At 46.7% G+C, this 57,671-nt stretch carries 43 protein-coding genes and 3 tRNA genes (1 of these 46 running past the window's edge); 21 read left to right on the forward strand and 25 right to left on the reverse strand.

What is annotated here, in order from left to right; genetic code table 11:
- Positions 1-676 precede the first annotated feature (676 nt).
- From RDN79_RS11210 to RDN79_RS11220, 3 genes are read left to right on the forward strand one after another with little or no spacing between them, the layout of a single operon-like run.
- Positions 677-1,171, forward strand: a complete 495-nt coding sequence (locus RDN79_RS11210) for a helix-turn-helix transcriptional regulator (protein ID WP_298551896.1) — start codon at positions 677-679, stop codon at positions 1,169-1,171.
- Positions 1,164-2,414 (forward strand): M23 family metallopeptidase, encoded by a 1,251-nt coding sequence (locus RDN79_RS11215; protein ID WP_298551898.1) that lies wholly within the window; start codon positions 1,164-1,166, stop codon positions 2,412-2,414. The genes RDN79_RS11210 and RDN79_RS11215 overlap by 8 nt, the downstream gene beginning before the upstream one ends.
- A 10-nt stretch (positions 2,415-2,424) precedes the next feature.
- A complete protein-coding gene (locus RDN79_RS11220; RefSeq protein ID WP_298551900.1) occupies positions 2,425-2,793 on the forward strand; it encodes a YccF domain-containing protein in 369 nt (122 codons plus the stop codon).
- 10 nt (positions 2,794-2,803) lie between these two features.
- Here the strand turns inward: RDN79_RS11220 and RDN79_RS11225 are convergent, their stop codons facing one another.
- From RDN79_RS11225 to ribD, 9 genes are all read right to left on the reverse strand, one after another.
- On the reverse strand, positions 2,804-3,463 hold the full coding sequence (locus tag RDN79_RS11225) for a M15 family metallopeptidase (protein ID WP_298551902.1): 660 nt from the start codon (positions 3,461-3,463) through the stop codon (positions 2,804-2,806).
- 133 nt (positions 3,464-3,596) lie between these two features.
- Entirely contained in the window at positions 3,597-4,430 is an 834-nt protein-coding gene (gene murI / locus RDN79_RS11230) for a glutamate racemase (RefSeq protein WP_298551905.1), read from the reverse strand.
- A gap of 99 nt (positions 4,431-4,529) precedes the next feature.
- Positions 4,530-5,027, reverse strand: coding sequence for an OmpH family outer membrane protein (locus tag RDN79_RS11235; protein ID WP_298551907.1), 498 nt, complete (start codon positions 5,025-5,027; stop codon positions 4,530-4,532).
- A 72-nt stretch (positions 5,028-5,099) separates the two neighbouring features.
- Positions 5,100-5,615, reverse strand: a complete 516-nt coding sequence (locus tag RDN79_RS11240) for an OmpH family outer membrane protein (RefSeq protein ID WP_005637338.1) — start codon at positions 5,613-5,615, stop codon at positions 5,100-5,102.
- Positions 5,616-5,824: 209 nt separating this feature from the next.
- Positions 5,825-8,512, reverse strand: a complete 2,688-nt coding sequence (locus RDN79_RS11245) for an outer membrane protein assembly factor (RefSeq protein WP_298551911.1) — start codon at positions 8,510-8,512, stop codon at positions 5,825-5,827.
- A gap of 14 nt (positions 8,513-8,526) precedes the next feature.
- Complete coding sequence (locus RDN79_RS11250; RefSeq protein ID WP_298551915.1) at positions 8,527-9,270, reverse strand: isoprenyl transferase; 744 nt, start codon at positions 9,268-9,270, stop codon at positions 8,527-8,529.
- 17 nt (positions 9,271-9,287) lie between these two features.
- Positions 9,288-10,007 (reverse strand): DUF6089 family protein, encoded by a 720-nt coding sequence (locus RDN79_RS11255; protein ID WP_298551916.1) that lies wholly within the window; start codon positions 10,005-10,007, stop codon positions 9,288-9,290.
- A gap of 87 nt (positions 10,008-10,094) precedes the next feature.
- A complete protein-coding gene (locus tag RDN79_RS11260) occupies positions 10,095-11,474 on the reverse strand; it encodes a DUF6242 domain-containing protein (RefSeq protein ID WP_298551917.1) in 1,380 nt (459 codons plus the stop codon).
- 116 nt (positions 11,475-11,590) lie between these two features.
- Complete coding sequence (gene ribD, locus RDN79_RS11265) at positions 11,591-12,637, reverse strand: bifunctional diaminohydroxyphosphoribosylaminopyrimidine deaminase/5-amino-6-(5-phosphoribosylamino)uracil reductase RibD (protein WP_298551918.1); 1,047 nt, start codon at positions 12,635-12,637, stop codon at positions 11,591-11,593.
- A gap of 125 nt (positions 12,638-12,762) precedes the next feature.
- On the opposite strand from ribD, the gene prmC reads away from it, so the two are divergent.
- The 10 genes from prmC to RDN79_RS11315 all read left to right on the forward strand — a co-directional run bounded on the left by prmC (position 12,763) and on the right by RDN79_RS11315 (position 18,112).
- A complete protein-coding gene (gene prmC / locus RDN79_RS11270; RefSeq protein WP_298551920.1) occupies positions 12,763-13,611 on the forward strand; it encodes a peptide chain release factor N(5)-glutamine methyltransferase in 849 nt (282 codons plus the stop codon).
- Positions 13,608-14,099, forward strand: a complete 492-nt coding sequence (locus RDN79_RS11275; protein ID WP_298551921.1) for a regulatory protein RecX — start codon at positions 13,608-13,610, stop codon at positions 14,097-14,099. Before prmC ends, RDN79_RS11275 begins: the two co-directional genes overlap by 4 nt.
- On the forward strand, positions 14,074-14,766 hold the full coding sequence (locus RDN79_RS11280) for a ComF family protein (RefSeq protein WP_298551922.1): 693 nt from the start codon (positions 14,074-14,076) through the stop codon (positions 14,764-14,766). Before RDN79_RS11275 ends, RDN79_RS11280 begins: the two co-directional genes overlap by 26 nt.
- A 126-nt stretch (positions 14,767-14,892) precedes the next feature.
- Positions 14,893-15,534 (forward strand): orotate phosphoribosyltransferase, encoded by a 642-nt coding sequence (pyrE, locus tag RDN79_RS11285; protein ID WP_008152633.1) that lies wholly within the window; start codon positions 14,893-14,895, stop codon positions 15,532-15,534.
- A 6-nt stretch (positions 15,535-15,540) separates the two neighbouring features.
- Entirely contained in the window at positions 15,541-15,951 is a 411-nt protein-coding gene (locus tag RDN79_RS11290) for an SRPBCC family protein (RefSeq protein ID WP_298551923.1), read from the forward strand.
- An 11-nt stretch (positions 15,952-15,962) separates the two neighbouring features.
- On the forward strand, positions 15,963-17,300 hold the full coding sequence (gene argH / locus RDN79_RS11295) for an argininosuccinate lyase (RefSeq protein ID WP_298551924.1): 1,338 nt from the start codon (positions 15,963-15,965) through the stop codon (positions 17,298-17,300).
- Between the two features lie 6 nt (positions 17,301-17,306).
- Positions 17,307-17,768: a (2Fe-2S)-binding protein gene (locus RDN79_RS11300; protein WP_298551925.1), complete on the forward strand. Its 462-nt coding sequence runs from the start codon at positions 17,307-17,309 to the stop codon at positions 17,766-17,768.
- Between the two features lie 75 nt (positions 17,769-17,843).
- Positions 17,844-17,916 (forward strand) — tRNA-Gly (locus RDN79_RS11305).
- A 23-nt stretch (positions 17,917-17,939) separates the two neighbouring features.
- Positions 17,940-18,024 (forward strand) — tRNA-Leu (locus RDN79_RS11310).
- A gap of 15 nt (positions 18,025-18,039) precedes the next feature.
- Positions 18,040-18,112 (forward strand) — tRNA-Gly (locus RDN79_RS11315).
- 890 nt (positions 18,113-19,002) lie between these two features.
- Here the strand turns inward: RDN79_RS11315 and gltA are convergent.
- The 7 genes from gltA to RDN79_RS11350 all read right to left on the reverse strand — a co-directional run bounded on the left by gltA (position 19,003) and on the right by RDN79_RS11350 (position 26,105).
- A complete protein-coding gene (gene gltA / locus RDN79_RS11320; protein WP_298549272.1) occupies positions 19,003-20,499 on the reverse strand; it encodes an NADPH-dependent glutamate synthase in 1,497 nt (498 codons plus the stop codon).
- An 18-nt stretch (positions 20,500-20,517) separates the two neighbouring features.
- Positions 20,518-21,315: a sulfide/dihydroorotate dehydrogenase-like FAD/NAD-binding protein gene (locus RDN79_RS11325; protein WP_298549270.1), complete on the reverse strand. Its 798-nt coding sequence runs from the start codon at positions 21,313-21,315 to the stop codon at positions 20,518-20,520.
- 95 nt (positions 21,316-21,410) lie between these two features.
- The gene (locus tag RDN79_RS11330; protein ID WP_005637370.1) at positions 21,411-21,794 is read right to left on the reverse strand and encodes a co-chaperone GroES family protein; all 384 of its coding nucleotides are present in this window, start codon (positions 21,792-21,794) and stop codon (positions 21,411-21,413) included.
- A 109-nt stretch (positions 21,795-21,903) separates the two neighbouring features.
- Positions 21,904-22,476, reverse strand: a complete 573-nt coding sequence (locus RDN79_RS11335; protein ID WP_298549266.1) for a DUF4251 domain-containing protein — start codon at positions 22,474-22,476, stop codon at positions 21,904-21,906.
- 71 nt (positions 22,477-22,547) lie between these two features.
- Complete coding sequence (locus RDN79_RS11340) at positions 22,548-23,900, reverse strand: MATE family efflux transporter (protein ID WP_298549263.1); 1,353 nt, start codon at positions 23,898-23,900, stop codon at positions 22,548-22,550.
- A gap of 143 nt (positions 23,901-24,043) precedes the next feature.
- On the reverse strand, positions 24,044-25,063 hold the full coding sequence (locus RDN79_RS11345; RefSeq protein WP_298549260.1) for an ABC transporter ATP-binding protein: 1,020 nt from the start codon (positions 25,061-25,063) through the stop codon (positions 24,044-24,046).
- Between the two features lie 7 nt (positions 25,064-25,070).
- Complete coding sequence (locus tag RDN79_RS11350) at positions 25,071-26,105, reverse strand: iron ABC transporter permease (RefSeq protein WP_298549258.1); 1,035 nt, start codon at positions 26,103-26,105, stop codon at positions 25,071-25,073.
- A gap of 81 nt (positions 26,106-26,186) precedes the next feature.
- Here RDN79_RS11350 and RDN79_RS11355 point away from each other — a divergent pair, with 81 nt between their 5' ends.
- Together RDN79_RS11355 and RDN79_RS11360 are read left to right on the forward strand one after the other, a co-directional pair.
- The gene (locus RDN79_RS11355) at positions 26,187-26,438 is read left to right on the forward strand and encodes a hypothetical protein (protein ID WP_298549255.1); all 252 of its coding nucleotides are present in this window, start codon (positions 26,187-26,189) and stop codon (positions 26,436-26,438) included.
- Positions 26,420-26,785: a type II toxin-antitoxin system RelE/ParE family toxin gene (locus RDN79_RS11360; RefSeq protein ID WP_298549252.1), complete on the forward strand. Its 366-nt coding sequence runs from the start codon at positions 26,420-26,422 to the stop codon at positions 26,783-26,785. Before RDN79_RS11355 ends, RDN79_RS11360 begins: the two co-directional genes overlap by 19 nt.
- Before the next feature lies 1 nt (position 26,786).
- On the opposite strand, the gene RDN79_RS11365 is transcribed toward RDN79_RS11360, so the two are convergent.
- On the reverse strand, positions 26,787-28,217 hold the full coding sequence (locus RDN79_RS11365) for an MFS transporter (protein ID WP_298549249.1): 1,431 nt from the start codon (positions 28,215-28,217) through the stop codon (positions 26,787-26,789).
- A 197-nt stretch (positions 28,218-28,414) separates the two neighbouring features.
- On the opposite strand from RDN79_RS11365, the gene RDN79_RS11370 reads away from it, so the two are divergent.
- Positions 28,415-32,467, forward strand: coding sequence for a two-component regulator propeller domain-containing protein (locus RDN79_RS11370; protein ID WP_298549247.1), 4,053 nt, complete (start codon positions 28,415-28,417; stop codon positions 32,465-32,467).
- Between the two features lie 147 nt (positions 32,468-32,614).
- Here RDN79_RS11370 and RDN79_RS11375 read toward each other — a convergent pair whose 3' ends face one another.
- The 6 genes from RDN79_RS11375 to RDN79_RS11400 form a co-directional block, all read right to left on the reverse strand.
- Entirely contained in the window at positions 32,615-33,514 is a 900-nt protein-coding gene (locus RDN79_RS11375) for an alkaline phosphatase (protein WP_374044511.1), read from the reverse strand.
- Positions 33,515-33,533: 19 nt separating this feature from the next.
- Positions 33,534-34,313: a glycoside hydrolase family 16 protein gene (locus RDN79_RS11380; protein WP_298549245.1), complete on the reverse strand. Its 780-nt coding sequence runs from the start codon at positions 34,311-34,313 to the stop codon at positions 33,534-33,536.
- 4 nt (positions 34,314-34,317) lie between these two features.
- Entirely contained in the window at positions 34,318-35,529 is a 1,212-nt protein-coding gene (locus RDN79_RS11385) for a glycoside hydrolase family 88 protein (protein WP_298549243.1), read from the reverse strand.
- A gap of 10 nt (positions 35,530-35,539) precedes the next feature.
- A complete protein-coding gene (locus RDN79_RS11390; RefSeq protein ID WP_298549240.1) occupies positions 35,540-37,486 on the reverse strand; it encodes a heparinase II/III-family protein in 1,947 nt (648 codons plus the stop codon).
- Between the two features lie 203 nt (positions 37,487-37,689).
- Complete coding sequence (locus RDN79_RS11395; protein ID WP_298549238.1) at positions 37,690-39,483, reverse strand: RagB/SusD family nutrient uptake outer membrane protein; 1,794 nt, start codon at positions 39,481-39,483, stop codon at positions 37,690-37,692.
- An 11-nt stretch (positions 39,484-39,494) separates the two neighbouring features.
- Complete coding sequence (locus RDN79_RS11400; protein WP_298549235.1) at positions 39,495-42,857, reverse strand: TonB-dependent receptor; 3,363 nt, start codon at positions 42,855-42,857, stop codon at positions 39,495-39,497.
- A gap of 993 nt (positions 42,858-43,850) precedes the next feature.
- Here RDN79_RS11400 and RDN79_RS11405 point away from each other — a divergent pair.
- The 5 genes from RDN79_RS11405 (at position 43,851) to RDN79_RS11425 (ending at position 53,934) form a co-directional block, all read left to right on the forward strand.
- Positions 43,851-44,831 carry an Rpn family recombination-promoting nuclease/putative transposase gene (locus RDN79_RS11405; RefSeq protein ID WP_298549232.1) on the forward strand — a complete coding sequence of 327 codons (981 nt, stop codon included), beginning with the start codon at positions 43,851-43,853 and terminating at the stop codon, positions 44,829-44,831.
- 527 nt (positions 44,832-45,358) lie between these two features.
- A complete protein-coding gene (locus tag RDN79_RS11410; protein ID WP_298549229.1) occupies positions 45,359-48,592 on the forward strand; it encodes a TonB-dependent receptor in 3,234 nt (1,077 codons plus the stop codon).
- A gap of 14 nt (positions 48,593-48,606) precedes the next feature.
- Positions 48,607-50,322: a RagB/SusD family nutrient uptake outer membrane protein gene (locus RDN79_RS11415; RefSeq protein ID WP_298549226.1), complete on the forward strand. Its 1,716-nt coding sequence runs from the start codon at positions 48,607-48,609 to the stop codon at positions 50,320-50,322.
- Positions 50,323-50,420: 98 nt separating this feature from the next.
- Complete coding sequence (locus RDN79_RS11420; RefSeq protein WP_298549223.1) at positions 50,421-52,346, forward strand: heparinase II/III family protein; 1,926 nt, start codon at positions 50,421-50,423, stop codon at positions 52,344-52,346.
- 4 nt (positions 52,347-52,350) lie between these two features.
- Positions 52,351-53,934, forward strand: coding sequence for a sulfatase (locus RDN79_RS11425; protein WP_298549221.1), 1,584 nt, complete (start codon positions 52,351-52,353; stop codon positions 53,932-53,934).
- A 146-nt stretch (positions 53,935-54,080) separates the two neighbouring features.
- On the opposite strand, the gene RDN79_RS11430 is transcribed toward RDN79_RS11425, so the two are convergent.
- Entirely contained in the window at positions 54,081-56,117 is a 2,037-nt protein-coding gene (locus tag RDN79_RS11430; RefSeq protein ID WP_298549220.1) for a glycoside hydrolase family 2 TIM barrel-domain containing protein, read from the reverse strand.
- Positions 56,118-56,292: 175 nt separating this feature from the next.
- On the reverse strand, positions 56,293-57,671 hold the 3' portion of the coding sequence (locus RDN79_RS11435; RefSeq protein ID WP_298549218.1) for a TonB-dependent receptor domain-containing protein. 1,189 nt of this gene lie beyond the right edge of the window; 1,379 of the gene's 2,568 nt are visible here — the last part of the coding sequence; its start codon lies beyond the right edge, outside the window; the stop codon is at positions 56,293-56,295.

The raw sequence follows: 57,671 nt of genomic DNA on the forward strand, positions 1-57,671 counted from the left end.
CGTTCAGCATGACGGTCAGGAAACCGTCGAGCACGTCGAAGTTGGCCTTCTGGCGTAGCAGACGCTTGATGGCCCAATCAAAACGGATATACCTGTCCTGCAACTCTTTTCTTTCCATCTCTTCCATGATTTTCAGATCTGACTCTTCCTTTTTCATAGTTACTGTTTTATTAGTTGTTACTTAATCCACAAATATACATATTATATATGAATGGAAGCGAGGAATGGGAAGAATGTTTCGAATATTGACAGATGTAACAGATAAATCATCATTTACCGATTCCATTTCGCTTAAAGCAAATTTATTTCTTACTTATTGTACGGTTTCCCCAAATAGCCGTTGGTCCAAACCGAAACAACAGCGCATGAAATTTGATTTTATACCCTATAAATTTCAAATTTCATGCAAGGGTAATATTTTTTAAGAAACAAGATATTTGGCAATAGCCTGAATATTAACAAGCTATGGATATCAACCTTTTTTGGAGGGGTTCTTGTATTTTTTATCATATATAAATCCGTTTAGAATAGGTTCATTTCCTGACAGAAGTGAACCATGAATGAAGATTTACAGTTCAAGCAGCCAATAGCCGAATCACCGGTAAAGGATTTAGCCAATTAAGAAAGCTTATGGATTAATTTTGTATATTTGTTGCAACGTAAAAAACAGTATCATATGGACACAAAAGATTTATTGAACGACAGCAGTGTACATCACGGACGTAACCTCGCTCGCCTTATGAATAAAAAAGGGCTTAAAGTGGAAGACCTGGAGAAAGCACTCCAATTGTCACAAAAACAGGTAGAGGAACTGATGGAGATGAAAAAGATTGACGACGAGATGTTGGATAAACTGGCAAAGGCTTTGGATGTTTCGGTGGAAACGATCAAGAATATGAAAGAAGAGGAACCTTCTGTTTCATTCCAAAACGATACATTCAATATTGAAAATGAAAATAACACCAACAGCCCTGTATATAATAATATAGTCGGCAATCAGGAACAGACGAACAACCATAAATACGACAATGTTTCCTTCTCCCAAATCATCGACGCCTACCGGCTGATGTTAAAGCAGGAACGGGAAGAAGTCCACAGACTTCAAAAACGGATCGACGAACTGGAAAAACAAACTGGAAAACAAAAGAATCAGAAGCCGGAGAATGAATAAGAGCATCGTCCTATATTCGTTACTCGCAGGACTGCTTGCCTGCTTTTCCTGTACACATACGAAACAACAACCCGAAGAAGAAGGCGTCGACAGCGAATGGCTGGACAGCTTGCAACACGTATATCAATACGGCGTTTGCATCGACTCGTTGGACGTGACGGAATATAAGATGAGAAACGGCGATAACCCAGCCTCTATCTTTTCCGTCCTCGGTTTCTCCGCCTTGAAAGCGGACAGCATTACGAAAGCCTCCATCAATGTCCTGGACCCGACCAAACTTCGCGCGGGTATGAACTATTATACGTTTACGACCCAGGACAGTGTGGCCGATATCCGCTATATCGCCTTTGCCAAATCACTTGTCGACTATGCCGTCATCGACCTGTCAGGCGATTCGATCCTGGCATACGAATTCAACAAGCCCATTACCATCAAACGCCATTACACCGAAGGTACAATCAACTCTTCCCTTTGGAACGTGATCAAGGCAAGTGGGGCGGACCCGTTGCTGGCGATCAAGATTTCGGATGTATATGCCTGGCAGATCGACTTTTTCGACGTGAAGGAAGGGGACGCGTTCCGGGTACTGTACGACGTAGCCTATATAGACGACACGACAGCTTTGAATATCACCTCCATCGAGGGTGCCGTCTTCACACATCAGGGAAAAGATTTTACAGCCATACCGTTTACCCAGGATAGCGTTTTCGAATATTTCGACCTCGAAGGAAACAGCCTCCGGAAGGCCTTCCTGAAAGCTCCGCTGGATTTCTTCCGCATCACTTCGCGTTTCACAAACGCCCGCTTCCATCCGATCCTGAAACGCTACCGGGCACATCATGGAGTGGACTATGCGGCTCCTGTCGGGACGGAGGTCAAGAGCATCGGGGCCGGTACCGTCGTCGCCAAAGGCTATATGGGCGGCGGAGGCCATACGTTGAAAGTGAAACATAACTCCGTATATACGACTTCCTACATGCACCTGAGCAAATATGCCAAAGGCATACAAGTCGGCAGCCATGTCGGGCAGGGACAGGTAATCGGCTACGTCGGCTCGACAGGGCTTTCGACAGGACCACACCTCGATTTCCGGGTGTACAAGAACGGACAGCCGATCAACCCGCTACAGATGGAAGCACCGCCTTCGCTGCCGGTCAAACCGGAACTGCGCGACAGCTTCGCAATCGTGAAGCAGACGGTGTTGGCGGAATTGGACAGCATGAAAGTAAAAAACAATTTATAATATTGACGCTATGAAGTTTTTGGGAAATATCATCTGGCTTATCTGCGGCGGATTGGTTACCGCTGTGGAATATCTGATATCCAGCTTGCTGCTGATGATTACGATAATCGGTATCCCTTTCGGGTTGCAGACATTGAAGTTAGGAATGCTCGCCCTTTGGCCTTTCGGCAGCCGGGTGACGGACAACGGCAACTCAGGCGGTTGCCTGTGCCTGGTCATGAACGTGATCTGGATCTGCATCGGTGGCTTCTGGATCTGCCTGACGCACCTGTTTTTCGGGTTGCTGCTGTGCATCACGATTATCGGTATTCCTTTCGGCCGGCAGCATTTCAAGATGGCCGCACTGGCTCTCACGCCGTTCGGAAAGAATATTGTTTAGGAGACAGGAATCAGTCTATCACCGGATAGTCGTGTCGTGCCTCTGCGCGGGTGCAAGCGTTGAAATGCCACCATTCGTACGGGATGGAACGGAATCCGGCTTTTCGCATAATCCGTCGTAGCAGGCGGCGGTTTTCATATTCGGCACGGGTAATCCGCCCGTTCTCCAGTAATGCCTCTTCGTTATCGGTATGCGCTTCTTCCCCGAAATAATCGAAAGGAGTGCCCATAGGGAGAGGTATTCCCCTCTCGTCAAGGATCGTCAGGTCGACAGCCAGCCCGTAGTTATGCAGGCCGCCTCCGTTCGCGGGATTGCTGACGTAATTCGTCTTATCGGTTCCCCGGACAAGCGCCCACATCTGCCTCTGTACCGACATGGGACGGGCGGCGTCATAGACCACAAAACGCCATCCGGGATGTTCCTGTTTCAACAGCCGATGGGCGACAAGCAGTTTGCCGGCCGCATCGGGATGCAACCAGGCACGCGTGATCCCGGAATAAACAACTTTCCCAAGGAAATTATCCGCCGTCGCATATGCCAGTTCCACCCGCAACGTCGTATCCATAGCGGAAACATCCACCAGGCCTCGTTCCGCCATATATCCATCCAGATCCTGCCCCTGGCAGAAAACGGAGAAAAGTAAAGAGAGTATGATACAGATATATTTCATAATTTGGCAGATTTGAATCAAATTTAGGCACGGATTGCACAGATTACACGGTTTAAATATGTTTTGAAAAAACTTCGTGCCGCGTAATCCGTGTAATCCGCGCCTAAAATATAGGTTCAAATATTCTTAATTTTCAATCGATCGAAATCTGTTCCACCTCCACCGGATGGCTCAGAAAGGCGGAGGCGGCATCGGAGAATTTGGCGGCGGATTCGGTGGTCAGGAAACGGCAATCGCCTCGCTTTGTCAAACGCGCATCCATTTCGGGATGGCGGCGCAGGTAGTCGGTCAGACTTGCAGCCACATATTCCCCTTGCGAAAACAGAGTGATTCCGGCAGGCAGGAACGCTTTGATCTTTTCGATCAGCAACGGATAGTGCGTGCAACCCAAGACAAGCGTATCGATCTCCGGATCGGCAGCCAGAATATGTTCCAGATGTTTCCGGACGAAATAGTCCGCTCCCGGTGAAGCAAATTCATTATTCTCGACCAACGGGACCCACATCGGGCAGGCTTCGCCCGTTACCGTCATGTGCGGAAACATCTTCTTTATTTCCATCGAATAGGAACCGGAAGTGATGGTTCCGTTCGTCCCCAAAATACCTACATGCTTGCTCTTGCTGATCTTATCCATCAACTCCACCGTCGGACGGATTACACCCAGCACCCGGCGTTCCGGGTCCCACTGCGGCAAGTCCCGCTGCTGTATCGTACGCAATGCCTTTGCCGAAGCGGTGTTGCAAGCCAGGATCACAAGCTGGCATCCTTCATTGAAAAGCGTCTCCACAGCCTGCCTTGTAAAACGATACACAACCTCGAACGAACGCGGGCCGTATGGCGAGCGGGCGTTATCGCCCAAATAAACATAATCATACCCCGGCATCGCTTCCCTGATCTTATCAAATATGGTAAGCCCTCCGTAACCGGAGTCGAAGATGCCAATCGGGCCTGGTGCTGGTGAAAACATGGGAGAAGTTATTTATTTAGAAATTCAAATGAGATATAGACAACAAAGGATGCCCCTCTTGGAAAGGCATCCTTCGCTATTTTATGATTGCTAATTATATTAGTTAATACCTAACTTAGCTTTTACGAACTGAGTTGCGTCAACTGCAGCGTTACCCTGATAAAGAACAATCTGCGGATCCAAGATATAAACATATCCTTTTTCGTCACCGACTGCCTTGATTGCATTTTTCAGTTTGTCCTGGATCGGAGCGAACAACTCACCTTGCTTCTTCTGGAAATCCTGCTGGGAGATCTGGATGAAGTTCTGTGTACGCTGTTCCATATCCTGCAATTCCTGCATTCTTCTCATTTTGATATTTTCTGTCAATGAATCCTGCTGTGCAACAAAATCGGAATATTTCTTATTGTATTCGTCCTGCATCACCTGCATTTCGTTTTTATATTTGGCTTCCATGTCAGCCATCTGTTTCTGCATATTAGCAAATTCCGGCATAGCCTGGATCACTTCCTGCGTATTTACAATCGCAATCTTAGATTCTTGAGCAAAAACGCCCAACGGGAGCATCATCAACAAAAAAATAATCAGTTTCTTCATCTTTCTATAAAATATTACTTGTTATTAATCATATTCTTAACTTGCTTCATTAAAGCGCACAAATGTAAGCATTTATTTTGAATATCCTAACTTTATCAGGACTTCATTGCTTATATCGATCTTCGGAGAAGCAAAAATGATATTCATCGACGACGCCCGGTCCATGACCATCTGATAGCCTTTATCTTCGGATATCTCCTTCACGGCATTGTAGATCTCATCCTGTATCGGTTTCATCAGGCTCTCACGCTTCTTAAACAACTCGCCTTCAGGACCGAAATACTTACGTTTCAAATCCTGTGCTTCCTGTTCTTTCTGCACGATCGCTTCTTCGCGTTTCGACTTCATCTCGGCAGACAGGAATACAAGGTCGCTCTGGTAAGTCTTGTACATGTTCTGCGCTTCCTGCTGGATGGCATCCACTTCGTTCTGCCATTTCTTGGAGACCTGGCTCAACTGCTCATTCGTCATTTCATAAGCCGGAATATTTTTCAATATATATTCCATATCTATTAAAGCAAACTTTTGTGCGTGCCCTGCAAACGAGCAGAGGAACAACAAACAGCTTAAGGCAATAATCTTTTTCATACACATGTCATTTATAGTTTTACCTTCTGACTGCAAAGATAAGAGAATTGAAAATTGAAAGTTGAAAATTGAAAATTAATAAGATACAATTAACAATTTAACAGACTTGCCAAGCACCGCGCAAAGAGGGCCCAAACGCAAAAGAGGCAACCGGATTTGTTTCCGATTGCCTCTTTCTATCTAATTTTCAACTTTCAATTCTCAATTTTCTAAAATTCCTGTCCGATAATGAAGTGGAAGTTGCTGCCGCCTCTCTGGGAGCTTCCGTCGGGACGGTCGAAACCGTAAGCCCAGTCAATACCCATCAAACCGATCATCGGTAGGAAGATACGGACACCGACACCGGCAGAACGTTTCAACTGGAACGGGTTGAACTCTTTCAAATCTCTCCAGGCATTACCGGCTTCCACGAATACCAGACCGTAGATCGTCGAAGACGGTTCCAGCAAGAACGGATAGCGCAACTCCATCGACAGGCGGGAGTAAGCGTAACCATACGAATTGTAACCACCGTTACCGGCGATACTACCGTTTTCGTAACCTCTCAAACCGATCGTTTCGGTTGCATAGGTACTGGAGTATCCACTCATACCGTCGCCACCCATATAGAAGGTTTCGAACGGCGATTTCTTATATTTGTTGTAAGAGCCCAGGAATCCGTATTCGACACGCGACATCAACACCGGCGTGCGTTTCACCGTCAGCGGAGCCAACGGAGAGAATATCTTCGCTTTGAATTTCCATTTATGATATTCGATCATGCGGAACTTCGCTTCATCCTGGTCGCTCATATTCTTGTAGTCCTTACCGTCCCACAATGACCAGGGCGGAGTTGCGGCAACCGAGAACATGAACTGTGAACCTCTACGTGTGTACAACGGGTTGTCGATAGAGTTACGCTGCAAGTTCAATTCCAAGTTGATGTTATGACAGTTACCGTTATTCACCAAGAAGTAATCCCAATCTTTCATCATGTACAACTGGTAGTTCAGGGTCGCCATAAACTGGAAATAGTCATCCGGCCAGTTCAAACGCTTACCGTAACCGGCAGAAAGTCCGAACATCATAATCGACTTATCCGGGTCGTAAGCCAACTCATAGTTACCGTAATTGCCATAACCGTAACCGTAGCCACCATAGCCACCGTAGCCGCCATAATAAGGATAACCGCCATAACTGTAATACGGGTTATAACCATAACTGTTACTGCTCAAATAATTACTACTGATATCCGTCTGTTTGGAGAAGTAGGCGCTCACGGACAATGTATTCGGCCGTTTGCCACCAAACCACGGATCCATAAACGATATGCTGTATGCCTGATAGTAACGTCCGTTTGTCTGGCCGCTCAGCGTCAGCGTCTGTCCCTCACCCTGCGGGATAATACCTTTATAGGTACTCGGGTTCAGCAGATTCTTCATGGAGAAGTTCGTAAACTTCAAACTCAGCTTACCGATCACACCCGTTTGTCCCCAACCGGCAGAGAACTCGATCTGGTCGTTAGCCTTTGACACGAGGTTGTACTGGATATCCACCGTTCCGTTATCAGGATCGGGTAGCGGTTGCGGAACCAGGTTTTCCGGATCGAAATGCCCCATCTGCGCGATTTCACGGGTTGAACGCATCAAGTCTTCACGACTGAACAACATACCCGGCTTCGTACGGAGTTCACGGCGCACGATATCTTCATACAGGCGGTCGTTACCGTTAATGATCACCCGGTTGATAGTCGCCTGAGGACCTTCCTGAATACGGACTTCCAAAGAGATGGAGTCGTTTTCTACGTCCACTTCAACCGGATCCGCACCGAAGAAGATGTAACCGTTATTATAATACAAGTTGGAAACGGCATCATCGTCGGTCGTCAACCGTTCATTCAGTTTCTTCTGGTTGTAAACGTCGCCCGGCTTCATGCCTAAAATATACAACAGCTGTTCCGTCGGATATTTCGTATTACCGACAAAGTTGACATCCTTCAGATAATATTTGTCGCCTTCTTCCACTTTCAGGAAGATATCCACACGTTTATCGTTATAGTTCACAACACTGTCTTCCACAAGAACAGCGTCGCGATATCCCTTTTCGTTATATTTCTCGATAATGTGCTTCTTATCGTTTTCGTATTCTTCAGTCGTAAACTTCTTCGTGCTGAATGCTTCCAGGATACTGCTCTTCCAGTCGTTCTGCAAACTGAACTTTTCGTTCGTCTTCTTCATCGCCTTCTTCAACTCGCGATCGGACAACGCGCTGTTTCCTTCGAAATGGATCTTGTGGATTTTAGTCTTTTCGTTCTTGTTGATGTTGATGTCTACGATCACTTCGCCTTCATGCGCGATATCGTCCTTCTGGAGGATTTCGACATCCACATTCTTAAAGCCTTTGCCATCGAAGAACTTCTTGATCAGCGTGGTCGCACGGTCGATCAGGTTAGGAGTCACCTGGTATCCCTTGCGCAATCCCAGACGGGCTTCCAGATCCTCGCGTTCTCCCTTCTTGATGCCATGATAGTTGACTTCCGAAATACGCGGACGCTGCTTGAGTTGGATTTCCAGCCAAACCTTGTCGCCGTCTACTATTTTAGTAGCCAAAATTTTCACATCCGAGAATAGCCCATGTTTCCAGAAACGTTTCACCGCATCCGTAATGGCTCCGCCCGGCTCGGGTATCGTAATTTCGTCCCCTTTAGACAAACCGGAAAAGCCTATCAACACGAAATCATCATAACTTGTAATCCCTGTCACCCGGATACTATCAATAATATACCTTTTGGGAGGTGACGAATAGGAAATGACCGGTACTTCTCCCGGCTCTTCAACCTTGGTAGTGTCAGTTTCCTGGGCAAAAGCCCCGCAGGCAAATCCCAGAAACATGAAAAACAGCACTATTCTTTTGTACATATAACAGCTATTGTTTATAAGATTAATTGCTCACTTGTCTTACCGAAGCGCCGTTCACGCTGCTGGTAATACAATATAGCTCCATACAACTCTTCTTCTCTAAAATCCGGCCAATACACATCGGTAAAGAAAAATTCGGCATACGACAACTGCCAAAGCAGGAAGTTGCTGACGCGTTGTTCTCCTCCGGTACGGATCAACAAATCCGGATCGGGAATACCTTTGGTTGTCAGGTAATCCGAGACGACAGCCTCGGTTATATCGTTGGGGTTTATTTTCTTCTCCACAGCTTCCCCGGCCAGGCGTTTCACAGCTTCGGTTATTTCCCAACGGGCCGAATAACTCAAAGCCAATATGAGCGTGACGCCCGTATTGGCCGAAGTCTGTGCGATACAATCCTGCAAGGTGGCATGTGCATCTGCCGGCAAGCGGTCGAGATTGCCGATCGCCATCAGACGGACGTTATTTTTCATCAGGTCGGGAGTCTCGCGATGAATGGCTGCTACCAGCAAGCTCATCAGCGCCTGTACCTCAGCCTCCGGACGATTCCAGTTTTCCGTCGAAAACGTGTACATCGTCAGATATTTCAAACCCACGGTTGTAGCGGCTTCGACGACTTTACGGACAGAGACAACGCCCTCCTGATGCCCGTAGCTCCGGTCCTTTCCCTTCGCTTTGGCCCAGCGTCCGTTGCCGTCCATAATAATCGCCACATGCTGCGGCAATCGATTTTTGTCTATTTGTTCAATCAGCGACATAGTGTTTTCATCTATAACTACTGTATATTATCTATATTCTTCGCGTTGTTGCAGGTCCTGCATCGCGGGCCGAAATCCCAGGTAACCGTAAACAACAAAAAAGAATACCAATCTTTATTCTTCAAAAAACTACCTTTCATATGGTAGGGGTCATCCAGAAACGCGTTGCCGTCGTCCGTCACGTCCAAACCATCGCCAAACAGTTTGCGAAACGAGAACTCGCATCCCAGGTTGATCCTGTTCTTAACCTTGTATTTCAAACCTACACCGAGCGGAATGTTCGGACCGGCAAAAGTCTTTCCGCTACCCGGCGCCACCGTCACACCCAAACCCATAAAAATATAGGGAGTGAAACGTCTTGCGTTCGAATACGCAAATTTGTCACTGTACGGAAAGAAGTTGAACTCCATCTGTCCGCCCAGTTCGATCAGGTTCCGGCTGAAAGAACCTTGTGCATGATCCGGAAAAACATTTTCCTGTCCTTCCGTCGTGCCTGAGACCTTCCCCCACATCAGATTGGTCTTTAAAGCCCACCTGAAATTGGGATTATAGCGGAAAACAGCTCCGAACGCGGGATTCAGCCCCTTGAAAAAAGCGTTCTTGTTGACATCGCCCATATAAAAGGCTCCGCCAGCCATTCCTCCGATCTCGTATTTATATTCTTGTGCGTGAAGGCCGGTCATGCAACCGGTCAAAAGGACTAATATGAGTATGCGCTGAAAAAGAGTTGAAGTCATAATCGTTTTCTGTTATAATCTATACCTTCTTCTCTAACGCCGAATCGCCCATAAAATTATATGGTCCTCCACGAACTTTCTTCATGCTTAAAAACCCAGGCGGTTAATACGGCCGCGCCAGATTTGGTTCAATACATTCGAACTATCGGTTTCTTTTCCGCCGAAAAGATACATATAATTGTCCTTATCCACATAGATAGAAGAGAACCCTCTTGCTTTGAAATCCTGCGGCATCACGACCAGTGAATCCGACAGGCTCCAGTTTACGCCGCCGTCACGCGACAGGTAAATGGCGGAAGAAGCCTTTCCTGCTTCATTGATTCCGCTCAGCATAAACATCTTATCGTCATACTCCACTACGGCAACCCCTTCCTGTTTATCAAAAGGAGCCGCTTCGTCGTCCGTCAGTTTCGCCCAGACCTTGCCGTCTTCGGTCGACCAGGCCGTATTCGTCAGTTTATTGTCCTTATCCCGCCCTGCAACTACCAGGAGGCGGGCGCGGAACATCGAATTATAGGAAACGCTACCGAAAGCGGCCAAAGGGAAACCTTCGTTCAGAAGAGTTCCTTCGTTCCATTCCTTCGCTTCATTCATGTACCCGTAAACGAGCGTGCCGTCCTTGTCGATAACCGCGCTAAGGGCTGACGGCTGTTTGCCGGCCGCCGTAAAGTCGTCGTCCACATCGATAGCGCCTAAAAGGGCTTTTATCACCGGAGTATTTCCGACAGGCGACCAGTCCCGGCCATCGGCCGAACTATAGAGAGCGCCTTTCGTCGTAACGGCATAGAAGGCATCTTCATAAGCAGTAATCTGCGACAAACGGATTTCTCCGGCAGGAAGCCCCGAAACAGCCAGCTTCGTCCAGTTCTTGCCGTCCGTAACAGCCGAGCGGTACAGCTGGTAGCCTTCGCTTGCGTTTACAGGCTGCGTAAACATATAATAAGACTCGTCGCTTCCCTCACCGAAAACAACAACTTTCTCTTCCTTGACAGCACCGTCCGTAATGCCTTCTTTGTAAATGCCCCAAACCATCGAGTCGGGAACTACCTGGTGGATATTGACTTGTGCGAGATAGGCCTTTGTGGTTTCGCCATCCCACAAGGTATTCACGAACTTCACCGGCTTGGAGAAGTCCAACGAGTCTTCCAGATTCCAGTAAATCGTATCGCCGACCGCTTCCTGCATGACCTGGCAGGTATATACAGTCGAAGCCAGCTTGACCGTGCAAATCACTTTTTCATCCAGCTTCGTCCCATAAGGCATGGAATCTATATTGAAGATATGTCCGGTTACCTGGTCGATCGTAAAAACGACATTCGCCAGCTCCGGAATGGAATCATTCGACAAAGAAAAAGATAGAATCTGACAATCTCTACTCAGCTCATATTCCGTCTCATCCGAACCCAGGCAAGACGACAATAACAGAGCACAACATCCGGCTATAAACAGTACTATTCTATTTTTCATCAAAAAATAAGTTTGTTGCATATAAAGGCACAAAAGTAGAAACATTTTTTGCTTTATGCCTCATATAGGAGAATATTTATAATATTTTAGTGTCGTTACGAATTATAAAGTTCATTTTAAACCTTCCGTTTCCAGGTTTCCAGAAGATGCCCATGCCTCTGCTCCGTAGCGGTCAACACGCCGGAAACAGCAGGCGCTTTCACCCCCGCGCCCAGAACAGCCGGAGCCGTTTCGACCCAAGCCTCGTCCCACAAGCCGGCATCAAGGAAACTTGCCAGCAACCCCGCGCCTCCTTCGACCATCAACGAATTCAGATTCTGCCCATATAAGTATTGCAGGACTTGCGGCAAGACCTCCTGCCCGAAATCGATCCGCACGTACTCGACATTCGGCCGGCTTCCGGCTTCGACGGCTGTGAATACGAGCGTGCGCACCGCACCGTCCAGCAGATGCGAACCGGCCGGCAACTTCAACGTCCGGTCGAGCACCACCCGGACCGGAGACCGGCCGACCCAATGCCGCACGGTCAGCGACGGATTGTCCAACAACGCCGTACGCGTCCCGACCATAATGGCCGCCACTTCGGAACGGAGCCGGTGCACCCTTCGGAGCGTCTCGGCCGAAGACAGAAGCACCGGGTGTTCGGAAGCATCCTTACGCCGGACATCCATAAAGCCATCTGCGCTCTGCGCCCATTTCAGGTAGACATAAGGACGTTTCCGTATCTGGAAAGTCATAAATGCAGGATTCAAGGCACGAGCCTCATCTTCCAGCACTCCCGTCACGACTTCGACCCCCGCCTCGCGCAGCATGCGCACTCCCCGCCCCGACACTTCCGGGAACGGGTCCAACGTGCCGACCACGACACGCGGAATGCCTTTCCTTATAATCAACTCCGCACAAGGAGGCGTCTTTCCGTAATGGGAACAAGGTTCGAGGCTCACATAGAGAGTGGAATCCCGCAAAAGCGCTTCATCCCGGACGGAAGCCACCGCATTCACTTCGGCATGCGCTTCGCCGCACTTGCGATGAAACCCTTCACCTATGATCTTCCCTTTACGCACAATCACCGCACCGACCATCGGGTTCGGAGCCGTATTGCCCTCTCCTCCCCGCGCAAGTTCGATGCAGCGGGCCATATATTTCTCTTCGACAACCATCATTGCAAATTTATTCGCGACTAAGGTACGGAGAAATCGGCTATATTTCCGCTTCGACCTATCATATTTTCAAAAACCCGCCTTATATAAGCGGAGAATTCCGTACTTTTGCAGAAAAATATATTCGCATGACTGAAACCATCGCATACATCAAGGAATCATTGAGGAATCTATATCCGTCTTCCGAGGTCAGCAGCCTGGTCCGTTTAATCATGGAGCGGGTCTGCAATATTCAGCCGCATCATTTTTTATTTTGTAAAGACAAAGAATTGTCCGAAAACGAAAAGAACCGGATTCATGAAATAGTCGAACGCCTGAAACAGATGGAGCCCATCCAATATATATTAGGTACGGCCGATTTCTACAGCCTCCAGTTCGAAGTGGACCCGTCCGTCCTGATACCGCGCCCGGAAACCGAAGAACTGGTCGAACAGGTCATCATCGACAACGCCGATAAAAGGATCAAGATATTGGATATCGGGACCGGCAGCGGTTGCATTGCCGTCACGCTCCGGAAACATCTGAAGAAGGCAAGCGTGATCGCTACCGACATTTCAAGGGAAGCCTTGAGAACAGCCCGCAGGAATGCCAAACGCAACAATGCGACGGTCACTTTCATCCATACAGATATCCTGGACCCGGACAAAGCGGAAATGGACATTCCGTTCATCCTGGACGTCATCGTCAGCAACCCGCCCTATATCAAGGAGGAAGAAAAGAAAGACATGGAGAGAAACGTGCTGGACTACGAACCTCACCTGGCTCTTTTCGTCCCGGACAACGACCCGTTGCTCTATTATTGGCATATTGCCCATTTCGGAAGGAAAAAGCTGAGAAGAAACGGTCGTCTCTACTTCGAAATCAATGCGGCATGCGGCGAGATGGTTGTCGAGATGCTGGAAGAAGAAGGCTATAAGAATATCGAATTGATCCAGGACCTGTCGGGCAGGGACCGGATCGTAAAAGCACGCAAATGAAACAAATCAGCGAATCTGAAATGCTCCACCAGGCAGCCGCCTACTGCTCTGCCAGCGAACGTTGCATCCAGGATGTGGAAAAGAAAATCAAGGTAGCGGGACTGACCGGGGAAGAAAGTGACCGGATCATCGCGCGTCTGCTGAAAGAACGTTTCATCGATGAAAGCCGCTTCGCCCGCTACTTCGTAAACGACAAACTGCGCTTCAACAAATGGGGACGTGTCAAGATCAACTACGAGATGCAGCGGAAGGGAATCCCGTCCGATGTCCGTGCGGAAGCATTGGCGGCTATCGACGAACAGGAATATCAGTCCATCCTCCTTTCCCTTCTGAAAAGCAAAAAGAAATCTACCCGCGGCAAGGACAACCGGGACGTTTACATAAAGCTACTTCGTTTTGCCGCCGGACGCGGCTTCGAAAGCAGGGATGCCGGCCGTTGCCTGAAACAACTGTTCAACGGGAATGACTACGAGGATGATTTTGAATGACCTCCTGAACCTATTCTATTCCCGCCTCTGCCTGCTCTGCCAGACACCATTGGTGAAAGGGGAAGAACACATTTGCCTGCATTGTTCGAATCATTTGCCCTACACGCATTTTACGGATATGGAGACCAATCCGGTCTGCCGGCTTTTCGAAGGAAAAGTATCTTTCGTTGCCGCCACCGCTTTGCTCCATTTCACGAAAGGGGGAAGCGGGCAAAAACTGATCCATTCCTTAAAATATCATGGAAACAAAAAGCTCGGATACGAACTGGGGCGCATGGCGGCCACCGCCTATCGGGAGACAGGGTTGTTCGACACCGTCGATCTCCTCCTGCCGGTCCCGCTTCATCCAAAGAGAATGAGACAACGGGGCTATAACCAATCGGAATGGATCGCACGCGGCATTCAATCCGTCATCGGAATACCGGTCGACACGTCGTCTTTATCCCGTATCAAAAAGACGGAAAGCCAAACCCGCAAGCAGATATTCGAACGGTCGGAAAACGTAGAGGACATCTTTCGCCTAAGCAATGCCGATGCTTTGAAAAACAAACACGTTCTACTGTTGGACGATGTCATTACGACCGGTTCCACCATAAGTGCCTGCGCAAAGGCTATGAAAGCCATATCCGGCATCCGGATCAGTATTTTGGGCATAGCCGTGGCATAAGCCGGCACAAACTCACCCTAAACCTGTTATACAATATGTATGGCTTATTTTTTTGAAGAACTACAAGGTTATCTCATTCCCTTTGTCTACCTTTGCCAACTGATATAAACATATTTATTAGGTTGTATGAAAACACTGGAAAGATTAGTAGCAGAGAGATTATTAAAGATTAAGGCGGTCAAATTGCAGCCGGCCAATCCTTTCACATGGGCATCCGGTTGGAAATCACCAATCTACAACGACAACAGAAAGACACTTTCCTATCCGGAAATCAGAAGTTTCATTAAGTTGGAACTGGCTCGCACAATCAGCGAAAAGTACGAAAATGCCGATGCTATCGCCGGTGTTGCAACCGGAGCAATCGCCCAGGGTGCATTAGTTGCCGACCTGCTGGGTCTGCCGTTCGTGTACATCCGTTCAACTCCTAAAGATCATGGATTGGAAAACCTGATCGAAGGCGAACTGAAGCCGGGTTCGAAAGTCGTGATCGTAGAAGACCTGGTTTCTACTGGTGGCAGCAGCTTGAAGGCCGTACAGGCTGTCCGCAATTTCGGTTGCGACGTTGCCGGCATGGTTGCCATCTTCACATACGGTTTCCCTGTTGCAGTAGAGGCTTTCAAAGAAGCAAAAGTAACGTTGACGACCCTGAGTAACTACGATGCAGTCCTGGAAGAAGCATTGCGCACAGATTACATTGACGAATCCGAAATCGCAGTCCTTCAGGAATGGCGCAAAGATCCGGCAAACTGGAATCCCGAAGCAAAGTAAGTGGAAATGACTGAATTTGTTAGTGAAGTGAAAACGATCCCCTTTAACGAGGATCGTATTTTTAATATGCTGTCCGACCTCTCCAACCTGGAAAAGGTGCAGGACCGCATACCGGAGGATAAGATTAAAGATTTCGAGTTCGACAAAGACTCTTGCAGTTTTTCCGTCGCACCGGTAGGCAAGATAACCTTCCAGATCGTGGAACGTGAACCGAACAAGACAATCAAATTCACGACTACGAACTCTCCTGTCCCCCTGTTCCTCTGGATCCAGTTGAAACAGGTAGAAGAGAACGACACACGGATGAAAATAACCGTCCGCGCCGAACTGAATCCGTTTATCAAACCAATGGTATCAAAACCGTTGCAGGATGCGATCGATAAGATATCGACCATACTGGCATCCCTGCCTTATTAATTGTATTTTTGATGGCTCAGAAACTTTGGGAAAAGAATGTTCAGGTAGACCAGGAAGTGGATACCTTTACGGTAGGCAAAGACCGGGAGATGGATCTCTATCTCGCCAAGTACGACGTGCTCGGCTCGATGGCTCATATCACCATGCTGGAAAGCATCGGGTTGCTTACCAAAGAGGAACTGACGGTCCTGCTTGCCGAACTGAAAAACATCTATGCCGTTGCCGACAGCGGCCGGTTTGTAATTGAAGAGGGCGTGGAAGACGTCCACTCACAGGTAGAATTGATGCTGACACGCCGCTTGGGCGATACGGGTAAAAAGATACACAGCGGCCGTTCACGCAACGACCAGGTGTTACTGGACCTGAAACTGTTCACCCGCGCACAGATCCAGGAAATCGTAGAACTGGTATCCGGCCTGTTCGAGGTGCTGATCTCGCAGAGCAACCGGTATAAGGACGTGCTGCTTCCCGGATATACGCATTTGCAGATTGCCATGCCGTCGTCGTTCGGACTTTGGTTCGGCGCCTATGCCGAAAGCCTGGCCGACGATTTGCAGATGATGCAGGCGGCCTATAAGGTTTGCAACCGCAACCCGTTAGGCTCTGCTGCCGGATACGGATCTTCATTTCCCCTCCGACGCCAGATGACAACAGACCTGCTTGGCTTCGACTCGCTCGATTATAATGTCGTTTACGCCCAGATGGGACGCGGCAAGATGGAACGTACCGTGGCTTTCGCCATGGCTGGAGTCGCTGCCACACTTTCCAAACTGGCATTCGACGCTTGCATGTTCAACAGCCAGAACTTCGGTTTTATCAAATTGCCGGATCAGTTCACGACAGGTTCCAGCATCATGCCGCATAAAAAGAATCCGGACGTATTCGAACTGACACGGGCCAAATGCAACAAACTCCAAGGATTGCCCCAGCAGATTACGCTGATCAGCAACAACCTTCCGTCAGGTTATTTCCGCGACTTGCAGATCATAAAGGAGGTATTCCTCCCCTCTTTCGACGAGTTGAAGGATTGCCTCCGCATGGTTACGCACATGATGCGGGAAGTGAAAGTGAACGAGCATATCTTAGACGATGACAAATATGCGCTCCTCTTCAGTGTGGAAGAAGTAAACCGCCTCGTTCTGGAAGGCGTGCCTTTCCGTGACGCTTACAAGCAGGTCGGATTGAACATCGAAGCGGGGAAATTCGTGCCTGTCAAGGAAGTCCACCATACACACGAAGGAAGTATCGGTAATTTATGCAATGACCGGATTTCCGCCCTGATGCAAAATATTGTGGACGGTTTCGCGTTTAATAGAATAAACGAGGCTGAACAACAGCTCTTATCTTAATAAACGATGAAACGATTTTTATTTTGCTTGTTTATATTATGTATATTTTCATGCTCTAAAGTGGCAGAAACTACTATACCTAATTATCCCGTTTATCTTGAATTGGATTTGACATTTGAGGATCGTGCATTAAAAGCTGTACAAGCCTATAAAATTTATACACGATCGAATATCGGTCCACTTGAAACTGCAGGATTTGGTGGAGTTTTGGTTTATCACGGTTTTAGCAATAATGGAGGAACTGGAGAAACCTACTATGCATTTGATGCAGCATGTCCTTTTGAAGCTCAAGCAAATGTAAAGGTTGAAGTGGATGAAAACGCTATTTATGCTATCTGCCCTAAATGTGGCAGTAAATTCGAAATTTTAAATGGTATTGGAAATCCTGTTGAAGGGCCCAGTAAAAGTTATTTACGACAATACTCTGTTTCCCAAGCAAACAATAAACTTTATGTAAGAAACTATTAATTTTTCGTCCAAAATATTTGCAGAAACAAAAATTTAATCTACCTTTGCACTCGCAAACGAAAACATTGCAATAACGCGGAAGTAGCTCAGTTGGTAGAGCATAACCTTGCCAAGGTTAGGGTCGCGGGTTCGAGTCCCGTCTTCCGCTCAACTCTTAGAGAAGAGGTGGATGCTCGAATGGTGGAATCGGTAGACACGAAGGACTTAAAATCCTTTGGCCATTGCGGCTGTGCGGGTTCAAGTCCCGCTTCGAGTACGATCTAATTTAATTGCGGAAGTAGCTCAGTTGGTAGAGCATAACCTTGCCAAGGTTAGGGTCGCGGGTTCGAGTCCCGTCTTCCGCTCGCTTCCAAAAGGCCTCGTTATTCTTAGGAATAGCGGGGCTTTTTATTTTTTAGCCTTTGGCATGTATGAATGCATATCTTTGTATCACCATGCATAGGCATCCATTTCCAAACGGATGCCCATCGATATAAAAACGGATGCCCATCGATGTAAAAACGGATGCCCATCCAACCTCAAACAGACGCCCGAACCATATAAATCTACCCGCCCCCTACCCGGAAAAATACAAAAGTCTGCCAAGTTTGCCAAATCTACTCCCCCTATTATAAATGCCGGCATTTCGATAAAAACAGGAGTAAAAGATTATGCATCAATAAATTAACACATTTCATGGATCATGAATGCAATTGAATCATGCCCCTTACACGGACAGAATTTTACTTCACCCCATACAGAACCGGGAGGGAACTACATTGAATAATAGTAGAACCCCGCCCCTACAAGAGGGTGTGTCAAAAAGAAAATCCTGCTTACAATAGACACAATTCAGGCACGGATTACGCGGATTACACGGAAAGATAATAAATTTATCCGTGTAAATCCGTGAAATCCGTGCCTTAAAGATCGTGATAAAGGAGTTTTGACACACCGCCTTCCCGATTGAAAGGCAAAGGGAATTTTTGTCCGTGTATTTCACTCCATGGCATCGGGAAATTGAATAAAAAGAGGAGCAAAAAGCTTATAGAACGCTAATTATAAATACATTACAACAGATACGATCAAAATATGCATTTATAAAAGTGCCCTTGGCAAATTGGGCAGATTTGGCAGATTTCGACTTTGGTTATCCACAAAAACAAATAGGTTATCACAAATGAGGACCGTATCAATGTCCGTTCGTGTCACACCCGGCTTTTGATACGATCCTCATTTCTCAGGTTATTATCCTCTATACTTTTCTATCGACAAGCCCCGACTTATCCCCAAAAGCCTCATCCATCGCAGCGGCCGCCTTACGGCCGTCACCCATTGCCAGGATTACGGTTGCGCCGCCACGGACGATATCGCCACCGGCATATACATCAGGCAAGGCGGAGCGCATGTTTTCTTCATTCACCACGATCGTTCCCTTCTTGCTTACTTCCAATCCCTGGAAAGCACGCGGGATAAGCGGATTGGGAGAAACGCCGACGCTGACGATCACTTCGTCCACATCGATCGTTTCGATGGCTCCTTCGACAGGTACAGGACGACGACGACCGGAAGCATCCGGTTCGCCCAGCTCCATCTTCTGCAAGCGCATCTGCTTGACACGCCCCCGTTCGTCACCAAGATATTCGACCGGATTATGCAACGTCATAAACTCCACGCCTTCCTCTTTGGCATGTTTCACTTCCTCCAGGCGGGCAGGCATCTCTTCTTCGCTGCGGCGGTAGACGATCATGGCACGTTCGGCCCCCAAACGGCGTGCCGTACGGACCGAGTCCATCGCCGTATTGCCACCACCGATGACAGCCACCTTCTTACCCTGCAAGACAGGCGTATCGCTCTCCGGATTGGCTGCATCCATCAGGTTGACACGTGTCAGGTATTCGTTGGACGACATCACCCCGATCAGGTTCTCGCCCGGAATATTCATAAAGTTAGGAAGCCCGGCGCCACTGGCGGCAAAGATTCCTTTGAAACCATCGGCATGCAGGTCTTCATAGCTGATCGTCTTACCGACAATACAGTTTGTCATGAACTTCACCCCCATCTTGCGGAGGCCTTCTATTTCGACATCCACGATCTTATTCGGCAGACGGAATTCGGGAATACCGTATTTCAATACGCCTCCGATCTCGTGCAAGGCTTCAAACACCGTCACGTCATAGCCACGCTTTGCCATATCGCCGGCAAAAGAGAGGCCGGCGGGACCGGAACCGACAACGGCAATCTTAATGCCGTTCTTCTCCGCCACTTCCGGAACGGAAATGTTTCCGCTTTCCCGTTCGTAATCGGCGGCAAAACGCTCCAGGTAACCGATTGCGACAGCCGGTTTCCCCATCTTCAGATGAATGCACTTGCTCTCGCACTGTTTTTCCTGCGGACATACACGGCCGCAGACAGCCGGCAACGCGCTTGTTTCCTTCAGCACTTTGGCCGCTTCCAGGAACTCGCCCCGCTCGATGTTCTTCACAAAAGTCGGGATATTGATACTCACCGGGCATCCTTGCATACAGGTCGGATTCGGACAGTCCAGACAACGCCGGGCTTCCTGCATGGCCTGTTCTTTCGTCAATCCGAGGTTCACCTCTTCGAGGCGGGTATGGCTGCGGTATTCCGCATCCAGTTCATTCATCTCCACACGGGGAATATCCGTGCGTTCCTTATTCTTTTTGCTTTTACGCAGTGCTTCTCTCCACGGTTCGGCACGACGGGCGGCGATCAGTTCTTCTGTTGTCATTTGTTTACTGTGGTTTCGTTATTTCTTTTCAATATCTTTATAAGCACCGAGGCGCATCAACATCTCATCGAAGTCTACCTGGTGAGCGTCGAACTCCGGTCCGTCCACACAGACGAACTTCGTCTTCCCTCCGACCGTGATACGGCAAGCGCCGCACATTCCGGTCCCGTCCACCATGATCGTGTTCAGGGAGGCGACGGTCGGGATCTCGTACTTCTTCGTCAGGGCAGAGACGAATTTCATCATGACGGCCGGGCCGATCGTGACGCACAGATCCACCTTTTCGCGGTTGATCACACTTTCCACGCCATTCGTCACCAAACCTTTCGTACCGTAAGAACCGTCGTCTGTCATCACGATCACCTCATCGGAGTTGGCACGCATCTGTTCTTCCAGGATCACCAGGTCCTTTGTACGGGCGGCCAGCACTACGATCACACGGTTGCCCGCCTTATGGAAAGCCTCCACGATCGGCAATAAAGGAGCCACCCCGACACCGCCGCCGGCACACACGACCGTACCGACTTTCTCGATATGGGTGGCTTGCCCCAGCGGGCCGACGAGATCGGTAATATAATCGCCGACATTCAGTTCGCATATCTTCTTCGACGAACCGCCTACAGCCTGGATCACGAGTGTGATGGTTCCTTTCGTGGTATCAGCTCCGGCAATGGTCAGGGGAATACGTTCGCCCTTCTCACCCACCTTCACGATAACAAAGTGGCCTGCCTTACGGGAGCGGGCAATCAAAGGTGCTTCCACTTCCAGTTTCACTACGTTGGCAGAGAAATGTTCTTTACTTACAATTTTATTCATTATAATCGCTACTATTGATAGTTAGTCTTGTTGATTTGGTTGCAAAAATACATCAAAAAACTGGATAGCACAGTATTTTGCCAAACAAAAAGGAGTTATTCGAACAAACCTTCGTCGCGAACCAACATCAAAATAGCCGAATGAGGGACAATCAGGAACTTCTCTTCATTAAAATTGATCTCGTAGGCCGCATTCTGCAGAAAGACAGCCAGATCTCCCTCATGCGCCTGCAAAGGAAGATAATGCACCTCGCCCTCTTTCTTCTTTTCCCATACTTCATGTTCCTCACTCTGGGAAGGAAGTGGGAAACCGGGACCGACCTTGATGATATAGCCGCTCTGAATCTTCTCCTGCTGGACGGTAGGCGGCAGGTACAATCCGGATTTTGTCTGGCTCTGCGGGTTCTTCGGCTTGATAAGCACCTTGTCACCCACCATCAGGAACTTATCTATGTCTTTCTGATCTATTGCTAATTGCATGACTTTTATGTTTATGATAATTTAGAGAACAAAGATATAAAATACGTTGCATAAAAAAAGCTGCTTCCCTTTCCGAAAGCAGCTTTTCCTGAACAAAAGAATCTACACCTCAGATGGCGCGTCCCTTAAACACATTGGACTGATCCGAAGGATACAGGTAACCGGTAAACGAAATACGGTTGCTGTTGAAGTTCGGACTCACAGTTGCCGTACATTTGTTCGTGCCTTTCACCATACGGATCGTCACATTGGCGGAGACTGCGACACCTTGTACCATCATACTGAATGTAACATTTCCTTTTTTGTCTGTTTTCATCTCTATATTCGAAGCACTTCCGTCGACCGTGATACCTCCGATCCCGTTCGGGCCGGCAGCGGCAGTATTGAAAGCCAACTGGATAGTCGCCCGGTCGCCTTTCATGGAGACGAAGTTCGTGCTCGGCGTCACATAGACGAACCGCCCACGCTTAAACTCGACACGTTCGGCTTCCAACACGAAATCTTTCTCTTTCAGTGCTTGTATGCCTTGTTCGAACAAGGCCATCTGTTCGGCTGCCTCGGCAGCTTTCTTGGCTTCTTTTTCTGCTTTCTTTGCGGCCTTCTCGGCAGCTTTATCCTGCTGGGCCATCATTGTCCCTGCACCAAAAAGCAGGACAGCCAGTACTAATAATACTCTTTTCATACTTCTCATTCTTTTAGTTGAAACCTAATCAATCTACTTTCATATAGTAGACAAACAAGATAGTAAAAAGTTCAATCCGAACTTTTACTTTTCATGTTTTTAACATGGTACCATAAAAAGAGCCAAGCAGTTACCGCGGCAACAAAATCAGAGAAGGGAGCGGCATACCAGACCCCGTCCAGCCCCCAAAAGCGGGAGAACAGCAACATCGCCGGTATCAGGAACAAGACTTGACGGCTTAGACTCAGAAACATGGCCTTCCAGGCAATCCCGATACTCTGGAAAAACTGGCTGATCGAGATCTGCGAACCTACGACCACAAACACCAGCAAGCTGATCCGCAAACCGTTTGCCGTGACATCCAACAGAGCCGGATCGTTCGTAAAGGCACGGGCGATGAGTTTCGGAAACGCCACGCTGAAGAAGCAACCGATCCCCATGATAATGGTCGCGGTTATGATGACCAGGCGCAACGTTTCCTGGACGCGTCCGTATTTCTTTGCCCCGAAGTTGAAACCGACAATCGGCTGCATTCCCTGCGCGATCCCGATAATCAGCATCACCAAAAGCATCCCGACACTGGTGATAATGCCGTTTGCCCCCAATGCCAAGTCTCCCCCGTGTTGTTTGAGCGCATAGTTCTGGATCACCACCACCAAACTTCCCGCCAACTGCATCGCAAAAGGCGAAACGCCGATCGTCAGAATGTTCCAGACCACATGCTTTTCCAACTTGAACGTTCCCCTGCGGAAACGGACAATACTGTCTTTCCGGACAAAATGATTCATCACGAAAAGAGTACAGAGCAGCATCGAGATGATCGTCGCGATGGCAGCCCCTTTAATTCCCATATCCAGCCAGAAAATAAAAACGGGATCGAGCATCACATTCGCTACCGCCCCGATCAGCATCGTGTACATCGCCTTCTTCGGATAACCCGAAGCACGCATGACGGCATTGAAACCAAAGCTGAGCGAAGTCAGGATCGTCCCCGGGACTACGATATCCAGATAGTCCTTCGCATAGGGAATAGTCTGTTCACTTCCTCCGAAAGCGAGCAGCAGGTCCTCCATCCAGATCATGCAGGGGATTACCGTAACGAGCGTTATGATGAACGTCAGGGTCAATGCATTTCCCAACACTTTCTCCGCCATCTCATTCGCCTTTCGTCCCAAATGAATGGAAACACGAGTCGCCGCCCCCGCCCCGACAAGCATACCGAACGCCTGGAGGAACAGCAGGATAGGGAACGTCAGCGTCAGTCCGGCCATCGCCAGCGGACCGACTCCCTGACCGATAAAGATACGGTCGACAATATTATAGAGAGCATTCACCATTGTACCGATCACAGCCGGTATCGCATAATGTACTAATAGGCGGCCGATCTTTTCATGCTCCAGCCGCCACGTTATTTCGTTTGCCATATTCTTTTTCTTCTATACATAAAACGCGTTTCCTTACTTAGAAACTCTTGTTCCCTAATAGGGAAACTCTCGTTCCCCCGGCAAGAAACGACAGTTCCCTGCAAGGGAAACTGCAGTTTCCTACGGGAGGAAACTGTAATATATTATATATCAACACATTCTAATACGCCGATAAAAGACACGAGTTCCGCCACTGTCCGGAGCTTTTCCTGCCTTCCATCGGGGAAAACCGCTATCAGTTCATGCGGGCTCTTGCAAGTGATATTCAACTGCCCTTCCTTTACGGGCGAAGGGCGGTAGCCATTGCGGACCAGGGCATTCCCGACCCAATAAGAAGTCAGGAAGTCGCCTTCCACACCGATGGGCGACGTGGGGGCTTCCGCATTCAGCTTTCCGGTTGCCGGATCGAACACGATTCCTTCCTTGCCGAAAAAAGATTCGAAAGCTCCGCTCATGATCAAGTCTTCGGGAGTCCCGCCAACCATCGGGCGCCCTTTCTCCTGCAGCCAGAGGCAATCCCCCATTTGGATAGCCAAGTCCAGGTCGTGGGTGGAAAGCAGAATCGCTTTCTCTTGCTCGACTGCCAGACGATGCAGCAAAACCATTGTTTCGATACGGCTGGTCACATCCAAGAAGGCGGTCGGTTCGTCCAGCAGGATGATCGGGCACTGTTGGGCGAGCGCTTTGGCAATCATAGCCTTCTGCCGTTCACCGTCGCTCAGTTCCGAAACGTAGTTACTGGCTTTATGAGCGATTCCGGCAGCTTCGAGCGACTGTTCGACGACAAGGCGATCCTGTTTCTTCAGCTGTCCGAAAAAGCCGGTATAAGGATGCCTGCCCAACGCAACCAACTCATAGACGGTGATTCCGCCTGCATTCGTTTTTTCCGTCAGTACAACACCGACAGTCAGGGAAAAGTTCGCCTGCGAATAACCGGAGAGCGGTTTCCCCATCAAACGTATTTCCCCACCGAGCGGAGGCTGGAAACCGCAAAGCGTACGGAGGAGCGTCGACTTGCCGGCGCCGTTCAGTCCCAACAAGCAGGTCACCTCGCCCGAAACGAGTTGCAGGTTCAAATCGTCATGGACCACTTTCCGCCTACCGCCTTTCAGCAGGTAACCGATGGAGAGCCCTTTTGTTTCTATTGCAGCAATTTTTGTCATAGATCGATCAATCAAAGTATTGGATGTTCTTCCGGTTCACGATCACATAAATGATGACAGGCGCACCGAGCATCGGGGTCACGGCATTCAGCGGTAAGATGTTATGCGTGCCCGGCAGCACCATCAGCAGATTACACAGCAAGGCGATGCAAGAACCGGTCAGCAACGTAACGGGAACCAGCATCTTATGGTTGGACGAGCCCAACATCAAACGCGCGACATGCGGAACCGCCAGCCCGATAAAGGAGATCGGACCGCAAAAGGCAGTCGTAGTCGCAGTAAGCAACCCCGTGCACAGGAGGATCAACATGCGTGTCCGCCTGATCCTGATTCCTAAATTGGCGGCATACATTTCTCCTAAGAGCAATGCGTTCAGCGGCTTGATCAAAAGAATGGCCAACAGCAATCCCGTACAAGCAAAACCGGCAAAATAGGGCAGCTGTTGCAAGGAAACCCCGGAGAAGTTCCCCAATCCCCACATCACGAATGCATGCACCTTGTCGGTCGACGCATAATAATTCAGAACCGAGATCAACGATGAAGCGAGATAACCGATCATAATACCGATAATCAGCAACATGACGTTGTTCTTCACCTTCGCCGAGAAATAAATGATCAATCCCAAAATGCAGGCCGCGCCACCGAAAGCAGCCATGATCACCGCCAGATAGCCGCTGATCGGCAAATCGGCCACCATACTCAGCGAACCACCGAAATAGAGCATGACCGCGGCGACTCCCAAATTGGCCCCGTCACTGATTCCCAAGATAGAAGGACCGGCAAGCGGATTCCTGAACAGCGTCTGTAGCAACAGTCCGCTGACCGCCAGCGAAGCGCCTGCCAGCAATGCCGTCACCGCCTGGGGAAAACGGCTCTGCAACACGATATTCTGCCATGCAAGCCGCTCTGTCCCTTCTCCCAACAATATGTTCACCACACTTTCGACCGGTATCGAGACGGCACCATACACCAGCCCGCCGGCAAACAGCAGCAACAGGAGAACAAACAAAAGCGGATAAAAAATAAAGGCTTGCTTTTTCATGCCTGCAAAGATAATGCTTTTTTAGTTGTCTGATCCAAGACTTTTGACTACCTTGCAAACCTATTTAAAAACCAAAAGATTATGACATACTTTGAACTCAGAAAGCAAAATCTGATCGAACGTCTGAACGAAATATCGGATGAGAGCCTGCTTGACGATATTGAACAATTGCTCAATGAACGGGAAAAACAGTCCAATCCAAACGATGTTCTCTACTTTTCTCCCGAACTGAAAGAGAGAATAGATAGAGCTATGGAGCAAATGCGCAATGGAGAAGTACATACAGAAGAAGAAATGGAAAAATATTTCGACAAATGGCTAACCACAGACTAAATATCGTTTGGACAGAAAATGCACGCTTAGAAATCAAAGACATTTTTAAGTTTTATAATCAGCGTAACGGAAATAAACATTACAGCAAAAAGTTAAAGGAGGACTTCAAAGAAGCAGCCGGACAAGCGGCCCTCTTTCCTCTTTCCGGCCATGCTACGGAATATCCGCATATACGTTATTTTGTAGTCGTTCCCAACTATTCGCTTTTCTATCATTTCAACGACGAGACCATCACTGTTCTTGTATTATGGGATAACCGCCGCGAACCATCGCGCCTGGCCTACACACTTCGTAATTGCTCTCCGCAATACCTGAACGAACCGGCAGTGCCTTACGGCAAACCTTGAATCAACCGTCGGAACAGGAAGTCACCCTGTCATACACGAATAAGGCAAAAGCCGCTCCGACGCCAATCGCCATCAGGACCATCCAGATTTGCGAAGGATGATAAGCGTTCCACAGGAAATCGGTCAATTCGCGCGGACTCATGCCGGACTGCCTGGCGACCTCATCGAAATAAGCATTATTCGACAACCCTTCCGGGATCAAAAGGCCTTTTCCCGCCACATATTCACGGACAATCATTACCTTGTCCGACATATGCTGGTAGACCGATCCTGAGATAATACCCGCCAAAACATTTCCTAAAAAGACAGGGATAAAGGAATATCCCATGTACAAAGCCTTCTTGTCAGCCGGAGCGATCCGCCCGATATATTCCGTGATCTTGGGCGATCCCGCCATTTCACCTAAAGAGAAGACCAGAATGGCGACCATCGTAAACAACACATTCTGGAAGGCAAGCGTCAGCGACATTCCGACCGCACAGACCAGAAAGCCGGACATCATGGAGCGTAAAGGCTTCATCTTCATGACAACACTCGAAACCAGCACCTGGAACAAAATGATGTAAAGCGCATCTATATTCGTCACAAACTCCGGGTCCATAACACCGGGAGCCGGACTGTAGTTATGGCTGATAAAAGGAAAATGAACCTGAAAGAAATCATACAAGACACTCGTATCGACCCATTGTGAAATGAACACCGGCAAGGTAAAAAACAGCTGGTTATACATCGTCCAGAAACCGGCCACAATCAGAAGGAAAATGATGAACCTCACGTCTTTCAAGATACTGCCCATATTCCGGAATATGCCGGCTAACGTCTCGGACAAACGTTCCGTGCTCTTTTCATCCTCCATGCGCCCCGGCTCCTTATAGAACAACAACAGGATAAAATTCAACGAAATAATCCCGGCCGACACATAAAAGATCAAAGACGACGTCCCTTTAAAAAGCAAAGTGACAAGAGGTCCGAAGAAAGCCCCGATATTCACCATCATATAAAAGATGCCGAAACCGATGGAGGCTGTCGCATCCGTTGTCGTCTTGGCAACCGTAGCCGATATGATCGGTTTGAACAACGCCGCTCCCACCGCCAGATACAAGTACATAAGGAAAACGCCCGTAAAAGTGGAGAAACGAGGTAATAACAGGAAAGCCGACACATAGATCAGAAAAGCGAGGAACAGCACCTTCCGGTATCCGTACCGGTCGGCGATCGCGCCGGTCAAGACCGGAAGGAAGTAGAGAATCCCTGTCCCGACTCCCATCAGCCAGCCTTTCTGTTCCTGGGTAAACTCCAGACCTCCGGCATCGGACGAACCGGTCAGGTAGTTCGCAAACAGCATAAAGAAGCCATACCAGGCCCATCTCTCGAACAATTCTATTACATTGGCCACCCAAAACGTACGGGGAAACTTTCCAAAAACACTCATAATCGTATCTGTTTATATCATATTGTCATCAAAACATCCGTAAAGATAAAAACATTTTCACAAAATCGTTCTAACAACGGAATAAATACCGCCTAAATACGAACACAGGGCAGAACATTTAGTACAACATCCTTTAACGGTTAGAAAAATTTCTTTACCTTAGCCCCTCGAACAAACAACTGACAATGTCATATACTATGAGAAGAATCATCTTATCATTCATAATGCTCTTAGGATTCTGTTCCGGCTTATATCCGATCTATTTCAAACATATAGGCATGCAGGAAGGCCTGTCGCAGCTTTCCGTCATGGCCATCTACCAGGATAATTTAGGAAGAATGTGGTTCGGGACGGAAGAAGGCATCAGCATCTACGACGGAGTACAGACCACGGTGTACAAACCGTCCGAATATCACCGCCAGAATGCCAACCCGATAGGCAACCAGACACACTTCATTGCCGGCGACAAGGACGGGAATGTATTCTTCGACTCCGACAATTCCCTGATCCGCTATGACATCCGGACACAGAAATTCTCCTGCCTGAAGGAATCGAACGTATATACCGTCGCTTCCATCAAAGGAACGATATGGGTGGGAATAGCCGACTCCGTATTCACCTGGAACCCGGATCGGAACGAATTCGATTTCGTCACGAAACTGGAAAGCCGGGATCAACGCGCCACCTGTTTGCTGGAAGATTCCGGCGGCCGGTACTGGATCGGCACGACAGACGGACTCTTCAAAATGAATGACGACAAATCACTCACCTGCATGATCATGGGCGAAGACATTTACGACCTGTATGAAGACTCCAAATATAATCTCTGGATATCCATCCGCATGAACGGCATGTACAAGAGGGACGTGCACGGCAATTTCACCCGCTACCGCTACGATCCCTCCAATCCCAACAACATATCGAGCAACCAGGTCCGGGATTTCGTGGAAGACAACTTCGGGAACATCTGGTTCGGGACCTTCACCGGGCTGAACAAATACAATCCGATCAGCGACCGGTTCGAAGTTTATGCCCGCAACCCTTTGCCCGGCAGCATGGCCCATTCATCCGTATTCCCCGTTTACAAAGACAGGCAAGGCACGATCTGGCTGGGGACTTATTACGGCGGCGTCAATTATTTCAACCCGGAGACAGATATTTTCACGGTCTATGCAGCCAACAACACCCGGAGCGATTGCCTGAATTATCCTTTCGTCGGCAAGATGGTGGAAGACAAGGACAATAACATCTGGATCTGTACCGAAGGCGGCGGACTGAACTTCTTCGACCGGAAAACAAAGAAGTTCACCTACTTCATGGCCGACGAGAACCGCAACTCCATCGCCCATAACAACCTGAAGGCAATAGCCTACAGCCCGGAACGCAACAAACTGTATATCGGGACACATACCGGGGGACTGTCCATCTATGACATCAAAAACAAACGGTTCAAGAACCCCTATTTCGAAGATCCGTCCTACGCCGTAATAGCCGGCGACCGGATCAACCAGATGAGAATCTATAATAACGAATTGATTTGCACCGGACCGAAAGGCATCTTCAAAATGAATTTGGATACGGAAAAAGTATCTCCGTTATTCAAAAGTGGCAAGTACTACGGGAACACCTGCTTCCTCATCGACTCGAAAGGATACATGTGGCAGGCCTACGGCAAAGGAGTCTGGAAAATCAACCTCGAAAACGAAGAAGACAAGGTGCAATTCCGTTCCGGTGAAAACGGGTTGGGTACATTTCCCATATCCCAAATAATCGAAGACAAGGAGGGACGGATCTTCCTCGGCACCCGTGGCTCCGGCCTGTTCTACTATGACGAGAAAAACAAACGATTTATCGGATATACGACCGAAAACAGCTTTATCGCCAGCGACTATTGCTATGAACTGACGTTGTCGACACTGAACCAATTGGTGATAACAGGCGATAAAGGCATTACCTTCTTCGATCCGGACCAAAACCTGTTCAAGGTCGTGGAGTTAAGCACGGCCTTGCCTCTCTCCGGCATAAACATCGGTTGCGGAATCCTAACCTGCAAAAACGGGGAAATATTCGTCGGCGGCAGCAATGGCATGGCGACTTTCTTCGAACAGCAGTTGTTCAACTCTTCCAAAGATTACCAACTGTATTTTTCGGACTTGTTTATCAACAACGAACAGGTTCTTCCCGGTGACCCCAGCAAAGTATTGACCACCGCACTTCCCTATACCCAGAAAATAGAGCTGGCCTATAACCAGAATAACCTGATTTTCACCTTTACATCGAACAACTATGTCAATACGCTGAAAAAAGCATCTTATGAATACATGTTGGAAGGGTTCGACAAGAAATGGATTCCCAGCAAGGATAACAATATCTTCTATACGAACTTGAACCCCGGGAAATACACGCTTATCGTCCGGGAAATACAATACGACCCGAATCTGGAACACCCCCGTACCATCAAGATGGACATCCATATCCATTCTCCCTGGTATGCCTCCAAATTGGCTTATTCCCTCTACTTCGTATTGATCATCAGCATACTGTACAGCATTTACCGTTTCAAGAAATCGCAATACATGTTGCAAACTTCACTGGAAATGGAACGGAAGGAAAAAGAGGCGATCGAAGAGTTGAACCAGGCAAAGCTGCAGTTCTTCTCCAACATCTCACATGAGTTCAGGACGCCGTTGACGCTGATTATCTCCCAGATAGAAATCTTATTGCAAAGCAGTTCATTGTCTCCTTCCGTATACAACAAACTGCTGAAAGTGTATAAAAACACCTATCATATGCGGAACCTGATCAGCGAGTTGCTCGATTTCCGTAAACTGGAACAAGGACACATGAAGCTGAAAGTGTACGAGCAAGACATCGTCCCGTTCCTGAAAGAGATTTACCTGTCTTTTTATGAATATGCGTCCAGCCGTTCCATCACTTATAACTTCACGGCTCCGCAGGAGAATGTTTCGTGCTGCTTCGATCCGAAGCAAATGCAAAAGGTATTCTATAACCTGCTTTCCAATGCTTTCAAGTACACCAAGCCGAACGCGACCATTGAAATGATTTTGGAGAACAAGGAGGATGAAGTTACCATTAAAGTAATCGACAACGGTATCGGCATCAGCAAGGAGGATATAGATAAGATATTCGACCGCTTCTATCAGGCAGAAAACGGCCTCTCGAACATCGCCAAGACTCCCAGCACAGGGATCGGGCTTTCATTGACCAAAAACATAATCGAGTTGCATCACGGAACGATACAAGTGGAAAGTACGCCGGGCTACGGCAGTATTTTCATTGTCCGCCTCCGGAAAGGCTGCACGCATTTTACCGAAGAAGAACTGGCACGGGAGCAGCAGGAAAAGCAGACGGAAAGCCTGATCCCCGACACGGTCGCCTTTACCGATCATTTGGAGGAGTTTTCCGATACGGAACAAAAAGAGATACTGATCGAAGGAGACGATTCACCCCGTACGATCCTGTTGGTCGAAGACAACGAAGAATTGCTCCAGATACTGAGTTCCCTGTTCTCGCCGATCTACCGCGTCCTGCTGGCACGAAACGGCAAAGAGGGATTGGAAAAGGCACGCGAGGAACGGCCGGATATCATCGTGAGCGATGTCATGATGCCGGAAATGTCCGGTACGGAAATGTGCCTGAAGATCAAAAACGATTTTGACGTATGCCACATTCCGGTCGTCCTGCTTACGGCACTCACTTCCGCCGAGCAAAACATCGAAGGGTTGCAGCGGGGTGCCGACGATTATATCAATAAACCGTTCAATGCAAAGGTACTGGTGGCACGCTGCAATAACCTGGTCCGCAACCGTATCATCCTGCAAAAGAAGTTCAGCCGGCAGAAAGATTTCGATGCACAATCGCTGGCAAGCAACCCGATCGACCAGAAATTCCTGGATACAGTCAACTCGATCATCGAAAAGAACCTGGATAATATCGACTTCGACATGAATATGATGGCCCGTGAACTGGGACTCAGCCGGAGTTCCTTATATGCAAAATTCAAAGCGCTGACAGGCATGACTCCGAACGACTTCGTCCTCAGTTGCAAACTGAAACGAGCCGCAACCATGTTGACAAATAACCCGGATTTGCAGATTGCCGACATTTCCGACCAGTTAGGCTTCGGTTCTCCACGTTATTTCACCCGCTGCTTCAAGGCGCAGTTCGAAATTACGCCGGCCGAATACAGAAAGAAGGCCGAGAAAGAGAGAGAAGAAGAGAAAAAATAAGCTGTCGTACACAAACAAAAGGGCATTTTCTTATAGAAATGACGAATTGTGCATACACGACAGCATATTTGATTATATAAGACTACCGTCGTTAGAGTACGAAAAGACATTTTGTCAGTAATTCATACATTCGTACGGAGACGACGCTCATTTAAATACCTGAGTCATCGGGCGACCGATCCAAACCTGCGGCTGTTTCAGTCCGAAAATATAAGCAATCGTGGAAGCACAGTCGAATTGCATCATGCTTTCCTCGAATTCATAGCCTTTCTTGATTCCCTTGCCGGAGATGATAAAAGGAGTTTCCATTTCTTCCATGGTCTTGCCGCCATGTCCTTTTTTGATACCGCCATGATCGGCCGTGACGATAAAGATCGTTTCATCCAGCATACCTGCATCCTTAACCGCCTGAATGATCTGGCCGACATAGCCATCGAGTTCTTTCAGCTTCTCATAATAAGCAGGCGTGTCATGCCCTTCTGCGTGTCCGACATGGTCCGGTTCGTCGAAAACGATATTCACCAAAGTAGGACGTGCGCTCTTGATATATTCGACCGCACATTTGGCAGTGGCCTGATTCTGAGGCTTTTCCGTAATATTTTTATCATAGCACAAAGCCAACGTATCGCATACGTACCGGATTCCCGCCCATTCGCAGATACAACCGATTTCAGCTTTCGGATCAGACTCGCGAAGCAAACTGAATACGGTCGGGAAAATGCCATCTTTATTCAACACGCGGGAAGGAAGTTCCGGCGTCTGAGACCCCCATTCCGTATAGCCGTGAAGCTCCGGTCCGGCGCCCATGTACATGGATGCCCAGTTCACGGCACTGGAAGATGGAAGGACAGAGCGTTTTTTCAACGTATAAGATCCTTCAGCCATCAGCTTCTTCACATTCGGCATCTCGGCCTTCTCCACGCTATAAGCGCCCCAGCCGTCCAGACCGATCAAAACTACATGTTTGGCTTTCCACTTGGCAGCCATCGAGGCATCGGCAAACAACATCAGAAATGCCAACGCAAAAATCAATTTTCCTATTTTCATACTATTCTAATTAAGTATATCAATCCTTCCTATAATATCGTACCCAGTCCACCTTCATTTCAACCGGCAAATCCAGCGAATCCACTCCACCGACCCATACACCGCCAAGTTGCATATCGATCAATAAATAGTAAGGCCTATCGAACGGGAACTGCCCTTCCTTATCGGTCTCGATACGCGGATAAGCAAAGTTACGAATATTATTTATAAAAAATACAAGGCTGTCCGGGTACATCTCGACTGCATACACGTTATAATTATCCGGATCGATCGGAGCCGTACTGCCCTGGGGAGGATCTTTTTTAAGATTCAGATGGTGGGTGTAGTTGGAATGGACCGTCTGATAGGCGATGCTGTCATAACTCAGCCGTTCCATTATATCGATCTCCCCACCGGAAGGCCAGGGATATTTTTCTTCTTCAAACGGTTTCAGCCAGATAGCCGGCCACGCTCCGGTAGCTCCCTCCAATTTCGCTTTTATCTCAAGTCTCCCGCCGTGGAAAGGACGTTTGAATTTGGTATATACGCCGCCAGTGATATAAGTTGCGGTATCCGAAGAGCGGTCGGGGTTGACCAAACCGCGTAAAATCAGATTACCGTCCGCCATACCATAACAGGCCTCGTTGTCGGACATATATTTTGCCCAGTCCGGATGCCAGCGCGGTATTTTCGACCAGGTTGCCGTGTCCGGCCCTCCCGCTTGGTTGAAATCATCTTCCCAAACCAGCTTCCACCCGTCCGTCTTGGGTGCACAAGAGATAAAAAAGAAAAATGATAAGAAAAATAGATGTTTAAGCATAGTATCAGAAAATTTCTTTCTCAATATCCCGTTTACGTTTCAGTGCCTCCAGATAGTAGTAATCGGCATAGTTCAACGGCACGTCTATTTCCGAATTATGAGGGATGCTGCCTACGGAATGCATCAGCAGGAAGTTCCCGTTCGTACCCAATGCAGCCCGGTAAGCCGGAGAAGCAAGAGCAACCATGATGCTGTCGGCATACGTTTTATAGCCGGCTGCATCCGGTACATCCATCGTGCTGATCTCATAAAGGGCGGAAGCGATACAGGAAGCCGTCGAAACGTCACGTGGTTCGTTCGGGATGTTCGGAGCTGACATATCCCAGTAAGGAACCAGATCTTCCGGCATATTCTTCAGGTTCTTCATCATATTGAAAGTTTTCAAGGCCTGATCCAGATATTTACGATCTTTGGTTTCACGATAACAGACCGTATAGCCATAAATAGCCCATGCCTGTCCACGGCTCCAGATAGATTCGTCTGCATATCCCTGAGCCGTCTGGCGATGGCGCACTTTACCGTCCTTGATACTGTAATCGATCACATGGTAGCAACTTCCATCCGGACGGAAATGTTCCTGCATGGTACGGTCGGCATGTGACACCGCAATCTTATAGAAAGAAGAGTCGCCGGACAAACGGGTTGCTTCGAACATCAACTCCAGGTTCATCATATTGTCGATGATAACCGGGCATTCCCATCCCCGTTCCGATTGCCATCCGCGTTCCACATCCCAGGACTGGATGATCCCGGCCGCCGGACGGAAACGGGTAGACAACGACTTGGCTGCCTGCACCATTACATCCTTATAAGAAGGCGTTCCGGACAGACGTAAGCCATTCCCGAAACTGCAATTCACAATAAATCCGATATCATGATGCCAGGTAAGGTTCTTAGCTTCCTCTATGGCTTCCGTATATTTGGCGGCCAATGGCAGCAACGTGCTATCCCCTGTCAGTTCATACAAATACCAGACCGATCCGGGGAAAAAGCCGCTCCTCCAATCCGCATATCCGCAATAGTAAACGGAACTGTCCGTTTTCAGCGTCACCGGGTTCAGGCATTTTCCACTCGCTTCGATCACACCGATTTCATTCCCTATTTGTGCACGGGCAAAATCGATATTCTCGTCGATAAAACTTTTTTCCTCTGTTTTAGGGGCACCCGCACAAGATAGCAGAAATGCCGAAAAAGCAAATGCAATCAAATTTTTCATCGTGTATCAATTATTTTATTGTTGTTATTGTATAAGAATAAGAACCGGAAAGCGGTCGCTTCCTGGCGTTCAACGATAGGCGGTAGATCTGTTCGCCCCATACGTTCGACAATCGGGGATCGTCCAGCCTTACCGTCTCGATAGCAGGAACAAAGGCCTCCTTATTATACGTCATCCGGGCTTTCTCGCCGTTCACTTCAACGGTCACGACTCCCGGAACAGAAATATCCACTTTCCCCCAAGTGAGGAAATTGATCTGATTCGGTCGATCCGCCTTGTCCAAAGAGAATGAATCTTCTATTTTCAAAGAATTCTTTCCCAACTGGTACGAACGGACCCACTTCTTTACATTCGCTTCTGCCGGATAAGCTGTCGCAATATTTGCAGAGAAATACATGCGCTTCGGATCGAACCGCACATCCGTAGCCTTATATTCCGAACCGAACTGCTCCGGCACACCATTAATCATAGGCAGGTTATGATAATTGCTCTGCATCGTCCAGATAGAATAGCGTTCGGAACTGAATGTCTGGCGGGTATAAGTCCCGACCCCGGCATCGATAAAGACAGGCGTTGTATTTAAGTAAAGGGAGAAGGTTCCTACATCATTATGATTATGGCTTTCATTATTATAGCCACCTTTCGTTGCCACGAAAAAGCCGTTCTTGTTGGTCATATAGCAAAATTCGGTTTCCGGATACCAGGAATAGCCGGGGAACTGAACGGCTGCATCCTCCTTTTCAAACTCATTTTTCACTAAGATCGTTTGCAGGACACGGAAAACATCCGTCCCAAAAGGAGTGCTGCTTTTTACCGATTTGCTTGCCTTTGCTTCTTTGTCAAGATAAGCGGCATAATGCATCATCAAATCGCTACCGACCGCTTTCCCATAACGGTAAATCAGTGAAGCATCCCCGCCACCTCTTGCTGAAGCATCTGCAAAATTGACAACCCATCCGTTACCGACATACGAACGGACAATATATTCTCCCATATTCTGAATCATATGCTGATCGAATATGGATATTTTACCACCGGTCCCGTCATAAAGCATCTGCAAATAATCGTACATCTTTCCGGCAGCATGTCCCCAGTAGGAAGGCCCTTCTTCACAACCTCCGTCACCATGGGTATAGTTGATGAAATGGTCCACAGAAGTCATCGTCCGGTAAACCGCTTTCGCCAATTTATCCCGGTCATTTTCGAGCAGGAAGAAACATTGCAGCACATTGAAGTTACACCACGGGTTCCAGTTATTCACCAATCCGCCGGGTTTCAGGTGGAACGCCATCCACCAGAAATGATCTTCATTCATGTAGGTATCGAGGATACGGACTTGCAATTCATGCCGCAGCCTTTTTGAAATCAAGTGATTTTTCTTGTCGAAAGAAGGTTTCAGGAAATAATAAATCCAAGACAACTGGGAGGCCAGGTTTCCCGAACCCAAGTCGATCACATGTTCTTCATAACTCGGAAAACATCCTCCGATCTTCTGTAATCCCAAATGGGCCGACAACGCCCAACTTGTCATTTCACAGCTGACAAAAACGCCATTGATAATCTGGTCGACAAAGCGTCCCTTTCCTTCGGCCATCTCTGCCATAAACAAACTTCCGAGTGCGGAATTGTTCTGTCCAAACGGGTTCTCCATTATCGTCCGGCTACCGCTCCGTCCATATTCCAGATAATCGGTTGCCTTTACAATCTTCCATTCATAATCCAGGAAACTTTCTCCTTTCCGGATATAATCGTCTTTATAATCGCCAAGGAACTTATCCCAACCGACCCGGTCGGAATAATCAGGATAAGGCACCCACTTCTGCCCCATTATCAACGCGGATTTGACCTTCTCAAAATCGGCCTCCTTCTGCAACAAGTCGCGTTTTTCGTACGCGTGCAAGTGTGCAACTGTCCAAAGCAACAGGCACACGATTGTGATGAATCGTTGTGTTCTCATAGGTATTATTTTTCAATATCACAAAATTATAAGTACCATCTATGGGATACGGACATATTCATCCAATTCATGTGCACTGATTGTCCAATGACAAAATTTTAAGCCTATTGTTCAAAAAAAATAAGATGGCTTTGGTTTCCGATCTTACGATCTCAACCAAAGCCATCAAACAAAACTTATATTGAAAATATATACCTATTCGATTAATTTATCCAACCATCATTCTGAATCAAATTATCATTCATTTCACATTCTGTTGTAGGAATAGGCCATACATAAATATGGTCGCCTGCCCAAGAATATGGATTGACAATCGTACCCCAGATTTCTTTGGATCCATTGCCGGCCTTACACCAATCACCCATCGTTCTCCAACGCATTTCGTCATAGAGATTGACCCCTTCCAAAGGCAGTTCCCAACGACGTTCGTTACGGATACGAGTGCGCATGTCATTCTGACCGCTCACATAAGTAGGCTTGCCCGGATCCGTTGTCTGCAATAAAGCAGCACCTGCTCTCTGACGAACTGCATTAACCAAATCGACAGCTTCTTGTTTGAACCCTTGTTCGTTGATTGCTTCAGCCAACATCAAAACAACATCTGCATAACGGATCAACGGATAATCCGTAGGGCAATATTCACGATTCGAAGTTTCAGAAGCGCCTTCTGCTACAAATTTACGATACAAATAATAGAAGTAGGTCTGACAGTCCGTTCTCAACTCAAAAGGTGCAGCCTCATCAGATTGAGTAGTCGGCCAACGCATTGTGTATGTATATTCATTTGAACCAATAGCTCCTCTGTATTCAGAATACGGAGTAATAACCGTAGCTTCCAAACGTGGGTCACGGTTTTCATACGCTTTACGTAAACGAGCTTCATTACCTGAAGGTAAATATTTAGACATATCGGCACCATTTGCAATTGCCTGTTTAAATCCTATACGCAATTTATCTTTTATTTCATCCGGATACGTCTCCCATTCTCCTACAGTATCACGTAAGAAAAAGACAACTCTTTCAAGCGGTGTCATTTCATTATACCCCGGCAAGAAGTCATTCCAATTAAAAGGCTTTCCATCTGCACATTCAAATGATTCCACCCAATGAACACTCGGCAAATAACTATTCCAGCAAGAACCGAAAGAGACACGAGATCCCAGCCAAAACTCTGTTTTAGAACCATAGCCGCTAACACCAATATTCTGTTCAGAAAAAATCATTTCATCACAATCTTCATTCGCTTCTTTAAACAATTGCTTGTATTCACCTTGAAACAAAGCAAATCCTAATTCTCCGACTTTACGTAATGCTTTTTCTGCATTGGGATAATCTTTCATCCACATATACGTCTGTCCCATCAACGCATAAGCAGCTCCTTTTGTGGCACGACCATAGTTTGGATCACCGGCCGTATATTTGTTTGGCAAATTAGCGCTATTGACACAATCATTCAGATCGGAAAGAATTACTTCCCAAACTTTATCGGCTGTTTCACGTGCATTCGTACATTCGCTGTCTTCCACCGGTTCCAAATAAACAGGAACACCTTGGAATACGCGATTCAAACGGAAATAATAATAAGCACGGAGAAACTTAGATTCTGCCATCAAACGATCTTTCTTCGCTTCATCAATCGGAGCACCTGGCAAATTAAATATAGCATCATTTGCACGATGAATACCTTCGTACAGCTGTTTCCAAGTATCAGAGAACAAACTGTTGCTGGCTGTAACCGTACCATTCAACAATGCTTGAGGATCACGAGCCTGCCCGGCAAATCCCATCGCATCTTGGGTAAACATTTCATGTGCTACTTTAGCCTCACGTAAAGTAGCATAAATACCGTTTACTCCCATGTCGCACATCGTTTCGTTGCCCCACATGGTTTCAGACCCGACCTTGTCATAGGGATTTGTATCCAACAAATCAGGTTTACAAGCTGTCATGACAGAAGCGACAGCTGCAATAACTAATATATTATTAACTAATTTCATGTTTTCTTTAATTAGAATGTTACGTTAATACCTGCTGCAAATTGACGTAATGACGGATAATTGGTATTAGCACCCATTTCCGGGTCTTGTCCTGGGAATGAAGTGATAGTAAACAAGTTTTCACCCGATACATAAACCCGTACTCTCTCTGCAAATATTTTAGAAACGATATTTGCTGGCAACGTATAGCCAATCGTCAAGTTTTTCAATTTCAGATAAGATGCATTGTACAAGTAGAAGTTACTTGTCTGACGACTCTGTTTGTTACTTTCGTCAACCAAACGGGGAAAATAAGCATTCAAATTGGTTCTCGGATCATTCGGATTTGCAGGATCATAGAAATAGTGGTCATTAGCAACCCGTTCAGAAACAGCACATCCATTTCTGATGGAGACGCTGTTATATGGAGATTCTTCCCAATAAAGGTCGAAACCTCCATTACCTGCCCACAACATACTCAAGTCAAATCCTTTCCAACCAGCACTGATGTTGATACCATATCCAAACTTCGGCATGGCAGAAGAACCTTGGAATGTATAGTCGTATGAACTACCGTATATTCCGTCACCATTGACATCCGCATAAATCAAATCACCGTAATTTATCTTGGTCGGTCCAACGCCATTGTTAGGTTGGAACTGATAGCCAGCATCCATCATTGCCTGCAACCATTTCATATCTTGTTCCGTACGGATCATACCGTCTCTCGGACCTCCATTGACATTTACAGTTCCATCACTGTTAAAATGGGAACCGTTACCGGAATATGTATTCAAAGTATAGTATTCTTTGATAGGATGTCCTTCAACAATACGACCGTTATCTTTAGACACCGATACTTCACCTATATTAGATTGCCATACTTTTTGACCATCTTTCTCTACCCAACCGGCTTTATATTCACCCAAATATTTGGAAACTTCATTATGGTTGTAAGAGAAGTTAGCCGATACAGCATAGTCGAACTCTCCGATCTTATCTTTCCAACCTAATGTCATTTCAACACCTCGGTTAGTCACTTCCGCCGTATTCATGGTCGGAGGCGTCTTGATACCCATTGTCAAATGCAGGTTCGGAGTCGTCAAGATACCATCCGTCACTTTATTATAGACATCGATTTCAGCAGTCAAACGATTGTTCAGGAAACCTGCATCGATACCGAAGTTGGTAACGGTCGTACCTTCCCATTCCAAACGGGTATTGCCAATTCGGTTCTGAGCCAGACCTGTCATTTGTTTTCCTCCGAAAGAATAATTATAAGTGGCATATGTAGCCTGATAACCATAATAATCCTGATAATTGTCTTTGTCTGTAATACGGTTATTACCGATCTGTCCCCAAGAGGCGCGAATCTTCAAATTGCTCAACCAGTCGATATTCTTCATAAAATCTTCTTCCGAAATACGCCATGCAGCAGAAAAAGAAGGGAAAATACCCCAACGTGAGTCAGCATTAAAACGGGAAGAACCGTCATATCGGAAGTTTGCCTCAAACAAATATTTTGATTTGTAAGCATAGTTGAGACGACCGAATACAGAACGTAAAGCTTCGTCTTTTGCAGTACCGGAACTTTTTATCATCTCCGTTGCACCGTCAGGAACATTGATACTCGGATCGATCAATCCTTTCTTTTCCTGTTTGTGCTCATATTGTTTGTAATAGTATTCATTATAACCGAGCATCACATTCAAATCATGATCTTCCTTGAATGTTTTGTCGTAACGAAGGATATTTTCCAACGTATATGTTTCTTCTGCGTATGATTTCCAGGTCGTACTCATCTGATCGGGAGTCGTAGCAGTCGAACCGATGCTACCATCGCTGAACTTATACCGTGCAACTGGAACTGTATGGGAATTATATTCATCAAAACGACGTCCATAGTTAAAATTGAAATCCCAACTCAAACCTTCCATGAACTTGATCTTCGAATACATTGTCGTGTTGAAACGTGAAGAACGGTCCTGACCATCCCTGCTTTTCAAATACATCCACATATTGTTGGCTGTAGCACTTTCTTCCGCAGCTTCAGGATATCCCAACTTTCCGTCATACATACCGATCAAGCCGGGAGTAGTTTGGCGAATAAAGTTTAACATCCCCGTATCGGCAAAGTTTCCCTGGTCCTTGTCGTTCATGATTGCGTACGTACGAGTTCCCAACGTCAACCATTTCGTCACATTCGCTTCTACATTGGCACGCATAGTGTAACGCTTCAAGCCTGTGTTTTCAACCAAACCCGGATTATCCATATAACCCGCTGACAGCAAAAACGTAACCTTTTCACTACCTCCGTTGATAGACACGACGTGGTCTTGTACCAAATTGTTTTTATACATTTCTTCATTCCAGTCCGTATTCGGATAAGCCAACCAGTTCGGTACGCCATTTGCCGTTAAACCGTTCGGATCAGCATTAGCCGCTTCCCATGCGCTGATAGTCGATTGAGAGAAAATATCCCTGCTACTATCACCGGTGATATTATGATTCATCTCATTGATGATACGCATATGTTTCGGATAATCCGTGACAAAATCCAACAAATTGGAGGGTTGAGCTACAGAAAAAGTACCGGAATAGGTCACACGTATTTTTTCTCGATTACCTTTCTTTGTCGTAATCAAAATAACACCATTGGCAGCACGTGAACCGTAAATAGCAGCAGAAGCCGCATCTTTCAAAACAGAAATAGATTCAATATCCTGTGGGTTGACAGCATCCATTGATGCTTCCATTCCGTCTACCAACACCAACGGGCTGGCATTATTCAACGTACCTGTACCACGGACACGAATCGTAGCACCATCATCGGTCGGGTTACCTTTACTTTGCATAACCTGCAAACCGGCAGACAAACCACCCAATGCCGACGATACATTTGTAATAGGACGGCTGGCTGCCTGTTCCGAAAAATCGACAGAAGAAACAGCACCCGTCAGGTTCACTTTCTTCTGTGTACCATAACCAACAACCACAACCTCATCCAATGCTTGAGAATCTTCGGTTAGTTTAATGGTAAACGATTTTTGATTGTTTACCGGTATTTCTTGTTCTTTATATCCGATAAACGAAACGACTAAGATGGAATTAGGAGATACCTCCAAAGAGAAATTACCGTCCATATCGGTAATCGTACCATTGGTTGTTCCCTTTTCTACAACATTTGCCCCTGCGACCGGACCAAACTCGTCTTCTACTACACCCTTGATAGCGTGTTTAGTCTGTTGTGGCGAAGCGACAACAGGGCTTGGTTCTATAGAACCAAATGCATCGGTAGAAGGATTAGCAGAAGCCATCCCGATTGATGCTAAGAGCATAGAAGCCCCTAAGAACATCGCTCTCGATACATAAAAGCATTTAAAATCTTTTGTCATAATAACACCAGATTTGATTAGTAAATTAGATTTATAATTCATATTTCATTAAATTATCGTTTGTGTTTTTTACATGTTCAAAATATTATCATAGTTCTTCAAGAACTATGGTACTTCGTTATCATTTATGGTTCAATATTTGGCAGATTTGAAACTAAATGTCCCACTAAAGAACTAGGTTCGCGGATGACGCGGATCGGGCGGATCTTAACGGATAAAATAATTAAAATCCGCTTTCATCCGTTTCATCCGCGTCATCCGCGAACCTGGTTCTTTAATGTTTCAAATATTATTATATTCGTACCTTTTATTTGTGGCTGAACGGGAAGCTTATTGTATAATACCGGTTCTTTAACAACGAAATACAATCTTTAATAATAGGGCTGAAATTCGGCTTTTTTGCGGGTAAAAAGGGCTTTGTCGGCTGAGGTGCGCAGTTTTTTGCCACGAAGACGGTCATAATTGCTCTGAGATGCGCAGTGTATATAGCATGACGACCGTGCTGATGGCGACAAAGACGGTCGTAAGGGAAATGAAGACGGTCGTCGTGGCTGGAAAGCCCCGGAATCGGTTTAAGATATACAGGAAATGTCCCGACTCTTTTTATTACAGGCGATTCTCCGGGAGTTCAGGTTTTCCAGAATATCCGTTCTTTCTCCTATCTGATTGCAAAGAGACATCGTTTTTTCATTTTCCGCCTATGACGTTTTTTCAATCGTTACCAATTCCAGCTAAAAGCCGGCAAAAAGTCAAATCAAAACGATCCGGAATTTTACCCGAAATAGAATACGGGCCAATCTGGGGTTATTGTCATTTTATCATATATGAATCCATAACAGAAATAGATGTTCAATCTTTATCACATCATGTATCATTGTCAGGAAAGGTAAAACTTACATTTGCCAATATCCGAAACATTCTTCCCGATCCGTTGTCCGTTTATAAATAATATGTATATTTGTGGATCAAGTAATAACTAATAAAACAGTAACTATGAAAAAGGAAGAGTCAGATCTGAAAATCATGGAAGAGATGGAAAGAAAAGAGTTGCAGGACAGATATATTCGCTTCGACTGGGCCATCAAGCGTCTATTGCGCCAGAAGGCCAACTTCGATGTGCTCGACGGTTTCCTGACCGTTATGCTGAACGAAGAAATCAAGATCGTCGAAATCCTCGAAAGCGAAGGCAACCAGGAAAGCGCCGACGACAAGTTCAACCGCGTCGACATCAAAGCCTTGAACAGCAAAGGTGAAATCATCCTCGTCGAAATCCAGAACACACGCGAATTGCATTACTTGGAACGCATTCTCTACGGTGTCGCCAAAGCCATCACCGAACATATCTCCATAGGTGAAGGCTACGAGAAAATCAAGAAAGTCTACTCCATCAGCATCCTCTATTTCGACATCGGTATCGGGACGGATTATATCTATCACGGCCAGAACCATTTCATCGGCGTGCATACGGGCGACCACTTGCGTGTCAACATGCGCGAACGCGATGTCCTCGTCTCTCGCCTTCCCGCCGAAATCTTCCCCGAATATATCCTGGTCCGTGTAAACGAGTTCGACAAAGTAGCTCTCACCCCTTTGGACGAATGGATCGAATATCTGAAAGACGGCACGATCCGCCCCGACACGACCGCACCGGGACTGAAGGAAGCCCGCGAGAAGTTGAAATACTACTCGATGTCGCCCCAGGAACGCCTCATCTACGACCGCCATCTCGATGCCATCATGATCCAAAACGACGTGATCGACACGGCCAAATGGGAAGGGAGAATAGAAGGAATCGCCGAAGGTGAGGCAAAAGGAAAAGCAGAAGGCCTTGCTGAAGGTGAGGCGAAAGGGAAAGCGGAAGGCCTTGCCGAAGGTATGCGTCAAGTCGCTTCCAAGATGAAAAATACTGGGGTAGATATTGCTACTATAGTAAAATGCACCGGTTTAAGTGAAGAAATAATACTGTCTTTGTAAGGGAGAGTTACATTCGTTTCTCTATTTGTACGGAAAAGGTTCAGATATTAAGAAAATTAGCAACATCAAAATAATGATTTGTCTGTTACTTTTGGCTTGATCCAAAAGTGACAGGTAAATCATCATTTACGTTTCACTCCTGCCGGATTATGAGTATTTGCCCCAATGGTATCGTTTTTATGCTTCGATGTGTGCCTATATGAATATTCAAACATGAATTCTAAATAAATATGTTACTTATTAAACCAAATTTATATGTTATATAAAACAGAAATCATACAATATACTAATATACAAACACTTAAAGCATTGCTAAAAACTCACCGTTGGAAGATTAGTGCATATCAAATGGATAAAATTATACATCCATGCACATTATTAACATCTAAATTTGCAGTGTCCTGATCGTAGTTCTTGAAGAACTCAGATCAAAACACACTTTTGTGAAAAACACAATAAAAACACACAAAGTGCCTATTTAGAGAAACGAGAATTATTATCAATTTATTAATCAATCTGGTGTTATTATGACAAAAGATTTTAAACGCTTTTATGTATCGAGAGCGATGTTCTTGGGAGCTTCCATGCTCTTAGCATCAATCGGGATGGTCTCGGCTAATCCTTCAACCGGTACGTTTGGTTCGGACGAACCCAATCCTGTTGTGGCTTCTCCTCAACAGGCAAAACACAGTATCAAAGGTGTAGTAGAAGATGCACTTGGTCCTATCGCTGGAGCTAATGTCGTAGAAAAAGGTACGACTAATGGAACTATTACCGATATGGACGGTAATTTCTCTTTGGAAGTATCTCCTAATTCGATCCTTGTTGTTTCTTATATAGGATATAAGGATCAGGAAATCCCCGTAAACAATCAGACTTCGTTCAACATTAAACTGGCTGAAGACTCACAGGCTTTGGATGAAGTTGTAGTTGTAGGTTACGGTACACAGAAAAAGGTTAACTTGTCAGGATCCGTATCGACTATCAACGTTGCTGAATTGACAGAAAGCCGCCCCATCACCAACGTCTCTCACGCATTGGCAGGTCTTGCAGCCGGTGTAAACGTACAAGGTACGGCCAATCAGCCGGGTAATGATAATGCCTCCATCAAAGTGCGTGGTCAGGGTACACTGAATGACTCTGCTCCGTTAGTTATCATCGATGGCGTTGAAGCTGGCATCAACACTGTCAACCCTCAGGATATTGAATCGATGACCGTTTTGAAAGATGCTGCCTCTTCCGCCATCTACGGTTCTCGTGCAGCCAATGGTGTCATTTTGATTACAACAAAGCAAGGCAAAGCCGGTTCTATCAAATTAGACTATAATGGTTACGTCTCATTTACCTCCCCGGAGATCCCAAGTTCTATGGATCCGGTATCAGATTATGCCACTTACATGGAGTTGATCAACGAAGGATACGAAAACTCAGGGTTAAAGAAACAATTCTCGCAAGAGGTTATTGACGAATGGCGTGCCGATGGCGGAAAAGATCCGCTCAGATATCCGAATACCAACTGGCTGGATGAAACATTCAAAAATTCGACTTCCCACAACCATGTGATTTCGATGAGCGGCGGTAGCGACAAGATTCGCTTCTATTCTTCATTCGGTTATCAGAAGAATCCAGGTGTCATGGAAAATACGGCATACGAGAAGTATAACGGGCGTGTCAACATCTCAGCCGATGTAAAACCGTGGTTGAACTTGGGTGCTCAGGTTAGCGGCTATGTATCGAATATGGATCCGGCTGCCAAATATACGGCTAATGATAAGAAAGACACATCTGTCGATGATGTATTCACATATGCTTCAGCAACAACTCCCGGCATGGTATTCCGCGCACCGGACGGACGATACGGAGCCATGAATAACAGCGAGGATGATGCACAAGCTGCTGTGAATAACCCTTTGCGCCGCTTGAATCAAACGGCCGGCAATATCCGTAAAACCAATATGCGTTCCCGTTTCGTCGGCACTTTGAAACCTTTTGAAGGATTCTCAGTAACAGCTTCTTACTCATACGAGTTCGTAGACGAACAGCGGAGCAAAAAGCCTGTATTCATCGACGCTTGGAACTTCCGTGACGAAGTAATCACCTCTTCTACACGCGGGAAAACAAGTATCATGAACTATGACGGTAAAGTAGAACGCTTCTTCGGTGATGTTGTTGCACGCTATGAAAAACGTTTCCTGGATAATCGTTTAGGCATAAACGCCATGGTCGGGGCCAGCCAAGAAATGTATCGCAGCAAGAATTTCTCCGCTACTAAATATGATATGATCGACTTAAGCCTGAATGTGATCAATGCTGCCATTGGCGATGCGTCCGCTTCCGGTTCAAGTACAGAATGGGCCATGCGTTCTTTCTTCGGGCGCGTCAATCTGGACTGGGATAACAAATATTTGTTGGAAGTGAACCTTCGCTCAGACCAGTCATCCCGTTTCCTTTCCAATAACCGGACCGGTTATTTCCCCTCCGCCTCTGTCGCTTGGCGTATGGACCAGGAAGCATTCATGGAAGACTGGGTGGAAAAAGGTTTGAGCAATTTAAAACTGCGTCTTTCTTACGGTTCTTTAGGTAACAATTCTGTCGGCAACTATGACGCTCTCGCGACTTATGCCAACAAACCAAGTAGTGGAAGTGCTTTCAACTACACATTGAACAATGCCTTGGTATTGGGACTTGCACAAGCTCAATTGGCAAACCCGAACCTGACTTGGGAATCTACCTACATGACCAACGTCGGCATCGACTTCGGATTGGTTAACAATAAACTTACCGGTACGATCGATTATTTCAATAAAAAGACAAAAGACATCTTGATCAACCTGCCGGCTCCCGACGTACATGGAACGGCTTCCATCCCTAAACAGAACAGCGCTACTGTTACGAACCAGGGTATTGAAATGACACTTGGCTGGCAAGATAAGATCGGAGACTTTTCTTATGGAGTGAACGGAAACTTTACATACGTAAAGAATATGGTAAACAAATTCAAAGGGAAAGAGAAAGGCGGTCAGTCTATTGACGGAGCTAACTTAATCTGGGAAGGGCATTCGATCAACTCCCAATACCTGCTGCGCGTAGACCGTATCATACAGACAGATGCTGATCTGGCACTTGTACAACAGATGATCGACAATGCACCGGTAGACGATAAAGGCAAAAAAGTCAATCCGTTTGCTGCATTCGGGACACCTCAAAAAGGAGATTTACTGTACAAAGACATCAATGGAGACGGTATCATCGATATGGATGACCGCGAAATCGTCAGCGACGGCCCGAATCCGAAATTCCAATTCGGTTTGAACCTGAATGCTGCTTACAAAGGTTTCGACTTCTCCGTCCTGTTCCAAGGACAAGCAGGAGTAAAGACATATTGGCAACACGATTTAGCCAACACTTCATCCGTTCGTTTCGGATACCAGTTGAACAAAGAAGTGGCAGAAGGCCGTTGGACAGAAGGCCGTACGGACGCTACTTATCCGCGTTTACTTCAGTCCCAAAATGAAATCAACAAGCAGAGAAGTGATTTCTACCTGTCAAACAAAGCGTATTTGAAGATTCGCAACATCCAGTTAGGCTATACCCTGCCAAAGTCCGTTACAGATAAGATGCAATTGGAAAGACTCCGTTTCTACGGTAGTTTGGAGAATTTCTTCACATTCACGTCATACAGAGGTCTTGATCCGGAAATCAGCGGTTTAGGTTATCCGGCTATGAAATCAGCTGTATTAGGTATTAATGTCACCTTTTAATTGAATCAAACATCATGAACAAGTATAAATTATTTTTCACTTGCGCTGCTTCGTTTTTATTCATGAGCAGTTGCTATGACCTGGATCGTTATCCGGAAGACCAAATGAGTGCCGGGACTTTCTTCCAGACACAGGATCACGCCGATCAGGCAATGATGGGCGTTTACAGCCAGATGACGCATGACGATGTATTCGGCCGCCAATTCGGTTTCGACTGTTTAGGTGGTGTAGGAGCCGGATATGACGCTCCTTCCTATCCGAATATCGGCCGCGGAACTTACACAACGACAGAAGGTGCCGTCGGCAATAAGTTCAAACAATTGTATGAAGGTGTCGCACGTGCGAATATCGTCTTGCAGAATGTGGACAAATGCGATATGTCGGATGAATTGAAAAGTCGTTACAAATCGGAAGCTCGTTTCATGCGTGGCCTCTATTACTTCACTTTGCTCGATTTCTGGGGCGGCGTTCCTATCTATGACGAAAAGACAATCGTAGCGGAAGATTTCTCCAACATGATGAACCCGAGAAGCTCAGCCGACGAAGTGCGTAAGTTCATCATCCAGGATATGGATGACGCCATCGCCCACCTGCCGGCTAAATGGGACGACACGAACAAAGGCCGTGCCACATCCGGGGCTGCAATGGCATTGAAAGGGAAAGTGCTTCTTTATAACAAACAGTATCAGGAAGCTGCCACATGCTTTGAAAGTGTTATAAACAGTGGCGAATATGCTTTATATTCCGATTATGCCAACCTGTTCAAACCGGGTGGTGATGAAAGTTCCGAAATGATTTTCGCCATCCAGAATATTGGCGGTGTCGGTACAGACTTCGGTATGCCTACCACCTTCTATATGGGAAGCCGTGCTTCTTACGGAAGTTGCTGGAACAATGTAATGGCTGCCACTGATTTCGTAGACTCTTATGAATGGACTGATGGTCATCCGTTCGATTGGAACGAAGTGATTCCCGGGTTCAACGAAAGCGACGATGTGAAGAAAGAGACATTCTATGCCACTCTGAACAAAGGATTGAACCAAGTGGAAACTTATCCGGCAGCCAAAGACAAATTATTGGACATGTACAGCAAACGAGACCCACGTATGATGGCTACTATCATCCTGCCATACACGACTTATAAGGGTTGGTACGCCAACGCTCCAATGGATACCGAATATATTATTACTGCAAAATCCGGACAAGCAAACGAAAAGAACGGTTTTATCCGCGTCAACGGAAACTACGAAATGTATTTGTGGCGCAAGTTCGTCGCCGAATACGATATGGACGGAGCCATCAACAACCGTGCCGATACACCGATAAACTTTCCGTTGATCCGCTATGCCGACGTTCTGTTAATGTTGGCAGAATGCTACAACCAGACAGACCAGCAGACCAAAGCAGTAGATCTGATCAACCAGGTTCGTGCACGTGTTGGTATGCCTGGGCTCAACAGTGGTCCAAGCTATTTGAAAGCGACAACCAAAGACGAAGTATTCAAGCGTATCAGACATGAACGTGCCGTCGAATTGGCAGGTGAAGGTCATAGTTTCAGCGACATGAAACGTTGGGGACTGCTCGAATCCTTGGCTGGCAAAGTAAAAGGTTTCACCGGACAGTTCTATTATAACCGCGTCGTTCAGGCACGCGACTATCTGTGGCCGATTCCGAACAGCGAAACAGAAAAGAATCCGAGTCTGAAAGAAAATCAGAATCCAGGATGGTAATCATCTACCATTAAACAAATAAAAGGGCAGACTGTTATGTCTGTCCTTTTTCATTATATTTGTAATCTATATGCTTCAATCGGAAAAAGGGACTATATATGAAAAAAGTTTTTTATATCATTTTATTATTATTATGCCTCGGTACTGTTTCTGCCCAAGACAGCCTTTTAGAGAACAGTGTCTCTAAAGAGGAACTATTTTCAATATTAGCTGCAGATGAACATTGGATCTCATACCCATCTTATCAGAACCGGGAAAAGTGGGAACATATAGCCACACCGGAAATCAGGCAGAATATCATATCTGATGGAGAGAAAGCACTTTCCCATATTTGGAAACCGGATTTGGCGACGGATTATCTGGCCTACAAACGTACTGGAGAAATCTTGACCGGTCGTGAAAACCATATGGCATTAATATCTCTCACCTTAGCCGAGTTAGTAGAAGGCAAAGGACGTTTTATGGATGCCATCATCAACGGGGCATGGTTTTTATGCGAGACTTCCTGGGTACATTCGGCGCACGCTTATTTCCAGAAAGACCAGTCAGGCCTGCCGGATCCGGACGAACCGACTGTTGAACTTGTTGTAGCCGATATCGGTGCGCAAATGGCTTGGACCTATCACTTTTTTAAAGAAGAATTCGATAAAGTCAGCCCGCTTATATCCAAAAGAATAAAAAAGACTGTCATAGAACGATTGATCGATCCTTATTTTTCCCGTACCGATTATTGGTGGATGGGGCTACATGGAGAAAAAAATGTAAATAACTGGAACATTTGGATCAATTATAATGTATTGCAAGCCGTCATGCTATTGGATGACGATCGACGCCAAAAGACTGAACACGTATACCAGTTGATGCGCTCAGTCGATCGTTACATCGACGTGCAGCATGAGGATGGGGCTTGCGAAGAAGGTCCGACCTATTGGGGACATGCCGGAGCTAATTTAGTAAAATTCCTGGACCTGCTATATCGTATTACCGATGGAAGCATTAATATTTTCAATCAGGAAAAGATACAAAATATAGGGAAATACATCTATCGCGTCCATATTTACAACCGGTATTTTGTAAACTTTTCAGATGCCGGAGCGGTCTGCAACATCAATTCCGGAGCGGTTTACCACTATGGCAAATGTATCGATGATCCTGTCATGACTGGTTTTGCCTCTGATTTTGCCAGAATCAGCAACTGGGCAACCACACTTCACCGGGGAAGTATTTTCGCAAGGGTTTTGGACGATATTGTCATGTCAAAAGAGATTTTGAAGGGAAAAGGTCGCGACATCGACTTCCTTTCTTATTATTTCAAAGACTCCGAACTTTGTGTCGCCAGGGATGGAAAGAAATTAAATGCAGGATTCTTTTTTGCCGCACACGGAAGCCACAACAATGTACCGCACAATCATAATGATGTCGGTAGCTGCATGCTTTATTATAACGGTTTGCCAGTCCTAATCGATGTCGGTGTCGGACGTTATACTCGCAAAACATTCAGTTCTGAACGATATTCAATCTGGACCATGCAGTCCTGCTATCACAATCTGCCGACCATAAACGGCAATGACCAGCATAACGGAGAAAAATTCAAAGCAACTGATGTACATTTCAAAGATACCAAACAAAACGCCTGTTTTTCTGCAGACATTACGAATGCTTATGCAGCAGAAGCAAATATTAAATCCTGGATTAGAACGTATCAGCTAAAACGTAAAAAAGAATTTATTATTTCCGATAGTTGGTCGTTAAATAAAACAACAGGAGAAACAGTTCTAAACTTTATGACGGCCTGTGATATAGAAGAACAAGACGGTTCACTATTCCTGAAAAGAGACGATATGAGCATACAGATCGTGTACGACAAAAAGCAACTGTCTCCAACAATAGAGACTATCAAAATTAATGACAGTTCCCTATTGTCTTCATGGACAAGCGGAGTACTTTACAGAATCCGTTTTTTTATAATCAATCCGCAACAAAAAGGCAAATGCAAAATATCATTACGTCCTATAAATCAATAAACATATGTATAAACAACTCAATCATTCCAACCATGATGTGGCATATCTTTTAGGGGGTATCCTTCTTTTCTCCTTTCAGGGATGTAAAGAAAAGCCTGTTACCACCCTGGATTTATCAACCACTCCTAACATCATCTACATCTTCCCTGACCAGATGCGTAACCATGCGATGGGATTCTGGCGGGAAACAGGATTCCGAGAAGCGGTGAATTTTGAGGGGGATCCGGTGCATACGCCTAATTTGAACCGGTTTGCGAGAGAATCCGTTGTGCTAACTTCGGCCATGAGCAACTGCCCGCTGAGCAGTCCGCACCGGGGAATATTGTTGACGGGAATGTACCCGGAACATAGCGGGGTTCCCTTAAACTGTAATGCCAACCGTCCGATCAGTTCATTGCGCGAAGATGCAACCTGCATCAGCGACGTGTTCAGCCAAGCCGGCTATAACTGTGCTTATATCGGGAAACTGCATGTCGACTGCCCGACTCCCAATGACCCGGAACGTCCCGGAAAATACGTGGAAGACCGTGTTCCGGCCTGGGATGCCTATACGCCGGCAGAACGCCGGCATGGTTTCGATTACTGGTATTCGTACGGGACCTATGACGTCCACAAGCATCCGCACTATTGGGATACCGAAGGCGTCAAGCATGAGATAAACGAGTGGTCGCCCGAACATGAAGCAGACAAAGCCATCTCCTATCTGCGGAATGAGGGGAACGTACGGGACCCTAAAAAGCCGTTCTTTATGATGGTCAGCTTCAACCCGCCTCACAGTCCGTACGCCTCACTGGAAGATTGCATGGAGGAAGATTACAACTTATACAAAGACCTACCGCTGGACAGCCTGTTGATTCGTCCGAATGCGAACCGGGAAATGAAAAAAGCACCATCCGTACGTTATTACTTTGCATCGGTGACAGGTATCGACCGGGCTTTCGGACGGATATTGGATGAACTCAAAAAACAGGGATTGGACAAGAACACCCTCGTTATTTTCTCTTCCGACCATGGAGAGACCATGTGCAGCCAAAATACGGACGATCCGAAAAACTCGCCTTACGCCGAAAGCATGAACGTCCCGTTTATGGTTCGTTTACCCGGAAAAGTACCCCCTCGGATCGACCGCGAGCTTTTGTTGTCTTCCCCTGATATCATGCCGACCCTACTCGGACTGTGCGGCCTGGAAAAACAAATTCCGGCAACCGTGGAAGGACGAAATTATGCCGGGCGTTTTACAGGAAAGGACTCTTCCGTTCCTTTGCGTCAGGGAGCCTTGTACATCAAAAATGTCGATGGAGACAAGGACGTCGAAGGAAAAGTCATTTCTTATTTTCCGGTGTCGAGAGGAATCAAAACACATCAATATACAATGTCGCTCACGATCGACCGGAAGACAAAAGAACTCAAGGAGGTCCTATTGTTTGATGACCTGAAAGATCCGTATCAGATGCAGAACCTGCCCTGGCAGGAGAATAAAGAGATCATATCCGACTTATGCAAACAAATGGTTCCGTTGCTGAAAGAGGCGGATGATCCGTGGTATAAAGAACAAATACTGAAAGAACTGATTCCTTACGGGAACTAAGACCAAAGACGCTAAAAGAAGAACCAGGTACGCTGATGACGCGGATTTAACGGATTTACGCGGATTTTTTCTATTAATATGATCCGCGCCCATCCGTCTAATCCGCGTCATCGGTGTACCTGGTTCTTCTTTCTTGTGTACTATTTTTACTTCACCGTCCAGACCACTTTATCATTCACAGGATGCTTCTTTTGGGTGGAACGAGCCTCTATCGTATTCTCCCCATCCTGCAAAGCGACACCTTTCCACTCGAATGTCGCATATTCGTCCGGCTTTTGTTTGCCGATGCTTTTTCCGTTTACAAACAATTCTACTTCCGGCTGATTGGAGAAGATCATGATATCCGTAACAGCCAAGGAACGGTCGCGATGGCGACGGTTCGTAATATAGACAAACGGTTCGTCTTCGTTCCAGTTCGCTTTATAGAAATAGAAAGCATCTTTCTTCACCTTACGGTCGAAAGTAACCAGACCTTTGTCGTTGATGCCGGGGCGATCGCCTTCCACACGGTGGGCCGCTCCGAAATCAAACAGGTTCCAAATGAAAGAGCCCCAGACAAACGGACGTTCCGCCAAAGCTTTCCAGTTACCGATATGATAATAGGTCTGATAATTCTCCGGATGCCACCAGCCGGAAGCAATCCCCCGTTTCACGGAATCCTGCTGGTGGTAGATGCTCGCCCCTGCGCCATATTCGCTGATGGCGATCTTATATTCCGGATGCGCCTTGTGATTGGCGTCCAGCCATTTCCCCATATCGGACGGTGAACCGCCATACCAACCGAAATACTGGTTCCAGGCAATCACATCGGTTACCTTATTTATATCATCGTCGTAAGAAAGGAAGCTGGCAGATGTCGTCAGGCGGGTCGGGTCCTCCTTATGAGCCAGGTCGTTCAGTTCCTCGATATATTCGGTAGGATTGTCTCCGATGGTCTTCAACTCGTTGAACAGTCCCCAGAAACAGATCGACGGATGGTTATAATGCTGGCGGATCAATTCTTTCAACTGCTCTTTCCCGTTCTCGCGGAAAGAAGGCTGGTTGATGTAGCCCTGGTCCTGATATCCGCCCGGCCCGATCTGCGGGATCTCAGCCCAGGTGACAATACCATACTTATCCATCAGATCATAAAAATAAGTCGCTTGCGGATAGTGAGCCAGACGAACGGCATTGGCTCCCATCTCGACCATAATGGCCGCATCTTCATCATGGTGCATCTTATAAAGCGCATTTCCCCGTTCCGCCCGATCCTGGTGGCGACATACGCCTTTCAGTTTCAGATGTTCGCCATTCAGAAAGAAACCTTCCTCCGCATCCACATGATAAAAACGCAATCCCAACGGCTGGACAATCCGGTCGATTATTTGGCCTTCAGAGGAAAGAGAGACTTCGGCCTTATACATGAACGGATCTTTACGACCCTTCCATAAATGGGGGTTCCGGATAGTCAGATCCATTCCCGTCGTTGCCCAATCATTAGCCTCCACAGTCACCTTTATATCCTGCTGTTGGACGAGCTTATCGCCATCCCAGATCTTGACGTCCACTTTTACAGGCTGAGCCGTCGCGCTTCCGTTAGATACCAGAACTTTTGCTCTTACATCGGCCTGCTCTTTCGTTACTTTATTCTGAATCAGATAGACACCGGGAGAAGCATAGTCGGTCAACGAGATATTGACCGGGTCTGTGATAATCAGATTTACATCCCGGTAGATACCTCCATAGAAGTTAAAATCGCCGACCAACGGCATGACATCCTGCTGCAAGGCATTATTCACTTTTACCAGTATCCGGTTGTCGGCATCATATTTCACCTTATCCGTAATCTCGAATACAAACGCGCCATATCCTCCGCGGTGCTCGCCGATATGAACATCATTTATGAAAACATTCGCAATTGTATTGACTCCTTCAAAACGCAGGAAGAGGCGTTTGCCTTTCCATTCGGGTTTTACAAACAGCGTTTTGGTATAGTTACCCATTCCGCGATAGTAATCCTGTTTACCGGAAAGGGCATCGCCGCTGTTCCAGGTATGAGGCAGGTTCACGCGTTCCTCGCTTTTAAACTGTACCTGATGGGAAAAACGGAACATCCAGTTCTCGTTCAACAGGATTTCCTTACGTGCGGCAAAGACTGAAGTGCTGATAAAAAGGAGTATCAGACTGAAGATTGTGTGTTTCATGTTTACAAAATTCTTTATTTACGGTTCAAAAGTAGGCGATTGACGGCAGAGAGACAGGCACAATTTGTCTAATTGGACGGACAGATTTGTCCGAGAGCGCCATTTTAAATAAAAAAACTCCCTTGCCGTCAGTCAAAACAAACGGCAAGGGAGCTGCCCTCAAGCAAGATTGGCTTTACATCGCTTGTTCGCCGCCACCGGCGCTGTTGCTTTCTCCACCGCCTTTAGTATCGTCATTGCTGATGCCACGGCGGACTTTCTTGATCTGTCCTTTCATCGTACCGAAACGATAAGAGACACTCAAACGGAACTCACGGGCATGACGCCAAGTGGTAGAACGGTCCACAAACCCTTCGCCTGTCGTAGTCGATTCCATCTTCATCGTTTTCCAGAACGGGTTCTGTGCTCCTAAAGAGACAGAGAGTTTCTTTTTCAGGAAATCCTTGCTGATATTCAACCCGGCAAAATAGAAAGGAGATTGTTCACTCTGCAATTGGATCCACGGGCTGAAATAACCTCCATGCAAATTAATACGGAAATCTTTCGGCAAATTGAACTGTGTTCCTGCAAAGATTCGACCGGCCACACCATCCTTTGTCAGACCTAATGCTTTCTTGCTGTCGATATTCGTATAGTCGAATCCGCCGTTCATATAGATACGGAACAGAGGAACCGGATTCCAGCTGCCATACAGGAACAATCCGACCTGCTGACGTTTTCCCATATTCCCATAAGTGCTATAAGAAGCTCCGTTATATTGAGAAAGCGGATTGGATTCCGGGAAGTTCGCTATTATCGTATATCTTTCAATCGCATTATTAACGAATGTATAGCTCAAACTTGCATTAATACTGAACTTCTGTGCGAACTTACTAAAGTTGAAGTTCACATTATTACTCTTTTCCGAATCCAGGTTCGGATTACCTTGCGAGATACGCTGCGGGTCGATATTATTCAAATACGGATTCAGATACCAGATGCCCGGACGTTGGATACGCATATTGTATCCTAAACGAAACTGTGAAGACATATCCAACTGATAAGTCAATGTCGCATTCGGAACAATGTCAAAGTAGTTTGTCTTGAAGTTTTCTTCCGGCGCCTTGGCAAACTCCGCATTCAGGCTGGTCCCTTCCGCACGGACACCTGCTTTAGCCCCGAACTTATTGAACTTGACCATATACCCCAAGTAAGCGGAATAAATATGCTGGGTATGGCGGAAATCGCTATTACGCTGCGAAATATCCTGCCAAGCATCCAAAGAATCCTTTACCTGCTCCAATGTATTACTCTTGCTCTGGCGGTTTATATATTTTACACCGGCTTCCAGTGTTTGATCTTTAAACAAAGGGGTCGTATAATCGACCTGTGCCGTATGTTCCGTTGTGGAAGCATCATTGATATTCCAATTAGGATAACGGTAAGCCTGAGCGTAAACGCCTTCCAGATCTTCAAGCCTTGAATGTCCTTCATTGTCATTGGGCGATTGGCTGAAACGATAAGACAACGTCAGCAATTCATCCTTCTTACTGGTCGAATGCTGGAAATCGACAT

This window comes from uncultured Parabacteroides sp. (genome assembly GCF_902493135.1).
GTDB lineage: Bacteria > Bacteroidota > Bacteroidia > Bacteroidales > Tannerellaceae > Parabacteroides.

Bases quoted from the DNA above. Each gene is read 5' to 3' on its own strand.
- RDN79_RS11210 (WP_298551896.1), top strand. From the start codon at position 677: ATGGACACAAAAGATTTATTGAACGACAGCAGTGTACATCACGGACGT.
- RDN79_RS11215 (WP_298551898.1), top strand. From the start codon at position 1,164: ATGAATAAGAGCATCGTCCTATATTCGTTACTCGCAGGACTGCTTGCC.
- RDN79_RS11220 (WP_298551900.1), top strand. From the start codon at position 2,425: ATGAAGTTTTTGGGAAATATCATCTGGCTTATCTGCGGCGGATTGGTT.
- RDN79_RS11225 (WP_298551902.1), bottom strand. From the start codon at position 3,463: ATGAAATATATCTGTATCATACTCTCTTTACTTTTCTCCGTTTTCTGC.
- murI (WP_298551905.1), bottom strand. From the start codon at position 4,430: ATGTTTTCACCAGCACCAGGCCCGATTGGCATCTTCGACTCCGGTTAC.
- RDN79_RS11235 (WP_298551907.1), bottom strand. From the start codon at position 5,027: ATGAAGAAACTGATTATTTTTTTGTTGATGATGCTCCCGTTGGGCGTT.
- RDN79_RS11240 (WP_005637338.1), bottom strand. From the start codon at position 5,615: ATGAAAAAGATTATTGCCTTAAGCTGTTTGTTGTTCCTCTGCTCGTTT.
- RDN79_RS11245 (WP_298551911.1), bottom strand. From the start codon at position 8,512: ATGTACAAAAGAATAGTGCTGTTTTTCATGTTTCTGGGATTTGCCTGC.
- RDN79_RS11250 (WP_298551915.1), bottom strand. From the start codon at position 9,270: ATGTCGCTGATTGAACAAATAGACAAAAATCGATTGCCGCAGCATGTG.
- RDN79_RS11255 (WP_298551916.1), bottom strand. From the start codon at position 10,007: ATGACTTCAACTCTTTTTCAGCGCATACTCATATTAGTCCTTTTGACC.
- RDN79_RS11260 (WP_298551917.1), bottom strand. From the start codon at position 11,474: ATGAAAAATAGAATAGTACTGTTTATAGCCGGATGTTGTGCTCTGTTA.
- ribD (WP_298551918.1), bottom strand. From the start codon at position 12,637: ATGATGGTTGTCGAAGAGAAATATATGGCCCGCTGCATCGAACTTGCG.
- prmC (WP_298551920.1), top strand. From the start codon at position 12,763: ATGACTGAAACCATCGCATACATCAAGGAATCATTGAGGAATCTATAT.
- RDN79_RS11275 (WP_298551921.1), top strand. From the start codon at position 13,608: ATGAAACAAATCAGCGAATCTGAAATGCTCCACCAGGCAGCCGCCTAC.
- RDN79_RS11280 (WP_298551922.1), top strand. From the start codon at position 14,074: ATGACTACGAGGATGATTTTGAATGACCTCCTGAACCTATTCTATTCC.
- pyrE (WP_008152633.1), top strand. From the start codon at position 14,893: ATGAAAACACTGGAAAGATTAGTAGCAGAGAGATTATTAAAGATTAAG.
- RDN79_RS11290 (WP_298551923.1), top strand. From the start codon at position 15,541: ATGACTGAATTTGTTAGTGAAGTGAAAACGATCCCCTTTAACGAGGAT.
- argH (WP_298551924.1), top strand. From the start codon at position 15,963: ATGGCTCAGAAACTTTGGGAAAAGAATGTTCAGGTAGACCAGGAAGTG.
- RDN79_RS11300 (WP_298551925.1), top strand. From the start codon at position 17,307: ATGAAACGATTTTTATTTTGCTTGTTTATATTATGTATATTTTCATGC.
- gltA (WP_298549272.1), bottom strand. From the start codon at position 20,499: ATGACAACAGAAGAACTGATCGCCGCCCGTCGTGCCGAACCGTGGAGA.
- RDN79_RS11325 (WP_298549270.1), bottom strand. From the start codon at position 21,315: ATGAATAAAATTGTAAGTAAAGAACATTTCTCTGCCAACGTAGTGAAA.
- RDN79_RS11330 (WP_005637370.1), bottom strand. From the start codon at position 21,794: ATGCAATTAGCAATAGATCAGAAAGACATAGATAAGTTCCTGATGGTG.
- RDN79_RS11335 (WP_298549266.1), bottom strand. From the start codon at position 22,476: ATGAAAAGAGTATTATTAGTACTGGCTGTCCTGCTTTTTGGTGCAGGG.
- RDN79_RS11340 (WP_298549263.1), bottom strand. From the start codon at position 23,900: ATGGCAAACGAAATAACGTGGCGGCTGGAGCATGAAAAGATCGGCCGC.
- RDN79_RS11345 (WP_298549260.1), bottom strand. From the start codon at position 25,063: ATGACAAAAATTGCTGCAATAGAAACAAAAGGGCTCTCCATCGGTTAC.
- RDN79_RS11350 (WP_298549258.1), bottom strand. From the start codon at position 26,105: ATGAAAAAGCAAGCCTTTATTTTTTATCCGCTTTTGTTTGTTCTCCTG.
- RDN79_RS11355 (WP_298549255.1), top strand. From the start codon at position 26,187: ATGACATACTTTGAACTCAGAAAGCAAAATCTGATCGAACGTCTGAAC.
- RDN79_RS11360 (WP_298549252.1), top strand. From the start codon at position 26,420: ATGGCTAACCACAGACTAAATATCGTTTGGACAGAAAATGCACGCTTA.
- RDN79_RS11365 (WP_298549249.1), bottom strand. From the start codon at position 28,217: ATGAGTGTTTTTGGAAAGTTTCCCCGTACGTTTTGGGTGGCCAATGTA.
- RDN79_RS11370 (WP_298549247.1), top strand. From the start codon at position 28,415: ATGAGAAGAATCATCTTATCATTCATAATGCTCTTAGGATTCTGTTCC.
- RDN79_RS11375 (WP_374044511.1), bottom strand. From the start codon at position 33,514: ATGAAAATAGGAAAATTGATTTTTGCGTTGGCATTTCTGATGTTGTTT.
- RDN79_RS11380 (WP_298549245.1), bottom strand. From the start codon at position 34,313: ATGCTTAAACATCTATTTTTCTTATCATTTTTCTTTTTTATCTCTTGT.
- RDN79_RS11385 (WP_298549243.1), bottom strand. From the start codon at position 35,529: ATGAAAAATTTGATTGCATTTGCTTTTTCGGCATTTCTGCTATCTTGT.
- RDN79_RS11390 (WP_298549240.1), bottom strand. From the start codon at position 37,486: ATGAGAACACAACGATTCATCACAATCGTGTGCCTGTTGCTTTGGACA.
- RDN79_RS11395 (WP_298549238.1), bottom strand. From the start codon at position 39,483: ATGAAATTAGTTAATAATATATTAGTTATTGCAGCTGTCGCTTCTGTC.
- RDN79_RS11400 (WP_298549235.1), bottom strand. From the start codon at position 42,857: ATGACAAAAGATTTTAAATGCTTTTATGTATCGAGAGCGATGTTCTTA.
- RDN79_RS11405 (WP_298549232.1), top strand. From the start codon at position 43,851: ATGAAAAAGGAAGAGTCAGATCTGAAAATCATGGAAGAGATGGAAAGA.
- RDN79_RS11410 (WP_298549229.1), top strand. From the start codon at position 45,359: ATGACAAAAGATTTTAAACGCTTTTATGTATCGAGAGCGATGTTCTTG.
- RDN79_RS11415 (WP_298549226.1), top strand. From the start codon at position 48,607: ATGAACAAGTATAAATTATTTTTCACTTGCGCTGCTTCGTTTTTATTC.
- RDN79_RS11420 (WP_298549223.1), top strand. From the start codon at position 50,421: ATGAAAAAAGTTTTTTATATCATTTTATTATTATTATGCCTCGGTACT.
- RDN79_RS11425 (WP_298549221.1), top strand. From the start codon at position 52,351: ATGTATAAACAACTCAATCATTCCAACCATGATGTGGCATATCTTTTA.
- RDN79_RS11430 (WP_298549220.1), bottom strand. From the start codon at position 56,117: ATGAAACACACAATCTTCAGTCTGATACTCCTTTTTATCAGCACTTCA.